Here is a 57,671-nt window from a genome sequence, read left to right on the forward strand (position 1 = left end):
TAAAATACCGCTATTCCGCAGTAGCTCAGTGGTAGAGCATTCGGCTGTTAACCGAACGGTCGCAGGTTCGAATCCTGCCTGCGGAGCCATTTTCATAAAGCCCCTTATGGGAATTATGAGCTGTTGCTTCCATAGCTCAGCAGGTAGAGCACTTCCATGGTAAGGAAGAGGTCACCGGTTCGAGCCCGGTTGGAAGCTCTCTTAATGTAAACAACTAGAATACTAGGCCCCTTGGTCAAGCGGTTAAGACACCGCCCTTTCACGGCGGTAACACGGGTTCGAATCCCGTAGGGGTCACCATAATGGAGGATTAGCTCAGCTGGGAGAGCATCTGCCTTACAAGCAGAGGGTCGGCGGTTCGATCCCGTCATCCTCCACCATACTTGCCGGTGTAGCTCAATTGGTAGAGCAACTGACTTGTAATCAGTAGGTTGGGGGTTCAAGTCCTCTCGCCGGCACCATCTGTTTTTCGCAGATGGAGGGGTAGCGAAGTGGCTAAACGCGGCGGACTGTAAATCCGCTCCTTCGGGTTCGGCAGTTCGAATCTGCCCCCCTCCACCATTTATTTTTAATAAAACACAACAAACTGGACAAGCTATGAATGTCCTTTTTATTTTGTAATTATTGGGCTATAGCCAAGCGGTAAGGCACCGGACTTTGACTCCGTCACTCGCAGGTTCGAATCCTGCTAGCCCAGCCATTTTCCTTACTACGAGCCATTAGCTCAGTCGGTAGAGCATCTGACTTTTAATCAGAGGGTCGAAGGTTCGAGTCCTTCATGGCTCACTTTATAGAAATACGCAGACCTTGGGAATCGAGTCCTGAAGGTCTTAGTTGTAAATATAAATATGCATGCTGCGGAAGTAGTTCAGTGGTAGAACATCACCTTGCCAAGGTGGGGGTCGCGGGTTCGAATCCCGTCTTCCGCTCCAAATGGGGCCTTAGCTCAGCTGGGAGAGCGCCTGCTTTGCACGCAGGAGGTCAGCGGTTCGATCCCGCTAGGCTCCACCAACATACATAATTTATTAATCCTTAAACCAATGTGGTTTAAGGTTTTTTTATTTTATAAATATCGGAACATCATCGAAAAAACTAGGACCTTTTCCCCTAACAGCCGCATATATATACACGATTTTGTCGAGTTGAGTCATGTGTTTGAAAGCGGTTAAAATATATATATGAAGGGAAAGGGAGGAGTTACATTATGAGTAGACAGAAATTATCGATAATTGGAATGCCGATGGATCTTGGCCAGATGAGACGCGGTGTAGACATGGGGCCAAGTGCAATCAGGTATGCCGGGGTGAATGAACGTTTAAAATGTTTATTTGAAGAAATCCATGACCAGGGCGATATTCCAGTCGGCCGCCCGGAGGTCCAAATCGATCCAAATTCAAATCTTCGCAACTTGCACCTTATTGCAGAGAAAACGGAAATGCTTGCAGAGAAAGTGGATCACGCAATAAAAGACGGATCCTTTCCATTAGTTCTAGGCGGTGACCACAGCATCGCAATTGGAACATTAGCAGGGGTTTCAAAGCACTATACAAACCTCGGGGTTATCTGGTATGATGCTCATGGTGATTTAAATACAGCTGAGACTTCACCTTCAGGAAACATACATGGCATGCCGCTTGCTGTAAGCCTGGGTATAGGCCATCCGCTATTAACCAATGTAGGGGGATATGGTCCAAAGATTAAGCCTGAGAATATTGTCATTATTGGGGCAAGGTCATTGGATGAAGGTGAGCGGGAGCTTATTAAGGAAAAAGGCATTAAAGTGTACACTATGCATGAAATTGACCGTCTTGGAATGACCAAGGTTATGGAAGAGTCTATTACATATTTAAAAGAACGAAATACAGATGGCGTTCATCTTTCCCTTGATTTGGATGGACTGGATCCTCATGATGCACCAGGGGTTGGCACTCCGGTAATTGGCGGAATCAGCTACCGTGAAAGCCACTTGGCCATGGAAATGCTTGCAGAAGCACAAATCATTACATCCGCTGAATTTGTAGAGGTTAATCCTATTTTGGATGACAAGAACAAAACAGCTACTGTAGCAGTCGCGCTTATGGGTTCATTGTTTGGGGAAAAGCTTTTGTAATAAAGGAAAAATAAAAATGAGCAGAACATAAACAAGTTCTGCTCATTTTTTTGCTGTGAGTGTATAATATTTATTTAGGAGTTCATCGAGTTTACTGCTGATGTCAACGACCATGTGATCTGTAAAAGAGCCGGAAGCTGCTAATTGGACCATTCTTGTCCGGCAATCCTCAATTTCTCTCAATAATTCCTTAATACACACCGTAACCAATCCTTTTCGATAAATTTAGTACTTTTATACCCTAATAGGAAAAAAATAAACCAGAATAAGTAAAAATTTGTTAATATAGAAATTGAATGTTTTTTAATTAAAATGAAACCTTTTCCGCTATCGATTCGTATTATCGATTAGCCGCACTGGAGCGGAGGTAAAAAAATGGAGACAATCGTAAAGAAGAGGATAAAGCAAGTATTAAAAGGCGACCAGGATGCTTATGCTGAAGTTGTTGAAATATACAAAGATAAAGTTTTTCAGATTTGCTACAGAATGCTGGGAAACAGGCATGAGGCAGAGGATATCGCTCAAGAGGCCTTCTTAAGAGCTTATGTTAATATTGCCAGTTTTAATATTGACCTTAAATTTTCCACATGGCTCTATCGGATTGCCACTAATCTTTGTATAGACAGAATCAGAAAAAAGAAGCCTGATTATTATTTGGATGCTGAGGTCGCCGGAACCGATGGCCTGAACATGTATTCTCAAATCGCTTCAGATGCGAGGCTGCCGGAGGATGATGTAGAAAGCCTGGAACTCCAGGAAACAATCCAAAGGGAAATATCGAAGCTTCCAGAGAAATATCGTTCAGTTATTGTTTTAAAATATATTGAGGAATTATCGCTGAACGAGATCAGTGAAACGCTCGACCTTCCATTGGGAACCGTAAAGACCCGGATTCACCGGGGCCGGGAAGCTCTTAGAAATCAATTAAGATATGTCTAATAAAGAGGGTGAGAACTTTGAAATGTCCAGCAGAAATGGTTGTTTATATGCACGAGTACCTAGATGAAGAGATCTCAGCCGAACATGAGAAGGAATTAAGGGCACATCTGCAAAACTGCGGGGAGTGTCAGACTCATTTCCATGAATTAAAGAAAACGATCGCTTTAGTCCAAAGCACTTCACATATACAGGCACCTGAAAATTTCACGGCAAATGTTATGGCGAAATTGCCAAAAGAAAAGCGGAAGGTCGGGGTTCAGCGCTGGTTCAGGCATCATCCGCTATTAACTGCGGCATCACTTTTTCTTGTTTTAATGATGGGAAGCGTTGTATCTTCCTGGGATCAGGATCATCAATTATCTGTTTCTAAACAGCCGAACCTTGTGGTGCAAAACGATAAGGTGATTGTACCTGAAGGTGAAGTGGTAAAAGGCGATGTAGTGGTGAAGAATGGCGACTTGGAAATTCAGGGTGAGGTTGAGGGCAATGTTACGGTCATCAATGGCCAGCAGTATATGGCTTCGGCCGGCAAGGTCACTGGAGAAATCGAAGAGGTTGATGCCATATTTGAATGGCTGTGGTATCACATCAAAACGGCAGCTAAAGATGCTGTAGATGTCTTTGAAACAGGAGAAAAAGACAAAGAATAATCATAGGAATAAAGAATATCCCTGCTAAGAGAAGCAGGGATTCTTAGTATGCAAATGACGATGGTGAATTTTCCAGAAGGTATCTGCTGTTTCAAAATTGGAATTAGCAATGAATATGATATAATATGAAAGTTACATAAAGGAACTTTTGGCATTTTTGCTTTTGAAATATATATTTGGAGGAAGGATAATGTCGTTTGCGGATTTCTCTATATTGAAATTGTTGGCTAATACAATAGACATTCTCCTTGTCTGGTACGTCATCTATAAACTTATAATGATTGTGAAAGGAACAAAGGCTGTTCAATTGCTGAAGGGGATTTTTGTCATCATCCTGGTTAAAGTAGCAAGCGACAAGTTCCATCTGCAAACATTAGGGTGGATGATGGAACAAGTACTATTATGGGGATTTCTGGCCATCATCATCATTTTCCAGCCTGAGCTGCGAAGAGCACTGGAGCAATTGGGAAGAGGTAGATTCTTCTCAAGGACAGCTAATCAGGAGGAGGAAAATCAGGAGAAACTAGTCGAGTCTATTGCGAAGGCTGTAGATTATATGGCTAAACGGCGCATTGGCGCGCTTATTTCAGTTGAGCGGGAAACAGGGCTGAACGATTATATAGAAACCGGTATTCAGCTTGATTCCAAAATTTCATCCGAGCTCCTGATTAATATTTTTATACCGAATACACCGCTGCATGATGGAGCTGTTATTATTCAAAAGAATTGCGTGGCAGCAGCAGCCTGTTATCTGCCTCTGTCAGAAAGTCCTTTCATCTCAAAAGAATTGGGCACAAGACATAGGGCTGCCTTAGGTATAAGTGAGGTAACTGACAGTATTACCATTATCGTATCAGAGGAAACAGGAAGTGTTTCCTTAACCAAAAACGGGGAGCTGCACCGTGACTTAAAAGCGGAGGCTTTTAAAGATATGCTTTCAAGTGAATTGCTTGTTCAGCAGAAAGTAAAGCAGACTTCTTCAGGTCTTTGGAACTGGAGGGGAAAAAAGAATGGATAAGTTAATTGATAAATTAGTGGATACCCGCTGGTTTATGAAAATTGTTGCCTTGATTCTTGCCCTTTTTCTTTTTGATTCTGTATATGATGCAGATAAGGAATTAAAGGAAATAAACGTTCCAGGCCAGCAGGATTCAGCAGTTATAGAAGATGTACCGGTGAAAAGCTATTATGATACGGAAAACCTGGTCGTAACCGGTACTCCGGAGACAGTTGATCTAAGTATTGAGGGCCCGAAGAGCCATCTTGAGTCAGCGAAGAAACAGCAGAATTTTGAAGTATATGTAGATTTGACGAATGCAGAAATTGGCTCGCAAAGAGTGGAAATTAAAATCCGCGATATTTCAGATAAATTGGATGTAACCATTAACCCTCAATATGCAGATGTAACCGTCCACGAAAAAGTGACACAGGAATTTAAAGTGGATGCGGAATTCAATAATGGCCTTCTTGGTGAAGGGTATACTGCTGAAGCGGCATCTGCAGAGCCAAAAACAGTTAAAATTACGGGAGCAAAAGAAGTGATTGAGCGGATCAGTTTTGTGAAAGCAACTCTGGATGTGAAAGGTCCTATAACGGACACAATCACTGATGAAGCAACAGTCAGGGTACTGGACCGTGAGATGAATAAGCTTGATGTCATTGTGGAGCCTCGGGTCATCCGGGTAACAGTCCCGGTTAAGCAGTTAAGCAAGAAGGTACCTATAACGATTGTCCGGAATGGGGACCCTCAGGAGGGGGTTACCATTAATTCAATTAAATTGGATATTAATGAGGCTTCTATAACGGGCCGTGAAGATATTTTGAATGAGACAGAAAGCGTCAGGGTAGAGGTAGATGTCTCAAAGATTGAGAAAGATACTGTGCTCACCCTGCCGGTTATTATTCCGGATGGCATTTCTGCAGTTGATCCTAAAACAGTGAAGGTGTCTGTTGATATCAGCACTGAGGAAAACGCGGACAAGGAAGAAGAGGAAGTTACAGAGGAGCCTGCCGAAGAAACACAGGCACAGGATCAAGAGGAAACCAAGACCTTTTCAAATCTTGCCATAAGCTTAACCGGCTTATCCGAAGAATATGAAGCGGTCCTAAAGAACCCTGCTTCCGGAAGGACAAGTATTACGGTTACCGGGAAGAGCAGCATTGTTCAGGATCTCAAAGCGGAGGATTTTAATCTATCTATGAGCCTGGCTGACCTTGGAGAAGGTGATCATGAGGTGCCTATCAATATAGACGGCCCTTCAGGTGTGGATATAGAGCCTGCTGCAGGTAAAGCGACCGTTACGATTACACAAAAAGAAGAAGCATAATATAGTTTTTAAAGGTAGAAGGAGCGATAATATAATGGGTAAATATTTCGGTACAGATGGAGTACGCGGAGTTGCAAATAGTGAGTTGACACCGGAGCTGGCATTTAAGCTGGGCCGTTTTGGAGGTTATGTATTAACGAAAGACCATGATCGTCCGAAAGTATTAATCGGCCGGGATACCCGTATTTCAGGCCATATGCTCGAAGGTGCACTTGTCGCAGGGCTATTATCAATTGGAGCAGAAGTAATGCGCCTAGGAGTCATTTCAACCCCTGGTGTCGCTTATTTAACAAAAGCATTGGGAGCAGAGGCCGGTGTCATGATTTCAGCCTCTCATAACCCGGTTGAAGATAACGGAATCAAGTTTTTTGGCCCGGATGGGTTTAAGCTGTCCGATGATCAGGAAGCGGAGATTGAGGAATTAATGGATATGGCAGAAGACCAGCTTCCAAGACCTGTCGGAGGAAACCTGGGGCAGGTAAATGATTACTTCGAAGGCGGACAAAAGTATCTTCAATACTTGAAGCAGACAGTTGACGAAGATTTTTCCGGCATTCACATTGCGCTTGATTGTGCGCATGGAGCTACTTCGCCGCTTGCAACGCACCTGTTCGCTGACCTTGATGCAGATTTATCCATGATGGGTGCCTCTCCTAATGGGTTAAATATCAATGCAGGGGTCGGATCCACTCACCCTGAGGCACTATCTGCCTTTGTTAAGGAAAGAGAAGCAGATGTAGGTCTGGCATTCGACGGAGACGGAGACCGTTTGATTGCCATTGATGAAAATGGCGACATTGTGGATGGCGACCAAATCATGTATATTTGCGGAAAATACATGAAAGAACAGGGAAGACTTAAGCAGAATACAGTCGTTTCAACAGTCATGAGCAATCTTGGATTCTATAAAGGGCTGGAAGCCAATGGAGTGGAAAGTGTGCAGACCGCTGTAGGCGACCGCTATGTTGTGGAAGAAATGAAGAAGAACGGCTACAACCTTGGCGGAGAACAGTCAGGCCATATCATTTTCCTGGACTACATCACAACGGGAGATGGCCTTTTGACAGGGCTTCAGCTTGTGAACATTATGAAAGTGACCAAAAAGCCATTATCTGAGCTTGCAAACGAAATGAAGAAATTTCCTCAGAAGCTTGTGAATATCCGTGTAACAGACAAGCATCATGTGACAGACAATGAAAAAGTAAAAGAAGTCATTGCACAGGTTGAAGAAGAAATGAACGGAAACGGACGCATTCTTGTCCGCCCTTCCGGAACAGAGCCGCTTGTCCGTGTAATGGCAGAAGCGCCAACAGGTGAACTATGTGCGTCATATGTAGAGCGCATTGCTAATATTGTAGAAAGTGAAATGGGATTAAAAGAGTAGAAGCACAATTCATATGCATAAGGGAACTCATGAGCTCCCTTATGCATATTTTTATATATAGCAGCTTCTAGCTGTTCTATACACATATTTGTTGACTGAAGTCTGACTTTGATGTATGATAGTCCTGTTTTTGTATTTACGAATACAATACAGCATCATTCAAGAAGAGAAAGGTGGATAGTGAGAGAATATAGTTTTTAAAGCGCCTGAACTGATCCTGGACGTAAGGATTAGTTGACGAGGAGGAGGTTTATCGAATGTTCGGCGGATGCCTCCCGGTTGAAAGCACAACCGATGATTTCTTCTTTAAAACATTCAGGCAACTGAATGGACAAAGAGAAGGAAATGCTAAAATTAAGAATCGCTCTTTTAAAAGGCTGTAATGCCTCACAGAGCGGCAATCATACAAAACAGAGATAAGGGGCAGGACTGCCCCGAAAAGGCTTCTTGCCCCTTCATTATTAGGAGGAAAAGAAGTATGTGTGGAATCGTTGGATATATCGGAAACTTAGATTCAAAGGAAATCTTATTAAAGGGCTTGGAAAAGCTTGAATATAGAGGCTATGATTCAGCTGGAATCGCAGTTATGAATGAGAACGGCGTTCAGGTTTTCAAGGAAAAGGGCCGCATTGCGGACCTTCGCAATATTGTGGATGAAGATGTGACGGCAAACACAGGAATTGGACACACCCGCTGGGCGACTCATGGTGTGCCAAGCACAGTCAATGCCCACCCTCATCAAAGCAATTCAGGCCGTTTTACGCTGGTTCATAATGGCGTTATTGAGAACTATGACATCTTAAAGCGTGAATATTTGCAGGGAGTAGCTCTTCAAAGTGATACAGATACAGAAATCATCGTTCAGATGATTGACTTATTCGTGAGCGAGGGATTAAGTACTGAAGAAGCGTTCCGTAAAACGCTGACACTTTTAAAAGGCTCTTATGCAATCGCCCTTTTGGATGCTAAAAACAACGAAACAATTTTTGTAGCGAAAAACAAGAGCCCGCTTCTGGTTGGCTTAGGCGACACTTTCAATGTAGTCGCTTCTGATGCAATGGCGATGCTGCAGGTGACTGATCAGTATGTTGAACTGATGGACAAAGAGATCGTTATTGTCACAAAAGAGGCTGTTAAAATTCAGACACTGAATGGCGAGGCGATCATCCGCGATCCTTATACAGCTGAACTAGATGCAAGCGATATTGAAAAGGGAACTTACCCTCACTACATGCTGAAAGAAATCGATGAGCAGCCTTTAGTGACGCGCAAAATCATCCAGAAGTATCAAAATGATAATGACGAGCTGACGATCGACCAGGAAATTGTTGAGGCGATGAACGACGCTGACCGCATCTATATCATTGCTGCAGGTACTTCTTATCATGCAGGACTTGTTGGAAAGCAGTTTATCGAAAAAATCGCAAAAATCCCAGTTGAAGTTCACATCTCAAGTGAGTTTGGCTACAATATGCCATTGCTTTCAGAGAAGCCGTTATTTATCTTTATCTCTCAAAGCGGTGAAACAGCAGACAGCCGTGCCGTGCTTGTGAATATTAAGGAAATGGGCCATAAGGCGTTAACGATTACAAACGTTCCAGGTTCTACTCTATCCCGTGAAGCGGATTACACTTTATTGCTTCATGCAGGTCCTGAAATTGCCGTTGCTTCTACAAAGGCTTATACAGCCCAGATTGCTGTATTGTCCATACTTGCAGAAGTAACTGCGAATAGCCGCGGACTAGAGCTGGACTTCAACCTTGTGCAGGAGCTTGGCATCGTTGCGAATGCCATGGAAGTACTTTGTGATGCGAAGGAAGAGTTTGAAGATATTGCACGCAAATTCCTTTCTACTACTCGCAATGCGTTCTTCATTGGCCGTGGAATCGACTATTATGTCGGCCTTGAAGGTGCACTTAAACTGAAAGAAATCTCATATATTCAAGCTGAAGGCTTTGCAGGCGGAGAATTAAAGCACGGAACGATTGCTTTAATTGAGAACGGTACGCCAATCATTGCTCTGGCAACTCAAGAAAGTGTTAACCTGAGCATTCGCGGCAACGTTAAAGAGGTTGTTGCCCGCGGAGCAAACCCTTGCATCATTTCCATGAAAGGGCTGGAAACAGAAGAAGACAGCTTTATCATTCCGGAAGTGAACGAGCTATTAACACCTCTTATCTCTGTAATACCATTACAATTAATCTCTTACTATGCTGCACTGCACCGCGAGTGTGACGTAGATAAGCCGCGTAACCTGGCTAAGTCGGTTACTGTGGAGTAAGGAGATATTTCATCTAAACCGAGTGAAAATTGGAGGACTCCTCCGGTTTTCCTCGTTTTTTTTTGTCCAAAAGCGAGGAAGCAGGATTTTGGACAAAAACAGAAGAATAAAGAAAAAAATTAGGGAACAGCCAATTAATCGCCAGCAGAAAACGGAAGATTGCTGATCGCAATGTTTTATGATGAAAGGAGGACTACTATGCCTTGTATCCATGAATTTGGAATACTAGATGATTTAGTTAAGCAAAAAAACTATATTCATTATGAACCGGACCAATATAATTGTATATCTGTTAATGATAATGTTATACAAGGTCTGGATAAATATTTATCTGTCATGAAAACCTATTTTCATTCAATTAGCCGCTCTGAATGCGGTTTAGCCTATTCGGGGATTACTATTATTCCGCCTGAGTCATTATCATTATTTTACGATATCGTAACCTCATCAGAGTATTTTAATAAATCTAAAGAGCTTAATGAACTCGCTTTAAAAATCATACAAGCAACAAAGGAAGAGAAATACATGATTCATTTTGGAGTTTGAAATATAGAGTCATAATTAATATTTAATTATAGAGTTTTCATTAAAGTAGGTGTTAGTTTGGATTACATAATGGATTTGGCAGAATCGCTGAGAAGTAAAAAGGTAAAAGTAAAGGAAATACCAAAATGGGGAGCATATTTGAGAAAGCAATGGGAAGACAGTTTTGCTGATCATCTTAGTGATAATGATAAGAGGTCCATTTATTTTTATGACGAAGATGGCTTTTGCGGCTACTTGTGGCATGTATTTAGTTATGAAAGAAGGAAGTGCTTAAAGGAGGAGGAGGCTGATATAGCGTTTAATAAAGAAGTAAAGAAGTATTGTTACATTTTTTATCAGCATTCGGATAATGCCTTAATCCTTGAACATGCTTCATCTTTAACAGCCAGGGACTTTGCAGAGCAAGAGGATATTTACGTAGTAGATAAAGAGTTTAATTGGACATATGCAGTAACCCATGAAACTGGCTGGTGCGGTCCATACTTTAGCCGAAAATGAGCTAATATCTCTTTACTTGAAGCGAATTCGGTCAGGATTTACAATCGTTTTCTCAAAGGGTATGATTTTTATAGATTAGTTAATAGATTATGGGAGCGGTATAATGAAAGAATTAACATTTAAATCGTACGACCAATTTCTTCAATTTAACGAGCATAAGGCAATGGAAAAAGCGGTCATGAAGGGGCTTCAGGGAGATGAGCTTGTTAAATTCAAGCTTGAATTCCTGCAAAGGGCTAAAACCATGTGGAAAGAGTATGATTGTGACCTTTGGCTGGAAAAACACGGATATGTCATCATAAATGTCTGGAAAGATGGAAGCGGTAAAAGAAAAGTGACAAGAGGAAGGCCGAAAAAGCTGGATTCTGAAAAATATTTGCACACTGTCCATGTAAGATTGGATGAAGAAACATATCGGCAGCTGACGAATCACTGCCAAGAGAATCAGATCGACGTATCTGAAGCTATTCGGGTACTGATTAAAACACTATAGAGGCAGAAATGGGAGATTCAACTTTCGAGTTTGAGTCTCCTTTTCGTTTATACGGCCTTACTAAAATAAGAGAATATTAGATAATTGCCGAAATTTGCTATCTTTCTCTTTTCTTTTATTATTTTTTGTGATACATTAATTGTGCAGAGATAGTGATAATCATTTTCAATAAATAAAAAACTATACATATCAAGGCTCTTTTTTTTAACCATTTAATGATAATGATTATCATTCTTTCACAAGTAGTTTTATAGAAAAGACTTCTGATAATAAAAATGTTATGAGGGTTATCAATGAGATTATGGATGTTAGGAATTGCAGCCATCGTTCTATCTTTTATCTCGCTGTTTATCGGTGCAATAGATATAACGCCTATGGACCTGCTTAATTGGGAATCAGATGAAACACATATATTCCTTATTAGCCGCATTCCACGGTTACTGGCGATTATATTAGCGGGGGCAGGAATGAGTATTGCCGGTTTAATCATGCAGTCTTTAAGCCGGAATAAGTTTGTATCACCGACTACTGCCGGAACACTGGATGCAGCAAAACTTGGGATTTTAATTTCTATGCTATTTTTTACGAATGTCACTTATACACAGCAGGTTATTTTTAGCTTTGCCTTTGCTTTAGCAGGTACATTTCTCTTCATGCAGATTTTAGATCGTATAAAATTTAAAGATGTTATTTTCGTTCCGTTAATCGGCATTATGTATGGGAATATATTATCTTCGATTACTACGTTCCTTGGATATGAAGCGGATCTGCTCCAAAATCTATCTTCCTGGCTTATGGGAAGCTTTACTTTGATTATTGCTGGCCGCTATGAGCTTTTGTATGTCAGTATTCCAGCTATTGTTCTGGCGTATGTTTATGCGAATAAATTTACGGTTGCCGGAATGGGGGAGGATTTTGCAAAAAATCTTGGCTTAAGCTATAAGCTGGTATTGAACATCGGCCTGATCCTTGTTGCAGTTATCGCCACAACGGTGGTTCTTACTGTCGGGGTTATTCCATTTTTGGGACTAATCGTTCCCAATGTTGTCTCCATCTATTTAGGTGATAATCTGCGCAAAACGATCCCGCATACAGCGGTGCTGGGAATTGTCTTCTTATTAATCTGTGACATTCTGGGGCGCATCATTATTCACCCTTATGAAATTCCAGTTAATGTAACAGTGGCAGTGATAGGCAGTGCTATCTTCTTAACGATGCTGCTAAGGGGGAGAGCATATGCGAAATAGTACAAAACTGATCATGTTAGCAGCTATTGCTATTGTGTGTATTTTGCTATATGGCTTTTATGATATTAAAGGCGGATTTGATTATGCTTTTCCAAAGCGTATGCTTCGGGTTACAGCAATGATTATTACTGGAATCGCCATTTCTTACTCAACCGTTGCGTTCCAGACTATCACACATAACCGCATTTTAACACCTTCTGTTATGGGCCTGGATTCTATGTATCAAGTGGTACAGACATTAATCTACTTTTTTGCAGGTTCAATGTCAGTGTGGGTGTTAAATAAATACTTAAACTTTGGCGCAGCCATTTTGGCTATGGTCGTATTTGCCCTAATTTTGTACCGGTTTTTGTTCAGAGCTGATAAGCACCCTATTTATTTTCTGCTATTAATAGGGATGATTATAGGAACACTCCTGGGAAGCCTGGTCACATTCCTTCAGGTACTGATAGATCCAGTCGAATACTTAAGTCTTCAAAGCCGGCTGTTTGCGACCTTTACAAATGTGAAAGCAGAGTTATTATTTATTTCAATTGGCATCCTGGCTCTGGCGTTTCTATATGGCTACCTGATCATGGGAAAGCTGGATGTGATGTCGCTTGGCCGGGAAAATGCGATGAACCTTGGCATCAACTACGACAGTATGGTTATGAGAATTTTAATCCTTTCGTCCGTTTTAATTGCCACATCCACAGCGCTTGTTGGCCCTATTACGTTCTTTGGACTTATTGTTGCCAACCTCTCTTATCAATATCTGGTGACATATAAACATTCGATCCATATATTAGGGGCGAGTTTGATCAGTATCATTGCATTGGTAGGCGGTAATTTCCTTGTGGAACATATATTTGAGCTGCGTACGACATTAAGTGTCATCATTAACTTTATTGGCGGTATTTACTTTATCTATCTATTACTAAAGGAAAGTAGGGCAGCAGGATGATTGAAATCAAAGGATTAACAAAACAATTTGGTAAAAAGCCTGTTGTAGAGGATGTTACAGTCACAATCGAGCCGGGGACCATTACCTCTTTTATTGGACCGAATGGTGCCGGCAAGTCGACGCTTCTTTCTATGGTAAGCCGTTTATTAGAGGCGGATACTGGTGAAGTATTACTTGATCAGAACAATGTGAAAAAGTGGAAGTCCTCGGATTTTGCTAAGAGAGTATCCATTTTGAAACAGGCCAACTATCTCAATGTGAGACTGACAGTGCGCGAGCTTGTATCATTTGGGCGCTATCCCTATTCAAAAGGGCGTTTATCAGCTGAGGACGAAAAGTTTGTTGACCAAGCCATTGAATATATGAATCTGGATGAAATGGAAAACAAATATCTAGATGAATTGTCAGGCGGTCAGAAGCAGCGGGCATTTATTGCCATGGTCATTGCTCAGGATACGGATTATATCCTGCTGGATGAGCCATTAAATAATCTGGATATGAAGCATTCCGTGCAAATTATGAAAATTTTGCGCAAGCTGGTTGATGAACTTGGAAAGACGGTTGTCATTGTTTTGCATGACATCAATTTTGCATCCGTATATTCGGATCGTATCGTTGCGTTAAAAAATGGCCGGCTGATGAAAAATGGACCTACCCGGGAAATCATAGATTCGGATGTGCTTCGTGAAATTTATGATATGGATATCCCCATTCAGGAACAGAATGGCTGCAGGATCTGCGTGTACTTTAACTCGCATACCTAAACAATAGATTCCTGGAGAAGTCTATTATCTTTCTCCAGGAATCTGATTACTGTGTGTAATATTTTTGAACTTATGGAAAATAAATTAAAAACTTCACAAAAAGTTATTGACTAATAAAGATTATTCAATAATAATTATCATCATAGTTGATAATGATAATCAATATCAATAAAACACGAAAAAAGGGAGAGTTACTTAAGATGAAAAAAGTTCTTTATGTCTTGTTAGCAGCAATGGTATTATTGCTTGCTGCATGTGGATCCAGCGAAGAAGCTTCAAAGGACGAATCAGCTGACAAAGCTGAAGCAAGCCAATCTGAAGAAACAAATGCATCTGAAGCAGAAGGAAGTGCTGCTTATCCAATGACAGTTTCTCCGACAGTTGCTTCAGTAGAAGGCAATGAAGGTGGAGCAACTAATTTTGAAGATGTAAAATTTGAAAAGATGCCAGAAAAAATTGCTGTATTTGATTACGGTTTTCTGGATACATTGGATGCTTTAGGAGTTGAGGGGATTGTTGGGGTTGCGAAGGATTCTACCCTGCCTGCTCACCTTGAAAAATACGCATCTGATGAGTATGAAAGTGTTGGCGGTTTAAAGGAACCATTACTTGAAGATATTGCTGAAATGGACCCGGATGTAATCTTCATCTCTGGACGTCAGTCAGCTTTCTATGAAGAATTAAAAGAAATTGCTCCTGTTGTGTTTGTTGGAACTTCGGATGCTGACTACTGGAACACATTCCAATCTTCTGTTGATCTGGCAGCGAAAATGTTCGGCAAAGAAGCAGAAGCTGAAGAATACAAAGCAAAATATGATTCAGCTTTAGAAGAAATCAAAGCGTTAGCTGGAAACTATGAAAGTTCTTTAGTAACAATGTATAACGAAGGTAAACTATCAGGATTTGCAACAAATTCCCGTTTTGGCTACATGTATGATGTTTATGGATTTAAGCCGGTAACAGAAGATATCGAAGCATCTTCTCATGGATCTAACTTCGGTTTTGAAGCGATCCTGGAATTTAACCCGCAAGTACTATTCGTCATTGACCGTACAGCAGCTGTTGGCGGCGACTCTAATATTAAAGAGGATATGGAAAATGACATCATTAAGAAAGCAGATGCTTATCAAAACAAAAAAATCGTTTACCTGGATGGACCACTTTGGTACCTGAGCGGTGGCGGTTTACAATCAGAGCTTGCTAAAATTGAAGAAGTTTTAACTGAGCTGAAGTAATTAACCTGTAAGGGCTGTCTGGAGAATCTGTAGGGACTCTCCGGCGGCCCTTTTTTAAAAGGAAATTCATTTTATTAAAGGGGCGGGAAATATGAAACAAATTAACAGATATATCGATTCCGTTTTTTATAACCAAGATGATATTCTGGAGGGTGTTCTTAATTCTATAAAAGAGAATGGCATGCGATCCATATCCGTTTCTCCTTCTACTGGAAAGCTTCTTACGCTGCTGGTATCTATGTCAGGTGCAAAGAATGTCCTTGAGATTGGGGCGCTTGGTGGATATAGCGGGATTTGTTTAGCCAGGGGTTTTACTCAGGCAGGAAATTTAACATCTCTTGAGCTCGTAGAGAGTTACGCAGAATTAGCACACAATAATCTGGCTAAAGCCGGGTTTGGGGATCAAGTATCCTATTTGACCGGCCCAGCTATAGAAAGCCTCGAAAAGCTTGTTGGCGATAACCGGCAATTTGATTTTTTCTTTATCGATGCAGATAAAGAAAATTACGGAAACTATCTGGAATATTGCATCAGACTGGCGGATAATGGGGCTTTAATTGTTTGTGATAATGTATTGGCAAGAGGCAGTGTAGCCGATGAGAGTGCTGAACCTGGACGTCATACTGAATTCATGAAAAAATTTAATAAAACAGTGGCTGATCATCCTCAATTGGAATCTTTGCTTATTCCTATTGGTGATGGCCTGACGATCTCAAAAGTAAAAAAGTAATTAATTCAATAAGGTAAAAAAGTACAATCGTAAATTTTCCAAGCTAATTTGCATAGACAAGAGGCTGGATGCTAGGCATAGCATTCAGTCTTTTACCCATTGATCTGAAATACTAGGACTGCGGTAATAATTCCAGAAAAATCCCCTGCGTTTAGCCTATTTCCTGATCTAAAATTGACATCAATATTTTTGTTGATTATTATGAACTCTAAATAAAAAATTGCGGATGTGTTTTGGGGAAGACTAAACAGGCCGTTTAGCACCAGGACTTTTACATTTTTAGGTTATTGGATCATTTGGGAGTGAGACATCATATGCAGGAAGAAAAATTAGAAAGAGGTCTAAAAAATAGACACGTCCAGCTAATCGCTATTGGTGGCGCCATTGGAACAGGTTTATTTCTGGGAGCAGGGAAGTCCATCCATTTAGCAGGGCCATCGATTTTATTTGCATACGTCCTTACAGGGCTTGTTTGCTTTTTAATCATGCGGTCACTCGGAGAATTATTGCTATCAAATTTGAAATATCATTCCTTTGTCGACTTTGTGCAGGATTATTTAGGTGATATGCCAGCATTTATTACTGGGTGGACCTACTGGTTTTGCTGGATTTCAATCGCAATGGCGGATTTAACCGCAGTTGGCCTCTATACTCAGTACTGGTTTCCAGATGTGCCGCAGTGGATGCCAGGATTAATTGCACTGATTATTTTGTTGTTTATGAACCTGGCCACCGTCAAAATTTTTGGTGAAATGGAATTCTGGTTTGCATTAATCAAGATCATCGCTATTCTGGCATTAATTGTTATCGGTATATTCATGATTTTTAAAGGCTTTTCAACCAATTCGGGCCAATCCAGTTTTACGAATTTGTGGAGCCACGGCGGAATGTTTCCAAATGGCATGAATGGTTTTATACTCTCCTTTCAGATGGTAATGTTTGCATTTGTTGGAATTGAACTTGTAGGACTTACAGCAGGCGAAACAGAAGACCCGGAAAAGGTCATTCCAAAAGCGATTAATAATATCCCTATACGAATCATTATTTTCTATATTGGCGCCCTTTTCGTTATTATGAGTATTTATCCGTGGAGTGCAATCAAACCTGCGGAAAGTCCATTCGTCCAGGTCTTTGCGGCGGCAGGAATTGCTGCAGCTGCTGGTATTATTAATTTTGTCGTGCTGACTTCAGCTGCTTCGGCTTGTAATAGTGCCATCTTTAGTACAAGCAGGATGATGTACTCACTTGCCAAAGATAAGAATGCACCTGAATCTTTAGCAAAGCTTAATCGACGTAAAGTACCTTCAAATGCGCTGTTCTTTTCAACTGTGATTATTTTAATTGCTGTTATTCTGAACTATATAATGCCAGAAGGTGTATTTACCCTGATTACAAGTATTTCTACAGTGTGTTTCATCTATATTTGGGGTATTACAGTCATTTCTCATTTGAAATACCGCAAAAAAAGGCCCGATCTAGCCAAAGTGAATAAATTTAAATTGCCTCTTTATCCCTTTTCGAACTACTTAATCCTGGCTTTCCTGGCATTCGTCCTTGTAGTGCTTGCACTTGCGGAAGATACACGTGTGGCCTTGTTTGTGACTCCAGTTTGGTTCATATTGCTGATTATCATTTATAAGATAAAAAAATTAGGTTAAACTAGCTGATCAGCGAAAGATAGTGTGGATTTAAATGTATGGTTAGAAAACTTAGATCTGAACTGAAAAAACCTGGTGGGAAATTTTCTCATCAGGTTTTTTCTATCTGCATTATATTATTTTTCCCATAAGGGGCTCCTTTCACATCATTGCCTGCAGTTTAGTATGTTTCTGCTTTCTCTGCAGCAGCATAGTGATAAACACGTATATAAAAGATGATGCCGGTTGCTAATAGCAGCATTTTCTAAAAAAAGTTGTTGTTTTTCTCTCCCGCTACTCCCGTAGGACATGAATAAGCTTCCTTGAATACTCACCGCACGCACGAAGAGAGTGCGCGTGCATTTTCGAGGATCTCGCACCTTCCACTTCAATAGTCTCAATTTAAGGCTCTTAAAAATAAAGAGGCGGATGCTTATAGCAATCCGCCTTTTATATAATAATTCTGAAGCAAATGAGCAATCCAATTTAAATCAGGGCTGCCTTGGATATTTGAGATCAATCCTTTTACAATGGCAGGCCGCAGGCTCGATTCCAAGACATCCTGCTTAAGAAGGACAAGAGATTCCTTCTCAATCGATTCATCTAATTCCTCGATTTTCTGCTCTATGATTTCAATCATTTGCCCATCTGTCATTTCTTCATGCCCAGCCTTCCTGAACGTGTCGTAGAGCTCGTCCGTTATAAACGGAATGGCCGAGTGCTTAGCCAGGAGGTCCGTTTTTTCCGCAAGTGACCGGCATAAAAGGTCCAAATCCAAGGGCACATTGAAAAATAGGAAAATATGAGAGTATACATGCATGAAGCCTTTAATGCAATAAATTAAATCATATTTAGTATGCTGGACAGCCTCACCATATAGCTGATCCAACATTGATAAGGTGATATCATCAATTAATTGATCAAAGTGGCGCCCTTTTGATATCAGTTCTTCATTAAAGCTATGCGCCTGTTCTTTAATAAAAACCTTTGCGAAGTCAGAATGCTTTTGAAAGGAGTGGAAAGTGGTGTAAAAGAACTTCCTCAAAAGCTCTTCGCCCGTATTATTCGGGTCCTTGACTATTCGGTCAATATCTGAGATAAACTGATCCATAAACTGATCGATCAAAGCCATGATCAACTCATCTTTTGATTTAAATGATAAGTAGAAAGCTCCTTTGGAAATACCGGAGTGAACGGTGATCTGCTGAACAGAGGTAGCTTCAAACCCTTGCTTGGCAAAGAGTTCTAAAGCGCTTTCCATAATTAATTGCTTTTTGCTCATGTATGAATGTCACTCCTTTATGATTGACAAATGACCACCCGGTCATTATTATATGTAATTGAGTCTAATAAGTCAATTTAGGGTAGGTGCACAAGTGAAAGGTTTAGTGAATTTTGTCCTGCAGAATAAACTTGCAGTCTGGCTGTTAACAATTATTATCACGGTATCTGGCATTTATTCAGGTACACGGATGAATATGGAGACCATTCCGGATGTCTCAATCCCTTACTTAATGGTAATGGATGTATACCCGGGTGCGACTCCTGAAAAAGTGATGGAAGATGTGTCCATCCCAATTGAAAAGGCCGTAGAAGGGCTTGAAAATGTAAAATCGGTTTACTCAAATTCATATTCTAACATGTCAAATATCCAAGTGGAATATGACTATGGTATTGATATGGACGAAGCCAAACGGGCTCTCCAATCAGCACTCGATGCAGTGGAGCTGCCGGAAGAAGCACAGGAACCTTCCATTACTGCCATCAGCATGAATATGATGCCGGTTGCGGCACTGAGTGTAAGCAGTAAATCAGAGGATATTGTTGAGTTAACCTCGACTGTAGAAGATATCATACTCCCAAAAATTGAAAAAATTGATGGAGTAGCATCAGCGACCATTACTGGTCAGCATGTGGAAGAAGTACAGCTCACCTACAACGAAGAAAAATTGGCAGAGCTTGAGCTGACGGAAGATAAAGTAAAGGAAATGATCCAGGCAAGCAACATGGCCGTTTCATTGGGGCTTTACGAATTTGAGGAAGGTGAACAGGCTGTTGCAGTAGACGGCAAGTTCATGACTGAGGATGAATTAAAGAACATGCTCATTCCGGTAACGCCTTCCGCACAAAACCAGTCACCTTTTGTTAAGCTGAGTGACATTGCTGAAATTGACACTGTCGGAAGAGTACAATCGGTTTCCCGTACAAACGGAAATGATGCCATTGCGATTCAAATTGTTAAAGAACAGCAGGCAAACACGGTTGAAGTAGTCAACGATGTAAAGGATTTAATCAAGGAAGAACAAGAAAAGATCGAAGGCCTTGTCATAGATGTTTCTCTTGACCAGGGTGAGCCAATTGAAGAATCTGTATCAACGATGATTGAAAAGGCAGTGTTCGGCGGACTGATCGCAGTCTTAATTATTTTGCTGTTCCTGCGTGATTTCAAATCTACAATCATCTCAATTGTATCCATTCCAGTTTCCATTTTCATGGCTTTGCTGCTGCTGAACTGGATGAATATTACCTTGAATATAATGACGCTTGGAGCCATTACGGTTGCCATCGGCCGTGTAATTGATGACTCTATCGTTGTAGTCGAAAATATTTACCGCCGTTTGCATTTAAAAGAAGAAAAACTGACAGGGCGGGCACTTATCCGTGAAGCAACGATTGAAATGTTCAAGCCAATTCTTTCCTCGACATTAGTAACGGTTGCTGTATTTGCACCGCTCATCTTTGTAGGGGGCATGGTCGGCGAGCTGTTTATGCCATTTGCTTTGACGATGACGTTCGCGCTTGGTGCTTCACTCCTTGTAGCAATTACCATCGTTCCAGCGCTGTCTCACTTCTTGTTCAAAAAGAAACTGTACAGTGAAAAAACGGAAGGCGGCCATAAAGAAGCTGGAAGGCTGTCAAAATGGTATAAAGGCATTCTTGAGAAATCCCTTAATCATAAGATTATTACTTCCATCATTGCGGTAGTATTGCTGGCGGGAAGCATAGCACTGACACCAATGATCGGATTCAGCTTCATGGGCAGTGAAGAAGAGAAAGTGATGTATCTGACATACACGCCTGAAGCTGGAGAGCTTAAAGATGAAACATTAAAGAATGTTGAAGCAGTAGAAGAAGAGATGCTAAAGCGTAAAGATATTGACATCGTTCAAATATCTGTAACCGAAGAAGCGGATCAGATGGCTGCCATGATGGGCGGTGGAGCAGGCGGTGCCTTAATGTACCTGATCTTTGACCCGGAAATGGATAATTTCCCTGAAGTCCGTGAAGAAATAGAAGACTATGTGTTTAATATCGGACAATCAGGTGAATGGAAGAGCCAGAACTTCTCTTCTATGTCCGGCTCAACCAATGAAGTCAGCTACACATTCTACAGTGAAGATTTAGATAAACTGAATGAATCAGTCAAAATGGTAGAAGATGAAATGAAGGAAATTAAGGAATTAGAGGATGTTTCTTCAAGTGCAGAAGATGCATTTGTTGAATATACCTTCAATGTGGAGCAGGATGAACTGCTTCAATACGGTCTGACAGCCGGACAAATTGTCATGATGCTGAATCCGTCAAACACCAAGGATATCCTGACAACAATTGAAAAAGACGGGGAGACGCTTGAAGTCATTGTCCAGCAGGAGCAGGCCGAACAGCCGAAATCCATTGATGATATCCTGGCAACACAGGTGCCGACAGCCATGGGTACAACGATGCCTCTTTCCGAGCTTGTCACAGTGAAAGAAGGTACAACGCATAATACGCTTGCCCGCAGTAAAGGCGAGTACTTCGCGACCGTGTCAGCTACAGTGAAAAGCGATGACATCTCAAAAGCTACTTCTAAAACAGATGAAGCGATTGATGGTTTAGATTTGCCTAAGGGAGTAACAGTTGGAGTTGCCGGCGTTCAGGCAGATATGACTGAGACATTCACACAGCTTGGTGCTGCAATGCTTGCGGCTATCGCGATTGTGTACTTCATTTTGGTGGTTACATTCCGTGAAGGAGTGGCGCCATTTGCGATTCTCTTCTCCCTTCCATTTGCCGTGATAGGCTCATTCGTTGGCTTATTAATGGCTGGAGAAACCATATCTGTATCAGTTATGATGGGATTATTAATGCTGATTGGTATCGTCGTAACCAATGCCATCGTTCTGGTGGACCGGATCATCCATATGGAGCGTGACGGTCTGGTCATGAGGGAAGCGGTACTCGAAGCGGGAGCAACAAGACTTCGCCCTATTCTTATGACAGCCATTGCGACAATTGGAGCATTAATTCCATTGGCCATTGGCTCCGGCGGCGGAGGACTTATCTCCAAAGGGCTTGCGATTACCGTTATTGGCGGTCTTACAAGTTCGACGCTATTGACCCTGATCATTGTGCCAATCGTGTACGAAGTATTATCTAAAATGTTTAAGAAAAACCGCAGAGAAATCGAAGAAAACTAAAAGGAAGCCCTGCAGGACAGTTGAATGCCTGCAGGGCTTTTCTGCTTTTTCAACTAAATTCCTCTGCTAAATTCCCTTTTTTCTTTTATAAGATCCACTCTTGCAAATAATAGGGCATACATAACAGCAAAAATAAGATAGGCCAGGCCAACGATCAGGCTAAGGGTCCTTGGAGGAAAGATCTCCAGCAGGAATCCTGCCGTACCCATGGAGACTGCCAGGGAAAGGTTTGAGATCATCTGCATTAGACCGAAAAATGTTCCCTGCCTGGATCGGGGTAAGAACTTCATCATAACAGTATCCAGGCAGATATTGCCGATTCCGCCCGCAAAGGTGATCAGTACGACAGTGAAAAGAGCTGAGTAAAAGCTGGGCGCAACGCTAAGTAAAACATGACCGGTGCCTTCTATGGCGATAAAGATGAACGCAAGTGCCAGAAGGCGGCGCTTTATCATATGAGAGAAAAAGGAGCTTAGAATAAGGCCAATCCCCAATGCGCCATACATAAACCCAACACCCAGCTCACCCATATCAAATACTTCCAGTCCATATATACTGACTAGAATATTGTCTATGCCATTGGCGAGCGGCATTGTCAGCATCATAATAAAAAAGGCAATCAGTGCCGAAGAGCCAAGAATTAGCTTCCATGGTGATACGGCAGCCGGTGTACCCGTTTTTCTCCTATTATCCTCGGAAACTGGCGGGAAAACCATCCTCGAGATTAGATACGCTGATAACAGGAAGGTAAGACCGTTAATCATAAAAGCAGCATGGTTCCCCAGATAGTAGGAGAGCAGTCCGCCGGTGCTTGATCCCAAAATGAGAACTGCCCCAACCATAACCTGCTCAATCGCATTTACATATATAAGCCGATCGGATTTTACAAGGGCAGGTATTGCAGATATCCTGGCTGGTGAATAGATGGCTTCGCCCATAGATATCAGGAACGCACTTGTAAAAACAATCCATAGGTCCCCTGGTTCCCTTACGTAAAGAAGGCAGAGGACCGCCGGCACCCTCAGCAAGTCCACTGTCACCAGAATAGCTTTTTTGGAAAAACGGTCTGCGAGCATGCCTCCTATTGGAGCAATGAAGAAAAATGGTGCCATGCGGACAGCGAATAAAATTCCGATTGCCACACCGGAACCTGTTACTTGGTAGAGCAGTGCAAGCAGCGCCACTTGAGTAAATCGATTGCCAATTCCATTAATGACACCAGCCCAGAAGAGCTTTTGATAATTTTTCTCCCTTTTCCATACAGTCCAATTAGTCATGTTAACGTACCTCAGTGTAATATGATTTGATAATTATCTAATTAGATAACGAAAAAATAATTAGATATCCATCTAATTAGATTATATTCAAATTAGTTTGATTGCACAATCATAAATTTTTGTAGTGATGAAACTTTATTCAATGCAGAATCGTAATGATGAATAAGGAGGCGGGTGTGATGAAACTGCTATTCGAGGTCGTTTTTCTTTTATTTATGATCTATTTCAGCTATCACTACATAGTACTTATAACCAAAATGAAGAAAGCTGCCCTTTTTCCTTCAGTAAAAGATGATCTGAAAGCCGTCAGGAAATTCCCCCAAAAAACATCGGATAGCCCTGTGATCACCAAGAACAAACTCGGGCTTACTATGTATGCTGTCATGCTGGTATTTCTAAGCGCAATGTTTATATTCGGTAAATATATTATGGAATTCAGCTGGACCTATCTCTATCTAATGTTTATCCCTTTAATGAACGCCAAAGATCTCCTGAATGTATTTGCGGTATATGATGATGGCTTTATAAGCGGAAGCAGGTTTGTTCCATGGAAAAAACTAAAATCCTTCCATTTTAAAAAGATAGATTTAAATCACAAATACTATGGCTATTCTCAGGAAGTAAATGAAGGCTATGAACTTATCCTTAAAACAAAAATGGCCAGCCACAGCCTGGCTGTAACAGAAGAGGAAATGAAAGAAAGGCTTGTTCATATCTTCGAAGAGCGGATGAAAACAGGCTAGAGAAGTTTTAAAATGCCCTTTTGTTGGTATTTATAAAGTAAACCATCACGAAAGGATCAGGAAAAATGAAAGAAATTACAGTAACGGTTGACTATGAAGGGTTAAAATATCAAACAAATATCATTACAAATAAAGAAGCCTGCGAGGATGAAATACGCAAGCAGGCGGAAGATCAGATCAGAAGACAGTTGAATAATTAAGAGTAAAAATGAACCCCCTTAATCAGCGAGATAAGGGGGTTTAATATAGGATCAGCGGAGCTTTTGATTTAGTTTCTGCTGAAGCATTTCAATTTTATTTGGCAGGACAAATAAGTACTCTATTAAACTCTCCAGGAGCTCCATCAGCAGAGCGGCCATTTCCTGATCAATATCCTTTTCAAGATCGAGCATCTCGTAAAAGGGACTGCCAGGCTGCGCCAGCTGGCTTAATGACTGAAGGGGCTTTGCTAAATCAACATGGTTTGGCAGCTGTTCAAACTGCTTTGACAGGTTTTGCCCTTTGACCTCTTCACCGAGGAAGTTTTTTAATATGCTCTCAAGGACCCGCTTTGACATCACAGCTGTTGCCACCGTATCTCTGGAATAGCTGACATTTAGAGCTGACTTGTAGGCACGTGTCAGATCTCCAGGCACTTCCTTTATTTTCTCCAGCTGAGTCAGGAGCTCCTTCGCAGAGTTAGGATCATAGATATAGAGGATTGTCTCATCGCTGGACTGGCCGGCCTCATTAAGAATCATGATAAAGACGGATTCTTTCTTACAGGCAGAACAATTTCCATGGGAAAGAATGCTTGATTTGCTGGTATGATTATAATTTGCTTTAATCGTAAAATGGCCCGGTTTGCTGCATTTTGGGCACTCGCACTGGACACTTGATGGCAGCTTCCGATAGCCAAATTGACTATGAGAAATAACTTGCGCCGGCAACACTCTTCTCACTATCATTTCCCCCCGATAGATTACTATTTTTCCATTCCATTACAATTAAGTATAACTTTGAAAAACAGGAGGAAAAAGATGAAAAATATGGAACTTTTCCGATTTTTATAATAAACAAAAAAAGCTGCTCCCACATGGGGAAGCAGCTCTTTTTCCATTATCCTTTATAAGGGTTATTGCGGTTATCCCTATTGTTAAAATCATATGCATCTCGATAGCGGGTATCGACATCATCGTTATAGGCTGAAACAGTCCGGTCATCTGTTTCCAATTCTTCAGGATTTCCGCTCAGCGGACGGTTTAGATCCAGATTTTCATCTGTCCAGACACCGCTGCTGTTTCTGGTGTTATCCTTAAATGCATTCGTTCCGCGGTCAATTTCCCCAGGGTTTAAAGGATCAGCATTTGTATAAGTGGTGCGGTCACCATCCAAAACGGAACGGTCCGCATTTGTATAACCGTCAGTAAAGTCTGCAGACTTCGTTTCAGGATCGACTAACACAAGGATTTTTCCTGATTTGACATCTGCTTCATAGCGATGTGCTTCCTCTTCAGGAATGCCCATTCCAATAAGAGCTCCGGCAATGCCGCCTGCGCCTGCACCAACAGCAGCTCCTGTTAATGTCGCAGCAATTGGTCCAGCTGCCACAATTGGCCCGATTCCGGGGATCGCCAATGCGCCAACACCGGCCAGAAGACCTGTTAATCCTCCCAAAACACCGCCAGTTGCCGCTCCGGCAGCTAATCCTTCTTCTGTTTTTGTGCCTGTTTCTTCTGTAACGGCCTCCACATCGTCTTTATTTTTGCTGATTACAGAAATATCTTCAGGCCGGTATCCTTCTGCTCTTAATTTTTCAACCGCTTGAATAGCTTCGTGTTCTGTATCATATGCACCTACTATATGCTTGTTTGTTGCCATGTTCATCATCCTCCTTAACAATTTTTGTTTATCTATTCGTGTACATACCTTTTTCCTCACGGACATAAACCGCGTGGATAAAATTACTAGTAAATCTCCCTTGACTGCTAAGCGGCTTGACCTCTAACTGGATAATAGGTAGTTTAAAACTAGACAAGACATAAGGAAGGCGGATTCTCTTTGAAAAAACTTTATTATGAAGACCCATATATCAAAACATTTGAAACAGAACTTGTATATCAGGCAGCAGACGAAAAGGAAAGAGTATATGCCGTCCTGAAAGAAACGGCCTTTTATCCGACTGGCGGAGGACAGCCTCATGATGAGGGGGCACTCAATAACATAAAAGTGGTAGATGTCGAAGAAGTGGAAGGGGAAATCCGGCATTATTTAGAAGGAGAATTGGACACCTCCACAACAGAAGTGTCAGGAGAAATCGATTGGAAACGGCGGTTTGATCATATGCAGCAGCATGCCGGCCAGCATATTTTATCAGCTGCATTTGAAGAGCTTTACGGATATAAAACAGTCAGCTTTCATTTAGGCAGAGAAACATTAACCATTGATTTGGAGATCAGTGAACTGCCCGCTGAGCATGCAGAGGAAGCAGAAAGGCTGGCTAATGCCATCATTCTTGAGAACCGCCCAATTGAATCGAAGTGGGTAAGTGCAGAGGAAGCCTCCGAATTTCCTCTCCGCAAGAAGCTGTCTGTCAGTGAAGATATTCGGCTTGTGATCATTCCGGAGTTTGATTATAACGGATGCGGCGGAACACATCCGACTTCAACCGGCCAGGTATCCGGTGTGAAAATATTGGACTGGGAGCGCCAAAAAAAGAAAATTCGCGTACAGTTTGTCTGCGGCAGCAGGATACTAGCGCAGCTTCAGACCAAATATGAAATCACCCGAAATCTTAGCCAGCTCCTAAATGCACCAGAGAAGGAGCTGCCTTCGGCGGCGAGCCGTTTGATTGAAAATGGGAAGGACCTGGAGAAGCAGCTGGAAGAAGCAAAGGAGACCCTTTTGGCTTTTGAGGCAAAAGAATTGTACACAGCAGAAGAAGGAGAGTATGTCAGCCAAGTCTTTAAGGGGCGTACCATTCAGGAGCTGCAGAAACTGGCGCGCTTAATCGCTTCACAATCGGAAAATGCCGATGTAATCCTAATTAATGAGACTGCAGATAAACTTCAATTTGTCTGTGCCAAGGGAGCAGATTCGGAATCTGATATGAAGAGCCTTTCAGCAGAACTTTTGCAGAAAATTAACGGCAAAGGCGGCGGGAATCCTCAATTTGCACAGGGTGGCGGAGAAAAGCTCATGAGCGGGGAGGACCTGCTGCAGTATGCATTGAGACTTGCAGGCCAAAAGGGATATAAAGGATAGGTTTAATTGATAAAATATTTAGAAAAGTATTGAAAAGTGATTGTAATAAAGCCTCTGTTGTATTACAATTTTGGTACGGGCCATGCATTATAATGAATGTTTATGATAACCTCATAAACGCCTCATATAATATCCGGGTCTGCAGGAGGCAAGTTCATGTACAGACAAAATACCGTCTACATCATCGGAGACAGCAAAACATCATTGAACAATCCGATTATGCAAAAATACAACGGCTTCTTTATCGGTCTTGTGATCGACAGGGAAACAGATGAAATTGTAGATGCTGAATGTTCATCTACTATCAACTTAACTTCATTATTTATTAAATCTCTATTTGTCGGCAAATCCATACTCGAAGCAGACAAGGTAATGGAAGAAATTGAAGGCCGCTATTTCGGCTCCTCACAAAAGGCCCTAATGGTTGCCTTTAAAAATGCCCATATAAAATATACACAAATTTTGAATAAGTAAAGCTGCTTTTTCTGTTTTCCGCAGATGAAATCCAGCTATCAGAGAATATCTCCGATAGCTGGATTTTTTTGTATTTAGCTTTTATGAAAATTCAATTTACAGAAAATATGAAAATAACTTACAATATAGAAAACTATAATAATATAATTTTTTGGGGGATTCGAAATGAAGCTTTATTTATCGGTTGATATGGAGGGAATTACGGGTCTGGCGGATCATACTCATGTCGGCTCATCGAAGCACAATTATGAACGCAGCAGGATAATTATGACGGACGAAGCAAACCATGTGGTGACAGCTGCCTTTGAAGAAGGCTGCAGTGAGGTGATTGTCAATGACAGCCACTCAAAAATGAACAATCTGCTGATCGAAAGAATGCACCCTGAGACTCAGCTGATTACTGGTGATGTTAAGCCATATTCAATGGTTCAGGGCCTGGATTCAAGCTTTAGCGGAGCCATGTTTGTTGGATATCATGCACGTGCTTCCATGAGAGGTGTAATGTCCCACTCTATGATTTTTGGTGTAAGGCATATGTATATTAATGATCATGCTATCGGAGAAATGGGCTTCAATGCCTATGTGGCTGGCTATCATGGCGTTCCTGTCCTAATGGTGGCCGGAGATGACCAGGCGGCATTGGAAGCAGAGAAATTAATCTCGAATGTGACAACAGCCGTTGTCAAAGAGACGATATCCCGTTCAGCGGTGAAATCGCTTACTCCGACGAAGGCCGGCCAGCTTTTAAGAGAAAAGGCGGCAGAAGCGCTTAGCAAAAGGGAGCTTGTCAAACCGCTCGTGCCCCCGGAAAACCCTGTGTTGAAAATTGAATTTGCCAATTATGGCCAGGCTGAGTGGGCTGCTTTAATGCCTGGTGCAGAGATAGAAGTAAATACAACCATCGTCCGCTATCAGGCTAAAGATATTCTTGAAGCATACCAGGCTATGCTCGTGATGACTGAGCTGGCCATGAGAACTACATTCTGTTAGGAAGTGTTAATGAATGACTGGATACATAATAAAACGCCTCATCGCAATGGTCGTCACACTTTGGTTCATTATCACTCTGACTTTTTTCTTAATGCATTCCGTACCCGGATCGCCTTTTAATGAAGAAAGAAACACCAGTGAAGCGGTCCAGCGGAACCTGGAGAAATTCTATCATTTGGATGAACCTTTGTATGTCCAATATGGGATGTACTTGAAATCGGTTGTGACGTTTGACTTCGGGCCATCTATTAAAAAATCCTCCCAGACGGTTAATGAAATGCTCGGAAGGGGCTTTCCGGTGTCGTTTGAACTGGGAATCGTTACATTGACCGTGGCGGTTTTCTCAGGAATTGCCCTCGGAATCATAGCAGCTCTCCGGCACAATGGCTTTATTGATTATTTAGCGATGACCATTGCAGTTCTGGGAATATCCGTTCCAAACTTTGTGCTTGCCACACTATTGATTCAGCAGCTTGCTGTCAACCTGGCAATCCTTCCTGTGGCTACCTGGTCTAGCCCGAAGCATATGATTCTGCCGACTCTGGCGCTTGCGACCGGTCCAATGGCGATCATCGCCCGGCTGACAAGATCAAGCATGCTGGAAGTCCTGACACAGGATTACATCAAAACAGCCAAAGCTAAAGGTCTGTCACCGGTGAAAATTGTTTTTAAACACGCACTCAGAAATGCTCTTCTGCCTGTCGTAACTGTAATGGGATCGCTGGCAGCGAGCATTTTGACAGGCACTTTTGTTATTGAAAAAATATTTGCCATTCCCGGAATGGGAAAGTATTTCGTTGAAAGTATCAATACACGTGATTATCCCGTCATAATGGGAACCACCGTTTTTTACAGCTCGATACTGATTATCATGCTGTTTTTGGTGGACATTGCCTACGGGGTTCTGGACCCAAGAATTAAGCTTCATAAAAAGGAGGCGAGCTAATGGAACTGCGCAAACAGCATGATAACCGCAACCTTGCACCCGATATTCCGGATGATTGGTTTGTGCCAAAGGCCAAAGACGAGAATGAAGCGGAAGCAGTTGTAAGGCCAAGCCTCTCTTATTGGCAGGATGCGTGGCGCCGGCTTTTGAAAAACAAGCTGGCGATGGCAGGACTATTCTTTCTTATTGCTTTAGCCTTTATGGCTATATTTGGCCCGATGATTTCTCCGCATAGTGTATCCCAGCAGTCATTGACCAATCAGAATCTTCCGCCATCTTCAAAATACTGGTTCGGAACAGATGAGTTAGGCCGGGATGTTTTTGCAAGAACATGGTATGGAGCCAGGATCTCCTTATTCGTTGGAATCGTGGCAGCCATGATTGATTTTGCAATCGGGGTCATTTACGGCGGTATTGCCGGCTATAAAGGCGGCAGAACAGATAATGCCATGATGAGGGTAGTTGAGATACTTTATGGACTTCCATATTTGCTGGTTGTTATTTTAATCAGCGTCGTAATGGGGCCGGGTTTGTTCACCATTATATTCGCCCTTTCCGTAACAGGCTGGATTGGGATGGCCCGGATTGTCCGCGGACAGGTTCTGCAGATCAAAAACTATGAATTTGTATTGGCATCAAAGACGTTCGGAACAAAAACATCGAGGATTATAAAGAAAAACCTGCTGCCGAACACAATGGGACCTATCATTGTACAGATGACTTTAACAGTGCCATCGGCCATCTTTGCAGAGGCGTTCCTGAGTTTTCTGGGATTAGGCATTCAGCCGCCTTTTGCCAGCTGGGGCTCCATGGCAAGTGATGGGCTGTCTACCATTCTGTCAGGTCACTGGTGGCGCCTGTTCTTCCCTGCCTTTTTCATCTCCTTGACCATGTTTTCATTTAATGTGCTTGGAGACGGATTGCAGGATGCCCTCGATCCGAAGTTAAGGAGGTAGCAGCATGGAGAAAGTACTTGAAGTAAAAGACCTGCAAGTCACATTTACCACTTATGGCGGGGAAGTCCAGGCTGTAAGGGGTGTATCATTTGATCTCTACAAGGGAGAAACCCTTGCTATTGTGGGTGAATCAGGCTGCGGGAAAAGTGTGACCTCCCAGAGCATCATGCGGCTGATTCCATCACCTCCCGGGAGAATAGCAGATGGCGCTGTCCTCTTTAAAGGGAAGGACCTGACAAAGCTAAAAGAATCAGAAATGCGGGATATCCGCGGTGCTGACATTTCGATGATCTTTCAGGATCCCATGACAGCTTTAAACCCTACGATTACCATCGGGGAGCAAATTATAGAAGGAATTATGCAGCATGAAACCATATCAAGGCAGGATGCCCGCAAAAAGGCCCTAGAGATGCTGAATTTAGTTGGAATTCCAAATCCATCCGAAAGATTGAAGCATTATCCGCACCAATTCAGTGGAGGGATGAGGCAGCGAATTGTAATTGCCATGGCACTTGTCTGTGAGCCGGAAGTGCTGATTGCCGATGAGCCCACCACTGCACTAGATGTGACGATTCAAGCGCAAATATTAGATTTGTTTAAAGATATCCAGAAGAAAACCGAAGTATCCATCATTATCATAACCCATGACCTGGGGGTTGTCGCTCAAGTAGCCGACCGCATTGCTGTCATGTATGCAGGGAAAATCGTGGAGGCCGGAGAACGAAGGGAAATTTTCTATAATCCTCAGCATCCCTATACAAAGGGTCTGCTGAAATCCGTTCCCCGCCTTGACCTGGATGGATCCGATCTTATTCCCATCGGCGGATCGCCGCCGGATCTGTTCGCTCCCCCGGCTGGGTGCCCATTTGCTGCCCGCTGCGGATACGCAATGGAGGTATGTGACCGTGTTTATCCCTACAAAACACATCTAAGCCGTGATCATCATGTTGATTGCTGGCTCCAGGATGAACGGGCACAGAAAATGCTTGCGAGTGTAAAATAGGTTTTTCCTTTCGCAGTGCCGGACCCGGTACAGTGAAAGTTATGACTCTATCAGCTGTCAGACAGGCATCTGGTAGATAAAGAAATATATCTTAAGAGGGGGAAAAAGAATGAGAAAGTTTTTATCGCTGCTGCTTGCAGGTGTATTGCTATTTGTCATGGCAGCCTGTACGGCAAATGAAAATGCCGGCAAAGAAACAGACAGCAAGAATGATGGCAAGAAAGAAGAAGAAAGTGCTGAAAAAGTCCTTTATTTGAACAATGGCCAGGAGCCGACTTCGTTTGACCCTCCAATCGGCTTTGACTCTGTTTCATGGACTGCACTGAACAACTTGATGGAAGGCTTGACCCGTCTTGGAAAAGATCATGAACCAGAAGCCGCAATTGCTGAAAAATGGGATGTTTCAGAAGACGGAAAGACTTATACCTTTCATATCCGTGAAGACGCAAAATGGTCTAATGGCGACCCTGTAACTGCAGGTGACTTTGAATTTGCATGGAAACGCCTTTTAAATCCAGATACAGGATCTTCAGCCGCTTTTCTCGGCTATTTCATTGAAGGCGGAGAAGCTTATAATAATGGGGAAGGATCACCTGATGATGTAAAAGTAAAAGCTGTTGATGACAAAACCTTTGAAGTTACTCTTGTTAGTGCGCAGGCTTACTTCTTAAGTGTAATTACCAACCCTGCGTTCTTCCCAATTAACGAAAAAGTTGCAACAGAAAATCCGAAGTGGTTTGCTGAAGCGGAATCTTTTGTGGGCAACGGTCCTTTCAACCTGACAGAATGGGAACATGACAGCCACTTTGTTATGGAGAAAAATGATCAGTACTGGGATGCTGAGACTGTAAAACTGGAAAAAATTCATTGGGCCATCATTGATGATACAAATACAGAATATCAAATGTACCAGTCTGGAGAACTGGATGTATCCGATGTGCCTTCTGAGCTGAGTGAGCAGCTGCTGGGAGAAGCAAAAGTTGAAGACCAGGCTGGAGATTATTTCTATCGATTTAATGTAAACATGGAGCCTTTCCAGAATCAAAACATTCGTAAAGCATTTGCGATGGCAGTGGATCAGCAGCAAATTGTTGATTTCGTTACAAAGAATGGTGAAAAGCCGGCATACGGATTTGTTTCTTATGGTTTTGCTGACCCTTCAGGAAAAGATTTCCGTGAAGCTTCAGGAGATCTTGTAAAAACAAATGTGGAAGAAGCGAAGGCATTGCTTGAAAAAGGTATGAAGGAAGAAGGATATGATAAGCTTCCGGAAGTTACCTTAACTTATAGCACGGATGATACACACAAAAAAATTGCTGAAGCACTTCAGCAAATGTTCAAAGAAAATCTTGGTGTGGAAGTAAAGCTTGCCAACATGGAGTGGAATGTATTCTCTGAAGAACAAAAAGCGCTTAAATTCCAATTATCACGCAGTTCATTCCTTGCTGACTATGCAGACCCTATCAACTTCCTTGAAAACTTCCAGACAGGTCATTCCATGAACCGCACTGGCTGGAGCAATGAAAAGTTCGATCAGCTGATCAAAGATGCGAAAAATGAGGCAGACGAAGCAAAGCGTTTCGAACTGATGTATGAAGCAGAAAAAATCTTATTTGAAGAAATGCCGATTATCCCTATCCATTTCTACAACCAGGTTTATCTCTATAATGATGCTGTTTCAGGAATTGTCCGCCATCCGGTTGGATACATGGAGCTTAAATGGGCAGATAAGAAGTAATGCTTCTTCGGCTTGATGTGAAAGTGACAGGAAAAGGGATGTTCGTGTGAACATCCCTTTTTTAAAGTAAAAGTCTGCTTGCGCGTTTCGAGATTATTTCCCGAAAAATAATACATTTTCCCGAATCTTAGCTTATATCCTCGACAATTATTTCATTTCCCAAACAATGCTTTTGCTGCAGGAGCATATAATGCTAATAAAACTTAAAGGATGTGACAGCATGGCAATCAAACCTCAGCGCCTGAAAAAAGGTGATGCAATTGGAATTATAGCACCGGCAAGCCCACCCAATCAGGAGAACCTGAAACGATCACTGTCTTTTTTGGATGAACTTGGTGTAAAGGTAAAGATGGGCGAGCATGTAAAAGATCAATATGGTTACCTGGCCGGGAAGGATGAAGACCGTCTGGCGGATTTACATAGCATGTTTGCGGATAAAGAAGTCAGAGCCATCATTTGTGCTGGCGGCGGTTATGGAACCGGAAGAATTGCGTCTCAGATTGACTACAATCTGATTAAAGAAAACCCGAAAATTTTCTGGGGATACAGTGATATAACATTCCTGCACACCGCCATTCGCCAGCAGACAGGATTGGTTACCTTCCATGGGCCAATGCTCGCCTCTGATATTGGCAAAGAAGGTGCGGATCCGCTATCCCGGCAATATTTCAGGCAGCTATTTGAGCCGGTAACACTTGACTATCCTGCAGGAATATCAGAACTGGAGACAATGGTGGACGGGAGGGCCACGGGGATCTTAACGGGCGGAAACCTGTCACTTTTGGCCAGTACAATCGGAACACCATTTGAAATTGATACGAAAGATAAACTTGTGCTTATTGAAGACATCAACGAAGAGCCCCGTGCAGTCGACCGCATGCTAAACCAGCTGCATATGGCCGGAAAGCTCGCGGATGCGGCCGGCTTTATCATAGGGGACTTTAATAATTGCGTTCCGGAAAGAGAACTTTCCCTGGAATTGGATGAAGTGCTGGATACGTATATCAAAAGGGTGAAAAAGCCTGCTGTAAAAGGCTTTCATATCGGCCATTGCTCTCCGCATATTTCTGTGCCATTAGGCGTAAGGGCAGAATTGGATGCAGCCGGTAAAAAGCTGACAATCGAAAGCGGAGTTAAGTAAAAGGGTGGTATAGATGAAAATATACACAATTGAAACATTCAGAGCTGCGGTACCACTGAAAAAACCATTTAAAACGGCTTTAAGAACAGTTGAGACAGCTGAAACGATTGTTGTGAAAGTAACATGCGATAACGGAATAGCGGGGTGGGGAGAAGCACCTCCCACTGTGGTGATCACTGGAGACAGCCTATCAAGCATAGAGTCAGCCATTCATCATGTATTAAAGCCTATGCTGGTCAATAAGAGTCTTCTAAACTATGAGGAAATTTTCCAGGGGATTCAATCCGCTTTAATAGGAAATTCAAGTGCAAAGGCAGCAGTGGATATGGCATTGTACGATTGTCTTGCACAGCAATGCAAACTGCCCCTCTACCAATTCCTGGGCGGCCATAAAAATGAGGTAGAGACCGATTATACGGTAAGCGTCAATGGTCCTGAGGAAATGGGTGAAGATGCGGTTTCCTATGTGCAGCAAGGCTTCGATGTCCTTAAGGTAAAGGTCGGCAAGGATGATATTTTAACAGATATAGAGAGAATACGGGAAATCCGCACCCGGGTAGGATCAAAGATAAAAATCCGCCTGGATGCCAATCAGGGATGGAAGCCAAAGGATGCTATTTACGCCATCCGGAAAATGGAAGCACTGGACTTGAATATTGAGCTTGTGGAACAGCCGGTAAAGGCATGGGATATAGAGGGGCTTAAGCAGGTTACAGATGCAGTTGGTACACCGATTATGGCAGATGAAAGTGTCTTTTCCCCGAAGCAGGCATTTGAAGTCATTAAAACCCGAAGTGCTGATTTGATTAATATCAAGCTGATGAAATCAGGGGGCATTTATCAGGCGCAGATTATTAATCAGCTCGCTGAAGTTTGCGGGATGGAATGCATGGTTGGCAGCATGATTGAAACCAAAATTGGTATTACGGCTGCAGCCCACTTTGCCGCCAGCAAAAAGAATATAACCCGCTTTGATTTTGACGCCCCATTGATGATGGCAAAAGAAATTGTAGAAGGCGGAATCCGTTATTCAGGCCGCAAAATTACCCTGCCATCTGAACCGGGTCTTGGCATCAGAAATGTATCCTTAGCAGTGAACCAGCAGGAATTGACATCCTGACAATTTTAAAGAGGAGGAATTCGTTTTGGGAAATCAGAAAAAGTGGCTTGTCTCTGTTCCTGCTGCAACCCTGTGGACAGCAAGCGATTCACCGAGAGAAATAGACCTTGAGGCCATCACGAATCCAGTTAACCTGGATTCGTGGCTTGAAAAACTCACCTATGAACCCCGCCTGGAGCTTTGCAACGGGAATCTGGTACAGTCACAAGTTTTATACGGAGAAGAAGTGATTGTGCTGGAGGAGAAGGAAGGGTGGGTACATATTGCTGTCCCTAGCCAGCCTTCATCAAAGGATGAAAGAGGATACCCCGGCTGGATCCCGAAAGTCCAGCTGGCTCAGAATGAAGACTGGAAGTTTAAAAGTGGAAAGGCCGCTGTCATCCAAAATAAAAAAGCAGCACTCTATTCTATTGAGAGAGAGCCAAAACTAGTTCTAAGCTATCAAACTATCCTTCCGGTATTAAAAGAAGATAACGAATGGATCCAGGTGCAGACTCCTGAAGGAGAAGGTTATTTAAAATCTGCTGACGTGAAGGTCTTTGAATCAATCGAGGCTATACCCATAGGCAGCGGTCAAGATATCATCACTGCGGGGGAACAATTCTTGGGTCTGCCTTATTTATGGGGCGGCATGAGCAGCTTTGGATATGACTGTTCAGGGTTCAGCTATTCAATGTGCAAAGCAAATGGAGTGATCATTCCCCGTGATGCCCATGATCAGGCGGAAGCGGGAAAACCGGTCGAACTTGATTCCATTGAACCCGGGGACTTATTGTTTTTTGCTTATGAAGAAGGGAAGGGCAAACTCCATCATGTAGGCATCTATTATGGTGATGGAAAGCTGCTTCATTCTCCTAATACCGGTAAAAATATCGAGATAATAGACTTAAAGGATACTATTTATGAAAAGGAACTATGCGCAGCTAGACGCTACTGGCAAGAGACGGGGGAATAAACATGGCAAATGAAGCACTTCTGCAGGTCAACAATCTAAAAAAGCATTTTTCAATGGGGAAAGGACAAACTCTGAAGGCAGTTGATGATGTCTCCTTTCATATTAAAAAAGGAGAAACATTCGGGATTGTAGGTGAATCCGGCTGCGGAAAATCAACAGCAGGACGTACGATTATTGGCTTATATAACCGTACAGAAGGCGAAGTCCTTTATGACGGAAAAAATGTTCATACCATGACAGAAAAAGAGAGGTTTGCTTTTCACAAAAAAATGCAGATGATCTTTCAGGATCCCTATGCATCATTAAATCCGCGTTCTACCGTCCAGGAAATTATTTCTGAGCCCATGGAGGTCCATGGATTATATCCAAATAAGAAAGAGCGGCTGGAGCGGGTCTATCAGCTCCTGGAAGATGTAGGCCTTAACCGCGATCATGCCAACCGCTATCCGCATGAATTCAGCGGCGGACAGAGGCAAAGGATAGGAATTGCCCGCGCTTTAGCACTTGATCCGGAATTCATTATTGCAGACGAGCCAATCTCAGCGCTGGATGTATCGGTACAAGCCCAGGTGGTGAACCTGCTTAAGGGCCTCCAAAAGAAAAAAGGCCTGACCTACTTATTTATCGCCCATGATCTCTCGATGGTTAAGCATATCAGCGACAGAATTGGGGTTATGTATTTGGGGAATTTAGTGGAACTGACCACAAGCGAAAACTTATATAAAAATCCGCTTCACCCTTATACACAGGCCCTGCTGTCTGCTATTCCCATTCCTGACCCTGATGTCGAGGATCACCGGGAAAGAATCATTTTGGAAGGGGAACTCCCAAGTCCGATGAATCCGCCTAGCGGCTGCGTATTCCGCACACGCTGCCCTTATGCGATGGAGGCATGTGCTTCCATGAAGCCTGAGTGGCAGGAGATTGAGAAGGATCACTTTGTGGCCTGCCATTTATATAATGAAAAAGTAACGGGCGACCATAACCGGCCTCAAGTGGTGGCAGCGAAATAAAATGGACTTTCATACTCTCAAAGCGGGAACTCTTAAATTGGCCAGCAGCTGTGAAGGCCGCGTTGCCTTATATATTCATACAGAGGATGGCTTCATTGAAAAAGATGCTGATGCTGTATTCTCTTCAGCAAGCTTAATAAAGGTGCCGATTTTACTCGCGGGACTTTTACAGGCAGAGAAAGGGCTGCTGCAGCTTGAGGATGAAGTGGAGGTTACTGCTTCTGCCCGGGTCGGCGGATCAGGTGTATTGCAGGCAATGGCGCGGGATTTGAAGATCAAGGTGACAGACTTATTGACACTTATGATTATCGTGTCTGATAATACCGCGACTAATCTTATCATTGAGCTGCTGGGTATGGAGAAAACCAATCAGTTAATCAAAACTTTAGGATTTAATAACACATCATTAAACAGAAAGATGATGGATTTTGCAGCACTGAAAAAAGGAACGGATAACACCACGACTGCAAGGGATATGGCATATGGCATAAAGGCTTTGGCAGAGCAAAAGCTTCTATCAGGGAAGTATACTGAAAAAGCACTGTATATATTGGAAAACCAGCAGTTTAAAAATAAACTGGCCAATACGATAGAAACGGAAAAAATCAAAGTTGCCAGCAAAACAGGCGAACTGCCCGGAATAGAGCATGATTGCGCCATATTTACCCATAAAGGAAAAACAGTCTATGCTGCAGTACTTGTGGACAGGCTCGAAAATCAGTCAGCGGGTAAAAAAGTACTGTCCGCAATCGGAAACCGTATTAGTCAATATATTACACATAAATAAGGAACCGCTCACTGGGAACGGTTCTTTATTTGTGTAAAACAGCGATTTATTTATGGTGAAAAGGGCATTTCCCTTCAATTGGCTTAATGTCATCACCGATGAAGTATTGTTTCCACTCGCGGTGTTCAGGATCGCCATAGTGGCTGATATTTGGATGGGTAGGAAGGCCATCCCATTTTTCAACGCGTTCTCTTACTTTCTCCCTGGACATGACGCCGCCTTTAGAGGTACCCTCAAGTCCTTCAAAAATGCGGCGAGGCTGAAATCCGAGCACAAGACTATTGCCCAGATCCCTCGTTTTACGCTGCTTGTAGGCAGGCGCATTGCCAAACACAAAGAAGGGCTCCTCCGCAAAAGAAAACGCCCATAAATGATGGTCCGGATCGGTCGGGTAATCCTTCGGCCAAGGCTTTGTATCAACCTTATGCAAATACTGAAGGATATTCCAGAAATTCTCTCTGTAATGCTCAAGCGGCTTTTCATCTTTTTCCGGCTCCACAAAAACAAACAGCCCATGACGAATAAGCTTTGGTGCATCAAAAAGCTCAATGAAAGATTCAAGAGCTTCCGGCAGATTAGACCAGTCCTCCTGTGTAATATAGGCATATCTCAACTCACCGCGCTTTTCGGCAGTCATTCCAAAATAGCATGGGAAGGTTGTATCTGTAACCGTATCATGAAACGTCTTATATTCTTGAATAACCCACTCAGGCACAATATCGGGGTTCGTCATATCTTCTTTTGTTAATAGAAACTTACTGGCAGTTTTCATTTTTTCACCTCAGGTTAATGGACTTATGAAATATGTACCCCTTAAAAAGTCCTTTGAAACAAGCTGAGTGAATAAGGAAATGAAAAAGACAGCCGAAATGGCTGCCTTACGATTTTCGGTATCTATACTGATTAAGCTGAAAGCGGATAAAACAGCCGATGCAAAAGCCCAGAATAGCAATAAATCCTGCTAGACCAACCATAGCTGTAAAAACATACCCTGCAGCTGTCCAGTCCAAGAGAAAGCTGATCAGCCCAAGCGCCAGGCAGGCAACGGCAATCACCTGGTTAAACTGCTGCTGCTCCCAGTCCTCGGGTATGTACTCCGAGGGACTTTTTCTAAGAAAATACCTTGCTGCACGCATTATCGGATTGAAGCCGAACAATAGGCCCATTATACCTGCAAGCAAGGGAATAGCGAGAATCCAGGCTTCTCCGGTAAACCACGAAGCTAAAACACTTAAAACGATTGACCATTGATTGGTTCTGACGAGCGGACGGGGAATCGAAACTGGTGTGTCTGCCATTTTTTCCGACCTTTCTCATTGGTTTTATTGGTAATTATAGTTTACTGAAGTTTTTGGATTTTGGGAACAGAAAAAGCTTGGAAAAGACTAGTGGTGAATGGGAATGGTTCAACTTTTGGCAGAAGGGGAGCGTTGGATTAGGAGCCTGCTTCACCTTAGGACACAGAATGCAGAAAGAGGAGTGTTCGAGATGGAACCTGCTCCACCTACAGACACAAGGAGAAAAGAGCCTGTTAGAGACAGAACCTGCTCCACCTTCGGACACCGAAAGGAGAAAAGAGTCAGTCAGTCAGAGTCGGAACCCAGGCCAACTTCGGACATAGGAAAGAGAAAAGAGGCAATCAGAGTCAGAACCTGCTCCAACTTCGGACACAAAAAGAAGAAAAGAGCCAGTTAGAGTCAGAACCCAGGCCAACTTCGGACACAAAAAGAAGAAAAGAGCCAGTTAGAGTCAGAACTCAGGCCAACTTCAGACATAAAAAGGAGAAAGGAGTCAGTCAGAGTCAGAACCAGCTCCAACTTCGGACATAAAAAGAAGAAAAGAGCCAGTCAGAGTCAGAACCCAGGCCACTTTCCGACATAAAAAGGGAAAAGAGCCAGTTAGAGTCAAAACCCAGGCCAACTTCGGACACAAAAAGGAGAAAAGAGCCAGTTAGTGTCAGAACCCAGGCCAACTTCGGACACAAAAAGGAGAAAAGAGCCAGTCAGAGTCAGAACCCAGGCCACCTTCGGACACAAAAAGGAGAAAAGAGTCAGTTAGAGTCAGAACCTGCTCCAACTTCGGACACAAAAAGGAGAAAAGAGCCTGTTAGAGACAGAACCTGCTCCACCTTCGGACACAAAAAGGAGAAAAGAGCCAGTCAGAGTCAGAAGCTGCTCCAACTTCGGACACAAAAAGGAGAAAAGAGCCAGTCAGAGTCAGAACCCAGGCCAACTTCTGACACAAAAAGGAGAAAGGAGTCAGCCAGAGTCAGAACCTGCTCCACCTTCCGACACAAAAAGGAGAGAAGAGCCAGTCAGAGTCAGAACCCAGGCCACCTTCCGACATAAAAAGGGAAAAGAGCCAGTTAGAGTCAAAACCCAGGCCAACTTCGGACACAAAAAGGAGAAAAGAGCCTGTTAGAGACAGAACCTGCTCCACCTTCGGACACAAAAAGGAGAAAAGAGCCAGTTAGAGTCAGAAGTTGCTCCAACTTCGGACACAAAAAGGAGAAAAGAGCCAGTCAGAGTCCGAACCCAGGCCAACTTCTGACACAAAAAGGAGAAAGGAGTCAGCCAGAGTCAGAAGCTGCTCCACCTTCCGACACAAAAAGGAGAAAAGAGCCAGTCAGAGTCAGAACCCAGGCCACCTTCCGACATAAAAAGGGAAAAGAGCCAGTTAGAGTCAAAACCCAGGCCACCTTCGGACACAAAAAGGAGAAAAGAGCCAGTTAGAGTCCGAACCCAGGCCACCTTCCGACAAAAAAAGGGAAAAGAGCCAGTTAGAGTCAAAACCCAGGCCACCTTCGGACACAAAAAGGAGAAAAGAGCCAGTCAGAGTCAGAAGTTGCTCCAACTTCGGACACAAAAAGGAGAAAAGAGCCAGTTAGAGTCAGAACCTGCTCCAACTTCGGACACAAAAAGGAGAAAAGAGCCAGTCAGAGTCCGAACCCAGGCCAACTTCTGACACAAAAAGGAGAAAGGAGTCAGCCAGAGTCAGAACCTGCTCCACCTTCGGACATAAAAAGGAGAAAAGAGCCAGTTAGAGTCAGAAGTTGCTCCAACTTCGGACACAAAAAGGAGAAAAGAGCCTGTTAGAGTCAGAAGCTGCTCCAACTTCGGACACAAAAAGGAGAAAAGAGCCAGTCAGAGTCCGAACCCAGGCCAACTTCTGACACAAAAAGGAGAAAGGAGTCAGCCAGAGTCAGAACCTGCTCCACCTTCCGACACAAAAAGGAGAGAAGAGCCAGTCAGAGTCCGAACCCAGGCCACCTTCAGACATAAAAAGGGAAAAGAGCCAGTTAGTGTCAGAACCCAGGCCACCTTCGGACACAAAAAGGAGAAAAGAGCCAGTTAGAGTCAGAAGTTGCTCCAACTTCGGACACAAAAAGGAGAAAAGAGCCAGTTAGAGTCAGAAGCTGCTCCACCTTCCGACACAAAAAGGAGAAAAGAGCCAGTCAGAGTCAGAAGCTGCCCCAACTTGGACACAAAGGAGAAAAGAGCCAGTCAGAGTCAGAACCCAGGCCACCTTCCGACATAAAAAGGGAAAAGAGCCAGTTGGTGTCAGAACCCAGCTGCACCATCCATAAACACCCGCAAACCACCAGCTGTAAAGTAAAAAGGCCTTGGAATAAGCTCCAAAGCCTCTTTACGCAAGCAAGTTGCCAAACCCCAGCGAATCCAGCCATAAAAATCCTACGTACTATAACGATTCTTCGCTGACTTTTTAAATGAAAACTGCGGTATGCTGATTCCGATCAGGATCAGCACAATCCCAAAAGTCTGTGCTTCTGATATTCTCTCGCCAAGAATCAGCATGGCGGCTGCAACAGCGGCCGGAAGTTCAGCAGAGCCTACAATCGTGGCAAGCCCTGAATCTAAGTGGGGTGAACCAATTGCAAAGAATACAATTGGGAAGATGGCGCCAAACAATGCCATCAGCAGCCCGAATTTCCATAGGCCTCCAAGCTGGATGCCGCCGCTTATAATGACTGGGCCTGAAACAGCAGCAACTAGTAGAAGTCCGCCAAATGTGATGAAGATGCTTCTCTGAATGGTTGGGATTCCTTTGCCGGCCTTGCCGCTTGCAAAAATGAACACTGCAAATGTGACCGCAGATAATAAACCATAAATCAGGCCATCTGCTTGAATAGTATAGGATCCGGAATTAATCAGGTTGCTTGCAAATACGGTTCCAATAATAAGCATGATTGAAGAAATGATTTTGGCTTTGCCGGGCATCTTTCTTTCATATAGTGCTTCAAAAAGAATTCCAATCCAGGTGAACTGAAATAAAAGAACAACAGCGATGGATGCCGGGTTCCTGTCAAGACTCATGCCATACAGAATGCCTGTTAAGCTTAGGGAGGCACCGGTCAATAACAAAGCTGCCGCTTGTTTAAAAGTGATCTTCGTTCTTTTGATAAATGGGAAAGAAAGCAATAACAAAAGGAGCCCAATTAAATATTGGCTTCCGGTTAATTCAGGAACAGAGTGGCCGGCCTGAAGACCGAGTTTGACAATGGAGGCCAAAATGCCATAACTGCATGCGCCCAGAAAAATAAATAAGGAATATTTTAAGTTTGCCATTATGGAGACTCCTTTCTAAAAATAAATGAAGCAATCAGGTCAATCATAACACCTCAGAGAGCACAAAGGGCAAAAATTTTTTCAGGCACAAAAATAAGAGCCAGTGATTATTCTCACTGACTCTTTTATCAAACTCAATTATTCTCCTAAGTAGGCATTCAGCATCCAAATATGCGTATCTAATTTTTCTAATAGGCCGATGGCAAAATCGCCTGTCACTTGATCTCCATGTTCCTCGGCAAGATCGGCTAAAGAAATTAACTCTTCTTTAATATGTTTATAATCGGAAGCAAGAGCGGCAACCATATCTTCTGCTTTCTTCTCCCCATTGGATTCTTCAAGAGTGGTAATGCTTAAGTACTCTTTAAATGTTGCTGCCGGTGAGCCGCCGATGGCAAGCAGGCGTTCAGCTGCCTCATCCACTACTTCCGCTGCTTCATTGTATAATTCCTCGAACTTTTCATGAAGAGTAAAGAAAAGCGGGCCTTTTACAAACCAATGGTAGCGATGCAATTTAGTATAAAGGACACTCCAGTTTGCTACTTGAACATTTAATGCTGCATGTAATTTTTCCATCGTAATTCCCCCTAAGTAATTTATATGTTAATTATAACAAATTTTAAATTATAATCAATACTTATTTATAATTATTATAAATAAACATTCGTCGGTATAACCATGTGCGATTATGGTAAAGTGATATAGTATTGAATATCTGGCAAGACATACAGGTGAGTGGGGATTTTTAATGGAATATCTTTTATTTATTACGCTCGGGGTTCTTATTAGTGTGCTCTCTGGTTTTTTTGGGGTGGGCGGGGGATTCATCCTTACTCCGACACTCATGCTGTTTGGTTTTTCTCCGGTAGAAGCAATCACCACAAGTTTGCTTTTTTCAATTGGTACCTCTCTTTCAGGCATCATCGCCCATATCAGGATGAGGAATATATGGCTTAAACAAGGGCTGATTCTTGGACTAAGCGGCATGGCAGCTACTCAGGCCGCGCATCCTTTTGTGATGTTTCTAGCAGATAGGGGATGGGACACATGGGCCGTTCCTTTGTTTTATACCATCCTGCTGTCTTATTTTGCTTTAGGGATGTTAAGAAGGGGGAAAAAACCAGATGGTTCCGCTCAGTCATATTCTCCTTCCATTCTGAAGATGGTGCTGATTGGATTTTTTGCAGGATTTGTTTCTACGACATTAGGGGTGGGCGGCGGATTTATTATGGTGCCTTTATCGGTCGCCTATTTAGGGATGAAGCCGAAAAATGCAGTAGGGACCAGCTTGTTTGCTATCATGTTAATCGTATCCGCAGGCTATCTATCCTACTCTTCCACTGTCAGCATCGATTATTGGATTGGCCTTTCACTCGTAGGAGGCGGCCTCATAGGATCACAATTTGGAGCGAGGCTTACCTCATATTTTGATAATGAAGAGATCACCTATATGCTTGGAGCTTTATACATGGCGACAGTCGCAAGTGTGATTCTGAAAGTAATCCATTTGAATTATACCGGCTTAGTGCTGATGGTCATTTTTGTCGGAGGATTTTTAGTGCGGAGCCTTGTGAGAGTGCAGAAAGCAAATGCCCGCCTCAAGGCAAAAAAGGAGAGGCCATAACGGCTTCTCCTTTTACATTTCCCGGGGCACCTTCATGCCGAGTGTCTGCATGCCATCTGTAAGAATAATGGTGACTGCTGTGACAAGGGCAAGCCTAGTCTGGATGTCTGCATCCTTCTCCAGTATCCGTACATGCCCATAATATTTATTGAAGGCCTGGGCCACATCAATCAGATATTTAGCGAGAACGGAAGGGGAAAGCTGATTATACGATTGTCTGATTTTCTCGGGATAGTGATAGAGCAGTTTAATAATTTCCCAGCTGTAAGAATCGGTTAGCCCGCTAGCGGCAGAAGGGAGATCGCCAGCCTTGCGGAGAAGTGAACAGGCCCGGGCATTGGTGTATTGCAGATAGGGACCGGTTTCTCCTTCAAAAGTCAGCATGTCTTCAAGTGAAAATTCAATATTGTTCATGCGGTCATTCTTCAGGTCATGGAACAAAATGGCTCCGATCCCGACTGCTTCAGCGACTTCATTTTTATTTTCCAGCCCGGGATTTTTAGACTCGATGTTGTTTTTTGCGAGAAGAACAGCTTCATCCAGGACTTCCTCCAGAAGGATGACTCTGCCTTTACGGGTAGACATCTTTTTGCCATCTTTCAAATAAAGCCCAAAAGGGACATGTATCATTTTATCTGCCCACTCGTAGCCCATTTTTTTGATCACGCTTTTAACCTGCCTGAAATGGATGCTTTGTTCCTGGCCGACAATATATAGGGAGTGATCAAATTGATAGGTTTCCCTTCTGTAATATGCTGCAGCAAGATCCCGCGTTGCATACAGGGTCGCTCCGTCGGATTTTTTAATCAGGCATGGAGGAAGGTCTTCATCAGGCAGCTGAACGACCTCTGCACCATCAGATTCAGTCAGCAGCTCCTTAGCAACCAGTTCCTCGATAACGGGCTCCATTTTATCATTATAAAAAGCTTCGCCATTGTATGAGTCGAAATGAATGCCAAGCATATCATAAACACGCTGAAATTCTTTCAATGATTCGTCTCTGAACCAATTCCAGAGTGCCTGTGCTTCTGTATTTCCGTTTTCAAGCTCTTTGAACCAGGAACGTGCTTCATCTTCAAGGGCTGGATCATTCTCTGCTTCTTCATGAAACCGTATATAAAGGCTGAGCAGCTCCTTAATCGGATGCTCCTTCACTTTATCCAGATTGCCCCACTTTTTATAAGCGGTGATCAGCTTGCCGAATTGTGTGCCCCAGTCGCCTAAGTGGTTGATTCTGACCGACGTATAACCGCATTTTTCAGCCAGGTTCCCGAGGGCATTTCCAATGACAGTTGACCGCAGATGACCCATGGAAAAGGGCTTTGCGATGTTGGGTGAAGAGAAATCAAGCACGGCTGTTTTGCCTGCGCCATCCTTCAGCATTCCGAATTTTTCTCCTTCTTTCAGGATTTCATCCAGTATGTCAGCACCAGCAGCTCCTTTTGAGAAAAAGATATTAATGTAGGGGCCGTCAGCTACCGCTTTTTCAATAAATGGTCCCTGAATCTTGCACGCTGTCTCCTCAGCGATAATTGCTGGTGATTTCCTGAATGCTTTTGCCAGTGTAAAACAGGGAAAAGCAAGATCGCCAAATGCCGGGTTCTTTGGCGTTTCAATTAAATCTGAAATGGCTTTCTCAGTAATCTCCCCATTCAGCACTGAAGCCAGCTGATCGGTGAATATAGCTTTGAAGTCGATCATTTAAACACCTCCTAAAAAATAAAAAAGCCCGCCTCTATATAAAATAGAGACGAGCTGAAATTCCCGCGGTACCACTCTGATTGTCCAAAGGACCTCTTGCGAAAGGACGCTTCATTAGTTTTGAAAGCATTCCTTTAGGGGTTTTATAACGGGACTCCTAACCCGGCACAGCCTACTTTTCTTTCAGCTATGCATCTCCGAAGTGCGCTTCACAAAAAGGGTTTCCGACAGGCTTGCACCGCCCCTGTCTCGCTATTAGGAAAGAGCCCATTGCTACTCTCTTCATCATAGACACTAAATATATTACTGTTATTATACGCGCCTGGTACTATTTTGCAACATAATTTGAGTCAGTTGAAAACATATAGTTTCTGTGATGGTAGCGAATGCTGAATATCAGTCCCATCGCCATCATATTTCCCATAAGCGAGCTTCCGCCGTAGCTGATAAAAGGCAGCGGAATGCCGGTGATTGGCAGGACCTGAATGGTCATTCCGATATTTTGAAATACGTGGAAGGTGATCATACTGATGACCCCGACGCAAATATAGGTATTAAAAGGGTCAGTCGTTTCAAGGCCGGTTTTCGTTAAGTGATAGATAAGCAGAAAGAAAAGGCTGATTACCACACTGGCACCGAAGAAGCCGTACTCCTCGCCAATGACGCTAAAAATAAAGTCAGTGTGGGCATCTGGCACATATACCTGTCTATCGGTAAAGCCTTTACCTGAAATTAATCCCGAGCCGATGGCGAGCATGGAATTATACAGCTGCATTCCGGCCCCCTGCTTGTGATTGACCGGGTCAAGCCAGGAATAAATCCTGCTGAACTGATAGGGGTCGATCCCGAGGTACTTCTCTAAAATCTCCGGTGCTATGATTACCAGATATAGAACAGTTCCTGCAAGAGCTCCGAGGATTCCATAAATAGGCACAAGGATTTTCCAGGTGATGCCGGATACCAGGATGATCCCTGCTAATATCGCGATAAGGACAAGAGCGGTACCCAGGTCTTCGATAATAATCAATCCTAATGGAGGCAATGTGGCCGCCCCCAGTTTGATGAGGAGAAAAAAGTCCGTGCCTGCGGTCTTCGCCTGATACTTCAGATGGTGGTCAGCAATAACTTTGCTGAGGGCAATGATAAGGAATACCTTAACAAACTCTGAAGGCTGCACCGAACCGAGGCCAGGGATGATATACCACAGCTTGGCACCTTTGCGCACAGGTGCGATGCTTTCCGGTGCAATGAATAGCCCGACAAGCAATAGGATGCCGAAACCGTACAGCAGCCATGTGAGTCTCCGGATCTGTTCGCCGTCAAAATACATGACAATCCCTACAATGACCGCTCCAACAATGTAATTTTTAATTTGAGAGATGACAAAATTCCCTTCATATTGATTGGAGGATTGTCCGCTGTAAATCGCAATGCAGCTGATAAGAAAAAATAGCAGCAGAAGAAAACATAATGTCCAATCGAATCGGTCTGAGAATCTATTATTCTGTTTCATTTTTACACACCTGGTTCCTTTATCATTTACATTTTTATCCTATCAGAGAAAAATTAACCTTACAATGGAGAAAGTGATTTCATTGGTTAGACGAAAAAATCAATGGGATGGTTTCCTGCATTTTCAAAATAACGGTAAAAATTTTTTCGCATTGCAAAGATATTTTCAGATATTTTTGCTACAATAAGAGAATAAAATACTGGAAGTTTGGCAGACAGTTTCAATAAGGAAGCTGTCTTTTTATCGCAGTCTAACGGGCAATAAGATCCCTGCTTCAAGATTGTGAAGAATCAAGGAGGATATGCGGGGTCAATCTGCCCGTAAGGCCCGATTAATTCAATTAAGGCTATGAAAATACTACTTTGCGTAACGGCTCGGAGGTTTCGTCATTGAAAAGAAGGAATCAAACTATTCGTGATCTCATCTACATCCACCTTAATGAAAAGGATCAGTATGTGATGACCTATGGAATTGAGTTTGCAGAGTTTGCCCAGTCACTTGCAGATTCTATTAATAATTTGCTGCTGTTAAAGCACCGTTATGAAGATGGGGACTTTAATAGCCATACGATGTTCGATTATGTGTCAAGGGACAAGCTGGGCAGGCTGGTAGAGGATGATGTATACGGCTATGGCGATTTTTGCTGGATCGACTTCGAGGAAGAGGAAGCAGTGAATGAGCTTCCCGGCCAGGCCATTGCGGAGCTTCTTTATCTCAGTCATATCAAAGAGCATCTTAAGCCGCCTTTTTACAATTATCTGAGTAACCGGTATGTGTACCTTGCCCATGAGGATGGCTGGTTTAACCGCACATATTATCGCGATTTGAACGATTTTTACCGTATGCTTGGAGAAGTGGTTCCCGGTAAAATGGGACAGATGAAGGTAGAAAAAACACTCCTTGGCATTAAAAAGAAAAAGACGTATCCTCCTATCACGAGAGACGTGCTGCTTTCATTAAAGCCCCTTATGAAAGAAGGAGCTGTCCTTTCCATTAAGGATATTGAACAGAATCGGGTCCGGATTGAAATTCCGATTTGGATAATTGGTGATTTTGCCAATATGGATGATATGTATGATGAGTATGTAGCCTTAGTGAAAGAACCATGTGAAGCAAAGATTGTATTCGATAAGAAAACGAGGGAATGGAAAATCTACTCGCGTTAGACTCTGAACTTTTTTACAAGCTTCAGCAATTTTCTGTTACTTTTCCTGCGGGATGGTGTATAATCGGAAATAGAAAATTTTATATCGCAATAGAACAGGTGTCTTCTCAAAAGGGCTTTAAAGCAGGCTCTTTTGAAGACTTAATAGGGAAGCTGGTGAAATTCCAGCGCGGTCCCGCCACTGTAAATGGAAGCAGTCTGCAAAATCCACTGTACATGAATGTATGGGAAGGAGCAGAAAATGCAATGACCATGAGCCAGGAGACCTGCCTGATTCTTAAGCACCCATTAACCTACGAGGATAGGGAGGTGTTTGGTCCGGCCATCTATTCTGCATTTCTTGTAAATGACCATGCCAACATCTCCTTGCCGTTCGAGGGGATGTTTTTTTATTTTTACAGGTGGTGACAGGCACCACCCGAATTTTGTCGATAGTTCTAGGAGGATTGCTGAGTATGAAGAAGTTTTATGCATTTTTAGTAACGATGCTGCTCGCGGCAGGAGTGCTTGCAGGCTGCGGCGAGAGTGCCGAACATCCTAAAGAAGAGAAAAAGGTTGAGGAAGGCCAGAAAGGTGCTTATCCTGTAACAATAAATGACGCGCTTGATAATGAAGTGGTTATTGAAACTAAGCCTGAAAGAATTGTTTCTGTTATTCCAAGCAATACCGAAATAGCATTCGAATTAGGATTTGGAGAAGAAGTGGTGGGGGTCTCTGATTTTGATAACTACCCGCCAGAAGCTGAGAAAAAGGAAAAGGTTGGAGGTCTGGAATTTAATGTAGAGAAAGTGATCTCTTTGAATCCTGACCTTGTCCTTGCCCATGCTTCAACCGCACAAAGTTCGGAAGCCGGTCTTCAGCAATTAAAGGATGCGGGTGTGCCTGTCCTTATTGTCAATGACGCGAAGAACTTTGATGAGGTATATGAATCCATTGAAATGATTGGGACTGCAGCGGGAGCGAAAGAAAAAGCCGACCAGCTTGTTTCCGACATGAAGAGCAAGCTTGAGGAAATCAAAACAAAAGCACAAGCGATAAAAGAAGAAGACCGCAAATCGGTAATGGTTGAAGTTTCACCTGCTCCTGAAATCTATGCAGCCGGCAAGAACACCTTTATGGATGAAATGCTAAGTGCCATCAACGCAGAAAATATCATATCGGAAGAAGGATGGCCGAAGATGGATTCGGAAGCAATTATCGAGCGGAATCCGGATGTAATCGTCACCACACATGGCTTTTACACTGAAGACTCTGTCGGCAATGTCTTAAGTCGGGATGGCTGGCAGGATATTACCGCAGTGAAGAACAAGCAGGTTGCCGCTGTTGATTCCGATATGGTGACCCGCTCTGGCCCTCGTATAATTGAAGGAGTCGAGGAACTTGCAAAAGCAATCTATCCGGACGTATTTAAATAATAAATTACTGGCTTATACAACAGCAGCAGCTTTCCTGCTTTGTGCCATGCTGATGGGAATTTCAATCGGAACAGTGTCCATTCATCCCCTGACCATCATCAAAGTAATAAGCGCTGAGATTTTTCCCTTTGTCTCATTGGGAAAAACAGATATCATGCATGCAAATATTATTATGAACATAAGACTTCCGCGTGTACTGCTGGCAGGCTTGGTTGGGGCGTCTCTTGCAATTGCGGGAGCCGCCTTTCAAGGTTTATTAAGGAATCCCCTGGCAGATCCCTATACAATTGGGGTATCTTCCGGGGCTTCGCTCGGTGCAGTTTTAACCTTGTTCTTTGGTCTATCTATTCCGCTGGCAGGAATCTTTACACTGCCGTTATTCAGCATATTTTTCTCCTTTTTAACGATCTTTGCTGTTTTGCTTTTTGCGAGAAGTATTGAAAGATCCATGAAAGTGGAAACGATTATTTTAACGGGCATCATCTTCAGTTCTTTTCTAGGCGCCCTTATCTCTCTAATGATTGCACTGACAGGTGAGGAGCTTAGACAGATTATTGGCTGGCTTCTTGGCAGTGTATCCATGAGGGGGTGGGCGTATATTAACATTATCCTTCCGTTTTTTGTGATAGGCGCGGTTCTATTGCTGGTTAACAGCAAAGAGCTGAATGCGATGAGCTTCGGAGAGGAAAAGGCCCGGCATATAGGGGTGGACGTTCAAAAGAGAAAGATGATGGTCCTGATAGCAGGCTCCATCTTAACGGGTGCGGCTGTTGCGGTGTCTGGAACGATAGGGTTTGTCGGACTGGTGATCCCTCATCTGACCCGGATGCTGTGGGGTCCGGATCATAGGCATCTATTGCCGCTATCCATTCTGATGGGATCAGGATTCCTTATTATAGCCGATCTGGTTTCGCGGACAATCATTGCTCCTTCCGAGCTTCCAATCGGTGTGATTACAGCCTTAATCGGTGCGCCTGCTTTTGGGGTTATTTTAATGAAAAGAAAGAATAAAATTTAAGCACATAAGGGCGCTTGCGCTTTTCTATTCAGAAAGTAGTGATGAATCATGCTAAGAGTCGAGCAGATCACTGGCGGGTATGCCGGTGCTCCGGTTGTAAAAAATATCAGCTTTGAAGTGGAAAAAGGAGAGCTTTTCGGGATCTTGGGGCCAAATGGAAGCGGAAAAACGACGATTCTGAAGATGCTGAGCGGCGTTCTGCCCAATACATCAGGTGATATTTTAATCAAAGGTAAAAACCTTTCAGAATATACACCGAAAGAGCTGGCGAAAATCGTTGCCGTTTTGCCCCAGCATTCCTCTCAGGCCTTTTCCTATACTGTAAAGGAAACTGTTTCCCTTGGCCGGTATGCCCATCAAAAAGGCTGGTTCCAGAGCTGGACCGGTAAAGATGAAGAAGCGGTTTGCCGGGTTATGGAGCAGACAGGCATCTCCCGATTTCAGGATGATAATATTCAGCAATTATCCGGCGGTGAAAGGCAGAGGGTGTTTTTAGCGCAGGCCCTTGCCCAGGAGCCGGAAATATTATTGCTGGATGAGCCGACGAACCATTTGGACTTATCTTATCAAAAAGAGCTGCTTGATCTTCTTTCTGTCTGGTCAAAAGACTGCGGATTGACGGTCATTTCCATCTTTCATGATTTGAATTTGGCCGGACTTTACTGTGATCGCTTATTGCTGCTTGAGAATGGTGAAATCAATATTAACCATGTTCCGAATGAGGTTTTAAAAGAAGGGCGGATACGGGAGGTTTACAGGACGAAGATTGAGAAGCTTCCGCATCCAAGAGTGGCGGCTCCTCAGATGGTGCTGGTGCCTGAACGCTCACAGGCAGAAAGCCAATTGGAGAAACGAATCGATCCGGCCAGCCTGGAAGTAAGGGAAGACTTACTTGTTCTTCGCTCGCCATTTCCGCTTAAAACCATGTCTTCAGGTGTAACCGGTTCAGGCACTGGCTGGCATCGGATTTTTCTTAACCGGCATGTGAGCAAGAATTATGACTGCAGTGATCATCGGGCAGAAATGGCGGAATTTGTCCGGGGGATTGGCTTTGAACCAGGAGAAACTGTGGGGATGATGACTGCCGTATATATTGAGGATTACTTCAGCAAATTTTATGAAGAAGAGGCATTCTCTGTGTATGTGGTAGTGACAGCAGGTGTCGGCAATGCTGTGGATGCCTCAAAAAGCGAAGAGCATTCTTATCATCTGATTCCGGGTACTATCAATACATGGATTTTCGTTAATGGCCATCTGACTGAGGAAGCCTTCATCCAGTCTATTATGACTGCAACTGAGGCAAAAACCCGTGCACTACATGATCAGAAAGTTAAAGATGGTGTCACAGGGACGATAGCGACTGGAACTTCGACAGACAGTATTTTGATTGCGGCCACACAGCAGGGGGAAAATCTGGATTATGCGGGTACCATTACACCGCTTGGCAAATTAATTGGCAAGGGTGTCTACGAATGTACAGTTGAGGCGATCAAAAAATCACAAAGCAGGATAAAGAGATGATTATAAATCACCTGATGGCTCTAACCTTTGCCTGTATCATAGATAAGCTGATAGGGGACCCGCCCAGCTGGCCGCATCCAGTCAGGTGGATGGGAGCCCTGATACATAAACTTGAACAAGCTCTGAATAAAGGCCGTTTTAAAAAATTAAAGGGGATCCTCATGCTATCTATAGTCCTGCTGGCTGCAGGAGGAATAACTTATTTAATCATATCGCTCTTCTATAAAATTCATCCGGCTGCCGGCATTCTGGCAGAGGGGATCCTTATCTTCACAGCCATTGCACAAAGAAGTTTAAAAGAGGCAGCTCTGGAGGTCTATGTGCCTCTGGCAAAAGGAGATATGGAAGAAGCAAGAGTGAAGCTTTCATACATTGTCGGCAGGGATACTGAACGACTAGATGAACCCGGCATTGTCCGGGCTGCCGTGGAGACTGTGGCAGAAAACACGAGCGATGGCATTACAGCTCCATTATTTTGGGCACTCATCGGCGGTGCTCCGCTTGCTCTTATTTACAGGGCCATTAATACATGTGACTCGATGGTGGGCCATACAAATGATAGATATTTAGATTTTGGATGGGCATCCGCCAAGGTGGATGATATCGCGAACTGGATCCCGAGCCGGCTGACTTCCGTTTGCATCATGCTCACCCAAAAGCCGGAGCATTCTACATATGAGGAAGCCTGGGGAATCCTTTTAAGGGATGCGCCGAAGCATCCAAGCCCGAATAGCGGCTGGGGCGAAGCTGCTATTGCAGCCCTTATGGGGGTCCAGCTGGGAGGAATCAACTTCTATAAGGGATTAATTTCAAACCGTGCAACGATGGGAAAGCCAAAGGTACTGCTTGAAAAGGAACATATTTTAAAAAGCATCTCGATCATGAACAAGACGGTTTTCTTATTCTTGCTTTTATTATGGACAGGAGGGATGCTCTTTGATTTGGCCTTCACACGGATCTAACCCGCAATACTTATATGAAGCGATGGATAAGCAAATGCCCGAGGAGCGGATTGATTTCAGTGCCAATATCAATCCCCTGGGGCCTCCCCGTGAATTAAAAGACAGGTGGGGCAGTCTATTCCAATATATTAGCGACTATCCCGATCCCCGTTCTTCTCTATTAAAAAGCAAATTGGCGGCTGAAGAGGGAATAGAGGAAACACAGATTCTAGTGGGAAATGGGGGAGCAGAGCTGATTACCCTGATTGGCAGGATGATAGCAGGGAAAAATGCGCTGATTATACAGCCGGCTTTTTCAGAATATGAAGAGGCCTGCCGCGTTAATCATTGTACAGTCTCCTATCATCAGCTGGAGCCCGGGGATTGGAATCTGGATATGGAAACGCTATCTGAAAAGTTAAACGCTGCTGATGCTGCTTTCTTTTGCAACCCAAATAATCCGACGGGTGTCTACTATCCCTCTGCGATGGTGAAGAAGCTGATGGAGGAGTGTCAGAGACACGGCTGCCTGCTTATTATGGATGAAGCTTTTTATGACTTTGCCAGTGAGTATCAATCTATTGTTCCATACATAGGAAAGGATTCGAATGTGGTGGTGCTGCGCTCCATGACGAAGATGTTTTCCATACCGGGCCTGCGCCTTGGCTATATGATGGCAGGTGAGAGGCTAATTGAAAAAGCTGCTGCTCTGAAACCTCATTGGAGCGTGAATGCCCTTGCTTTAAAAGCAGGAGAGTGGTGTTTGGACAGCAAGGAGCACGTCAGGCTGACAAAGGATTTGATCCGGCAGGAGAGAGCGAGGCTGGTTCGGTTTTATCAGCAATTAGACTTTAACGTTTCTCCTTCATCCGTGAACTTTTATTTATTAAGGGATCCCCGCCTGGATGAGCAGCTGCCTCTCTTTCGATTTTTGCTGGAAAAGGGCATTATCCCAAGGCACACGATGAATTTCCCCGGCCTGGAAGGCAGATGGCTGCGTTTTGCGATTAGAGGGCCGAAAGACAATGATGTCCTGATGGAGGCGATGGAGGAATGGCGGAAGGTTCGCTGATTTTTATCACAGGGGGCGTGCGGAGCGGAAAAAGCTCATATGCGGAGAGGACTGCAGCTCGGAGTGCAGAAAAAACAGCCGGAAAGCTTCACTACATTGCTGCCGGAAAAGCTTTTGATTCCGAGATGGAGGCGCGCATCCGGAAGCACCGGTATGACCGGGATAAGAGCGGCTTGGGCTGGACTACCTGGGAGAAGCCTAGCAAACTTGATGAGATCTCGGGAAGCTTTGGCAATCAGGATATTATTCTATTTGATTGCTTGACCACTCTCTTGAATAATGAATTTTTTGGAGGAGAAGATGTCTGGCAGACCAGAGAATTTCAGCAAAACCTTTCTAATGAAATACTAAGTTCCGTTGTTGAAATACGCAAAAAGTGCAGCTGCTTGATCATAGTCAGCAACGAAGTCTTGAATGAGGCAATTGGCGAAAACGAATTGGTATTTACATATGCGAAAATATTGGGGAAGCTTCACAGGGAGATCGTAAAGCTGGCTGATGAAGCCTTTCTTGTTGAAGCAGGCATTCCCATTCAAATGAAAGGAGATCCGGCATGAAAGGGATCATGATTCAGGGGACTTCATCCGATGTCGGGAAAAGCCTGATTGCTACCGCTCTTTGCAGGGCATTTGCGAACGAAGGATATCGCGTAGCTCCATTTAAATCTCAGAATATGTGCAACTATACTTATCAGACCAAAAGCGGAAAGGACATCGGCAGAGCACAGGGATTGCAGGCAGAGGCCGCTAAGACTACAGCGAATCAATGGATGAATCCGATTTTACTAAAGCCAATGGCCGGCTGCCAATCCGAGGTCATTATGCTTGGGGACCATGCAGAAGTGGTTTCAGGTAGCTCTTATCAGAATGATTTTTATCAAAAGGGGCTTGAAGCGATTAGGCTGTCACTTCTAAAATTGCGGGAAGAGTATGAGCTTCTTGTGCTGGAGGGGGCAGGAAGTCCGGTTGAGATCAATTTAAAGGAAAAAGAGCTCGCAAATATGAAGGCCGCGGAAATGGCGGATGTGCCCGTGATTCTGGCTGCGGACATTGAAAGAGGCGGGGTTTTTGCCAGTATTATAGGGACGCTGGAGCTGTTGAGTCCACAGGAGCGAAACCGGGTAAAAGGAATCATGATTAATAAATTTCATGGGGATCCGGAGCTTTTTGAGGAAGGGAAGAGGTGGATTGAGGAAAAAACCGGGCTTCCGGTACTTGCTGTTCTCCCATACATAGGCCAGCATGGCATTCCTGTTGAAGATTCCCTTTCGGATGGACCTGAAGCCGCTCATCCGGATATAGTGGAAGACAGCAAATATGATGAGCTGTCAGAAGCGATGCTAAAGCATATGGATTGGGAAAAATTAAAGGAAATTGTCTTTAGCTGGAGAAAACAGAATGAAATGGCTTAAAGGATTATTGATTAATCTTCAATTCTTCACAAGCATTCCCATTCCGGTATCCCTGCCCATGGATAAGCCTCATCTGGAGAAGGCCATCAGGACATTCCCTATAGCCGGCATGATACAGGGCGGGATATACGCATTTATACTCTATGCTTTTCTTGAATGGACTCCTTTTTCCCTATTAGCAGCGGCTTTTGCTGTCTGGCTTGCCGGTATTTTGCTGACCGGCGGAATCCATCTTGATGGGTGGATGGATGCGGGTGATGCGTTCTTCTCCTATCGCGATCAGGAGAAGCGGCTTGAAATCATGAGTGATCCCCGGGTAGGAGCTTTCGGGGTTCTGTCTGTTATTGTTCTGCTGGGTGCCCGTTTTCTGTTTATCTATGAAATTGTGCTGTTATCAAATCCATCTTCCTATTTTTTAATTGCAGTGATTCCCTTTTTAAGTAAGATGGCAATGGGGGTATTGCTCATAAAAGTGAAGGCAGCCAAAAAAGAGGGGCTGGGCTCCTTATTTCAGCAGGCTGCTTCGAAAACCACCTTATTCATTTACCCTATCTTCCTTCTGGGCGCCGCGGCAGCCGCCTGGCTGTCTGGCTTGCCGGCTTTTGCCGGATTTCTTTTCATGGTTCTATTTTCAATCCTGTTTATCGTATTTTTATCAAGAAAAGTTATTGCCTGGTTTGGCGGAATGACAGGGGATGTACTTGGAGCCAGCGTGGAAGGGACGGAGGTGCTTTTATGGATGACACTGTGGCTGTTGCATTATTTCGTCATGGGATGACAGAAGCCAATAAGTCCCATGCTTATCTGGGCTGGACGGATTCCCCTTTGTGTCCGGAACATAGGAGAAAGCTGGCTGCGGCACCTCAAGGCTACAGCAGAATTTATGCAAGTGATTTAGGCAGATGCATGAAGACGGCAGCTATTCTTTTTCCGGGTCATCCTGTTAAACCATGTCCCGAATGGAGAGAAATGCATTTTGGCGAGTGGGAAGGCAGGACTTATGAAGAGCTGAAAGGGAACCCGGATTATCAAAAATGGCTGGAAAATCCTTTCTCGGTAGTACTGCCTGGAGGG

Annotated in this window: 54 protein-coding genes, 10 tRNA genes, 1 riboswitch and 1 other annotated feature (1 of these 66 running past the window's edge); of the genes, 53 read left to right on the forward strand and 11 right to left on the reverse strand. The window is 43.4% G+C overall.

Annotated elements, in window-relative coordinates:
- Positions 1-14: 14 nt before the first annotated feature.
- From AC6CHU_RS18340 to rocF, 11 genes are all read left to right on the forward strand, one after another.
- Positions 15-89, forward strand: a tRNA-Asn gene (locus tag AC6CHU_RS18340).
- Positions 90-125: 36 nt separating this feature from the next.
- Positions 126-198 (forward strand) — tRNA-Thr (locus AC6CHU_RS18345).
- A 27-nt stretch (positions 199-225) separates the two neighbouring features.
- Positions 226-300: transfer RNA gene (locus tag AC6CHU_RS18350), tRNA-Glu, on the forward strand.
- A 4-nt stretch (positions 301-304) separates the two neighbouring features.
- A tRNA-Val gene (locus tag AC6CHU_RS18355) sits at positions 305-380 on the forward strand.
- Positions 381-385: 5 nt separating this feature from the next.
- A tRNA-Thr gene (locus AC6CHU_RS18360) sits at positions 386-461 on the forward strand.
- Between the two features lie 16 nt (positions 462-477).
- Positions 478-561 (forward strand) — tRNA-Tyr (locus tag AC6CHU_RS18365).
- 64 nt (positions 562-625) lie between these two features.
- A tRNA-Gln gene (locus AC6CHU_RS18370) sits at positions 626-700 on the forward strand.
- 13 nt (positions 701-713) lie between these two features.
- Positions 714-786 (forward strand) — tRNA-Lys (locus tag AC6CHU_RS18375).
- Positions 787-857: 71 nt separating this feature from the next.
- A tRNA-Gly gene (locus AC6CHU_RS18380) sits at positions 858-932 on the forward strand.
- A 3-nt stretch (positions 933-935) separates the two neighbouring features.
- Positions 936-1,011: transfer RNA gene (locus tag AC6CHU_RS18385), tRNA-Ala, on the forward strand.
- 193 nt (positions 1,012-1,204) lie between these two features.
- Positions 1,205-2,110, forward strand: coding sequence for an arginase (gene rocF, locus AC6CHU_RS18390; protein WP_159871359.1), 906 nt, complete (start codon positions 1,205-1,207; stop codon positions 2,108-2,110).
- A 42-nt stretch (positions 2,111-2,152) separates the two neighbouring features.
- On the opposite strand, the gene AC6CHU_RS18395 is transcribed toward rocF, so the two are convergent.
- Positions 2,153-2,293, reverse strand: a complete 141-nt coding sequence (locus AC6CHU_RS18395) for an aspartyl-phosphate phosphatase Spo0E family protein (RefSeq protein ID WP_251284281.1) — start codon at positions 2,291-2,293, stop codon at positions 2,153-2,155.
- Positions 2,294-2,485: 192 nt separating this feature from the next.
- On the opposite strand from AC6CHU_RS18395, the gene sigW reads away from it, so the two are divergent.
- The 16 genes from sigW (at position 2,486) to AC6CHU_RS18475 (ending at position 17,805) form a co-directional block, all read left to right on the forward strand.
- Positions 2,486-3,049, forward strand: a complete 564-nt coding sequence (gene sigW, locus AC6CHU_RS18400; RefSeq protein ID WP_061794087.1) for an RNA polymerase sigma factor SigW — start codon at positions 2,486-2,488, stop codon at positions 3,047-3,049.
- A gap of 17 nt (positions 3,050-3,066) precedes the next feature.
- Positions 3,067-3,699 carry an anti-sigma factor family protein gene (locus tag AC6CHU_RS18405; protein ID WP_159871363.1) on the forward strand — a complete coding sequence of 211 codons (633 nt, stop codon included), beginning with the start codon at positions 3,067-3,069 and terminating at the stop codon, positions 3,697-3,699.
- A gap of 190 nt (positions 3,700-3,889) precedes the next feature.
- Positions 3,890-4,717 carry a diadenylate cyclase CdaA gene (cdaA, locus tag AC6CHU_RS18410; protein ID WP_159871365.1) on the forward strand — a complete coding sequence of 276 codons (828 nt, stop codon included), beginning with the start codon at positions 3,890-3,892 and terminating at the stop codon, positions 4,715-4,717.
- Positions 4,710-6,026, forward strand: coding sequence for a CdaR family protein (locus AC6CHU_RS18415; protein ID WP_159871367.1), 1,317 nt, complete (start codon positions 4,710-4,712; stop codon positions 6,024-6,026). Before cdaA ends, AC6CHU_RS18415 begins: the two co-directional genes overlap by 8 nt.
- 34 nt (positions 6,027-6,060) lie before the next feature.
- The gene (glmM, locus tag AC6CHU_RS18420; protein WP_251284283.1) at positions 6,061-7,410 is read left to right on the forward strand and encodes a phosphoglucosamine mutase; all 1,350 of its coding nucleotides are present in this window, start codon (positions 6,061-6,063) and stop codon (positions 7,408-7,410) included.
- A gap of 257 nt (positions 7,411-7,667) precedes the next feature.
- The gene (locus AC6CHU_RS18425; RefSeq protein WP_268891691.1) at positions 7,668-7,793 is read left to right on the forward strand and encodes a hypothetical protein; all 126 of its coding nucleotides are present in this window, start codon (positions 7,668-7,670) and stop codon (positions 7,791-7,793) included.
- 95 nt (positions 7,794-7,888) lie between these two features.
- Entirely contained in the window at positions 7,889-9,691 is a 1,803-nt protein-coding gene (glmS, locus tag AC6CHU_RS18430) for a glutamine--fructose-6-phosphate transaminase (isomerizing) (RefSeq protein WP_498122568.1), read from the forward strand.
- A 198-nt stretch (positions 9,692-9,889) separates the two neighbouring features.
- A complete protein-coding gene (locus AC6CHU_RS18435) occupies positions 9,890-10,237 on the forward strand; it encodes a short-chain dehydrogenase (RefSeq protein ID WP_159871373.1) in 348 nt (115 codons plus the stop codon).
- Between the two features lie 69 nt (positions 10,238-10,306).
- Positions 10,307-10,735 carry a DUF4275 family protein gene (locus tag AC6CHU_RS18440; RefSeq protein WP_159871414.1) on the forward strand — a complete coding sequence of 143 codons (429 nt, stop codon included), beginning with the start codon at positions 10,307-10,309 and terminating at the stop codon, positions 10,733-10,735.
- Positions 10,736-10,838: 103 nt separating this feature from the next.
- Entirely contained in the window at positions 10,839-11,228 is a 390-nt protein-coding gene (locus tag AC6CHU_RS18445; RefSeq protein WP_159871375.1) for a ribbon-helix-helix protein, CopG family, read from the forward strand.
- Between the two features lie 293 nt (positions 11,229-11,521).
- Positions 11,522-12,475 carry an ABC transporter permease gene (locus AC6CHU_RS18450; protein WP_159871377.1) on the forward strand — a complete coding sequence of 318 codons (954 nt, stop codon included), beginning with the start codon at positions 11,522-11,524 and terminating at the stop codon, positions 12,473-12,475.
- Entirely contained in the window at positions 12,465-13,418 is a 954-nt protein-coding gene (locus AC6CHU_RS18455) for an iron chelate uptake ABC transporter family permease subunit (protein ID WP_498122569.1), read from the forward strand. The genes AC6CHU_RS18450 and AC6CHU_RS18455 overlap by 11 nt, the downstream gene beginning before the upstream one ends.
- Positions 13,415-14,182, forward strand: coding sequence for an iron ABC transporter ATP-binding protein (locus AC6CHU_RS18460; protein ID WP_159871383.1), 768 nt, complete (start codon positions 13,415-13,417; stop codon positions 14,180-14,182). Before AC6CHU_RS18455 ends, AC6CHU_RS18460 begins: the two co-directional genes overlap by 4 nt.
- Positions 14,183-14,382: 200 nt before the next feature.
- Positions 14,383-15,417 (forward strand): siderophore ABC transporter substrate-binding protein, encoded by a 1,035-nt coding sequence (locus tag AC6CHU_RS18465; protein ID WP_159871386.1) that lies wholly within the window; start codon positions 14,383-14,385, stop codon positions 15,415-15,417.
- A 91-nt stretch (positions 15,418-15,508) separates the two neighbouring features.
- The gene (locus AC6CHU_RS18470; protein WP_159871389.1) at positions 15,509-16,147 is read left to right on the forward strand and encodes an O-methyltransferase; all 639 of its coding nucleotides are present in this window, start codon (positions 15,509-15,511) and stop codon (positions 16,145-16,147) included.
- A gap of 314 nt (positions 16,148-16,461) precedes the next feature.
- Positions 16,462-17,805, forward strand: coding sequence for an amino acid permease (locus AC6CHU_RS18475; RefSeq protein WP_251284285.1), 1,344 nt, complete (start codon positions 16,462-16,464; stop codon positions 17,803-17,805).
- 412 nt (positions 17,806-18,217) lie between these two features.
- Here AC6CHU_RS18475 and AC6CHU_RS18480 read toward each other — a convergent pair whose 3' ends face one another.
- Positions 18,218-19,066: a TetR/AcrR family transcriptional regulator gene (locus tag AC6CHU_RS18480; protein ID WP_159871395.1), complete on the reverse strand. Its 849-nt coding sequence runs from the start codon at positions 19,064-19,066 to the stop codon at positions 18,218-18,220.
- A gap of 94 nt (positions 19,067-19,160) precedes the next feature.
- Here AC6CHU_RS18480 and AC6CHU_RS18485 point away from each other — a divergent pair, with 94 nt between their 5' ends.
- Entirely contained in the window at positions 19,161-22,244 is a 3,084-nt protein-coding gene (locus tag AC6CHU_RS18485) for an efflux RND transporter permease subunit (protein WP_498122570.1), read from the forward strand.
- Positions 22,245-22,297: 53 nt separating this feature from the next.
- Here AC6CHU_RS18485 and AC6CHU_RS18490 read toward each other — a convergent pair whose 3' ends face one another.
- Entirely contained in the window at positions 22,298-23,521 is a 1,224-nt protein-coding gene (locus AC6CHU_RS18490; protein WP_498122571.1) for an MFS transporter, read from the reverse strand.
- Between the two features lie 179 nt (positions 23,522-23,700).
- On the opposite strand from AC6CHU_RS18490, the gene AC6CHU_RS18495 reads away from it, so the two are divergent.
- Both AC6CHU_RS18495 and AC6CHU_RS18500 read left to right on the forward strand, forming a co-directional pair.
- On the forward strand, positions 23,701-24,264 hold the full coding sequence (locus AC6CHU_RS18495) for a hypothetical protein (RefSeq protein ID WP_498122572.1): 564 nt from the start codon (positions 23,701-23,703) through the stop codon (positions 24,262-24,264).
- Positions 24,265-24,329: 65 nt separating this feature from the next.
- Positions 24,330-24,464 carry a BA3454 family stress response protein gene (locus AC6CHU_RS18500; RefSeq protein ID WP_159871406.1) on the forward strand — a complete coding sequence of 45 codons (135 nt, stop codon included), beginning with the start codon at positions 24,330-24,332 and terminating at the stop codon, positions 24,462-24,464.
- A gap of 51 nt (positions 24,465-24,515) precedes the next feature.
- Here the strand turns inward: AC6CHU_RS18500 and AC6CHU_RS18505 are convergent, their stop codons facing one another.
- Positions 24,516-25,211: a hypothetical protein gene (locus AC6CHU_RS18505; RefSeq protein ID WP_251284289.1), complete on the reverse strand. Its 696-nt coding sequence runs from the start codon at positions 25,209-25,211 to the stop codon at positions 24,516-24,518.
- 151 nt (positions 25,212-25,362) lie between these two features.
- Positions 25,363-26,124: a general stress protein gene (locus tag AC6CHU_RS18510; protein WP_159871753.1), complete on the reverse strand. Its 762-nt coding sequence runs from the start codon at positions 26,122-26,124 to the stop codon at positions 25,363-25,365.
- Between the two features lie 180 nt (positions 26,125-26,304).
- On the opposite strand from AC6CHU_RS18510, the gene AC6CHU_RS18515 reads away from it, so the two are divergent.
- The 12 genes from AC6CHU_RS18515 (at position 26,305) to AC6CHU_RS18570 (ending at position 38,630) form a co-directional block, all read left to right on the forward strand.
- On the forward strand, positions 26,305-27,507 hold the full coding sequence (locus AC6CHU_RS18515; RefSeq protein WP_498122573.1) for an alanyl-tRNA editing protein: 1,203 nt from the start codon (positions 26,305-26,307) through the stop codon (positions 27,505-27,507).
- Between the two features lie 156 nt (positions 27,508-27,663).
- The gene (locus tag AC6CHU_RS18520; RefSeq protein WP_159871747.1) at positions 27,664-27,981 is read left to right on the forward strand and encodes a DUF3870 domain-containing protein; all 318 of its coding nucleotides are present in this window, start codon (positions 27,664-27,666) and stop codon (positions 27,979-27,981) included.
- Between the two features lie 165 nt (positions 27,982-28,146).
- A complete protein-coding gene (gene dppA / locus AC6CHU_RS18525; protein WP_498122574.1) occupies positions 28,147-28,971 on the forward strand; it encodes a D-aminopeptidase DppA in 825 nt (274 codons plus the stop codon).
- Positions 28,972-28,984: 13 nt separating this feature from the next.
- Positions 28,985-29,917, forward strand: a complete 933-nt coding sequence (locus AC6CHU_RS18530; protein WP_159871741.1) for an ABC transporter permease — start codon at positions 28,985-28,987, stop codon at positions 29,915-29,917.
- A complete protein-coding gene (locus AC6CHU_RS18535; protein ID WP_159871738.1) occupies positions 29,917-30,873 on the forward strand; it encodes an ABC transporter permease in 957 nt (318 codons plus the stop codon). Before AC6CHU_RS18530 ends, AC6CHU_RS18535 begins: the two co-directional genes overlap by 1 nt.
- 4 nt (positions 30,874-30,877) lie before the next feature.
- Positions 30,878-31,876 carry an ABC transporter ATP-binding protein gene (locus tag AC6CHU_RS18540; protein ID WP_498122575.1) on the forward strand — a complete coding sequence of 333 codons (999 nt, stop codon included), beginning with the start codon at positions 30,878-30,880 and terminating at the stop codon, positions 31,874-31,876.
- A gap of 109 nt (positions 31,877-31,985) precedes the next feature.
- The gene (locus AC6CHU_RS18545) at positions 31,986-33,614 is read left to right on the forward strand and encodes a peptide ABC transporter substrate-binding protein (protein WP_498122576.1); all 1,629 of its coding nucleotides are present in this window, start codon (positions 31,986-31,988) and stop codon (positions 33,612-33,614) included.
- A 220-nt stretch (positions 33,615-33,834) separates the two neighbouring features.
- The gene (locus tag AC6CHU_RS18550) at positions 33,835-34,755 is read left to right on the forward strand and encodes an LD-carboxypeptidase (protein ID WP_159871729.1); all 921 of its coding nucleotides are present in this window, start codon (positions 33,835-33,837) and stop codon (positions 34,753-34,755) included.
- A gap of 13 nt (positions 34,756-34,768) precedes the next feature.
- Positions 34,769-35,875, forward strand: coding sequence for a dipeptide epimerase (locus AC6CHU_RS18555; protein ID WP_498122577.1), 1,107 nt, complete (start codon positions 34,769-34,771; stop codon positions 35,873-35,875).
- Positions 35,876-35,900: 25 nt separating this feature from the next.
- Positions 35,901-36,830 carry a C40 family peptidase gene (locus AC6CHU_RS18560; protein WP_498122578.1) on the forward strand — a complete coding sequence of 310 codons (930 nt, stop codon included), beginning with the start codon at positions 35,901-35,903 and terminating at the stop codon, positions 36,828-36,830.
- 2 nt (positions 36,831-36,832) lie between these two features.
- Positions 36,833-37,843: an ABC transporter ATP-binding protein gene (locus AC6CHU_RS18565; RefSeq protein WP_498122579.1), complete on the forward strand. Its 1,011-nt coding sequence runs from the start codon at positions 36,833-36,835 to the stop codon at positions 37,841-37,843.
- Between the two features lies 1 nt (position 37,844).
- On the forward strand, positions 37,845-38,630 hold the full coding sequence (locus AC6CHU_RS18570; protein WP_498122580.1) for a serine hydrolase: 786 nt from the start codon (positions 37,845-37,847) through the stop codon (positions 38,628-38,630).
- Positions 38,631-38,676: 46 nt separating this feature from the next.
- Here the strand turns inward: AC6CHU_RS18570 and AC6CHU_RS18575 are convergent, their stop codons facing one another.
- The 4 genes from AC6CHU_RS18575 to AC6CHU_RS18590 form a co-directional block, all read right to left on the reverse strand.
- Positions 38,677-39,402: a YqcI/YcgG family protein gene (locus AC6CHU_RS18575; RefSeq protein WP_159871713.1), complete on the reverse strand. Its 726-nt coding sequence runs from the start codon at positions 39,400-39,402 to the stop codon at positions 38,677-38,679.
- Positions 39,403-39,508: 106 nt separating this feature from the next.
- Positions 39,509-39,928 (reverse strand): DUF4395 domain-containing protein, encoded by a 420-nt coding sequence (locus AC6CHU_RS18580; RefSeq protein ID WP_498122581.1) that lies wholly within the window; start codon positions 39,926-39,928, stop codon positions 39,509-39,511.
- Positions 39,929-42,322: 2,394 nt separating this feature from the next.
- Positions 42,323-43,216, reverse strand: a complete 894-nt coding sequence (locus AC6CHU_RS18585; RefSeq protein WP_159870855.1) for an EamA family transporter — start codon at positions 43,214-43,216, stop codon at positions 42,323-42,325.
- Positions 43,217-43,354: 138 nt separating this feature from the next.
- Positions 43,355-43,792, reverse strand: coding sequence for a Dps family protein (locus AC6CHU_RS18590; protein WP_159870852.1), 438 nt, complete (start codon positions 43,790-43,792; stop codon positions 43,355-43,357).
- 172 nt (positions 43,793-43,964) lie between these two features.
- On the opposite strand from AC6CHU_RS18590, the gene AC6CHU_RS18595 reads away from it, so the two are divergent.
- Complete coding sequence (locus tag AC6CHU_RS18595) at positions 43,965-44,840, forward strand: sulfite exporter TauE/SafE family protein (RefSeq protein ID WP_159870849.1); 876 nt, start codon at positions 43,965-43,967, stop codon at positions 44,838-44,840.
- A gap of 12 nt (positions 44,841-44,852) precedes the next feature.
- Here AC6CHU_RS18595 and argS read toward each other — a convergent pair whose 3' ends face one another.
- Together argS and AC6CHU_RS18605 are read right to left on the reverse strand one after the other, a co-directional pair.
- Positions 44,853-46,538: an arginine--tRNA ligase gene (gene argS, locus AC6CHU_RS18600; protein ID WP_498122585.1), complete on the reverse strand. Its 1,686-nt coding sequence runs from the start codon at positions 46,536-46,538 to the stop codon at positions 44,853-44,855.
- A 45-nt stretch (positions 46,539-46,583) separates the two neighbouring features.
- Positions 46,584-46,839: a binding site (T-box leader), on the reverse strand.
- Between the two features lie 30 nt (positions 46,840-46,869).
- Positions 46,870-48,054: an FtsW/RodA/SpoVE family cell cycle protein gene (locus AC6CHU_RS18605; RefSeq protein WP_159870843.1), complete on the reverse strand. Its 1,185-nt coding sequence runs from the start codon at positions 48,052-48,054 to the stop codon at positions 46,870-46,872.
- Positions 48,055-48,443: 389 nt separating this feature from the next.
- On the opposite strand from AC6CHU_RS18605, the gene AC6CHU_RS18610 reads away from it, so the two are divergent.
- The 10 genes from AC6CHU_RS18610 to AC6CHU_RS18655 form a co-directional block, all read left to right on the forward strand.
- Complete coding sequence (locus AC6CHU_RS18610; protein ID WP_159870840.1) at positions 48,444-49,220, forward strand: hypothetical protein; 777 nt, start codon at positions 48,444-48,446, stop codon at positions 49,218-49,220.
- A 79-nt stretch (positions 49,221-49,299) separates the two neighbouring features.
- Positions 49,300-49,507: riboswitch (cobalamin riboswitch) on the forward strand.
- 167 nt (positions 49,508-49,674) lie between these two features.
- Entirely contained in the window at positions 49,675-50,634 is a 960-nt protein-coding gene (locus AC6CHU_RS18615) for an ABC transporter substrate-binding protein (RefSeq protein ID WP_498122582.1), read from the forward strand.
- Entirely contained in the window at positions 50,600-51,652 is a 1,053-nt protein-coding gene (locus AC6CHU_RS18620) for a FecCD family ABC transporter permease (RefSeq protein ID WP_159870831.1), read from the forward strand. Before AC6CHU_RS18615 ends, AC6CHU_RS18620 begins: the two co-directional genes overlap by 35 nt.
- Positions 51,653-51,700: 48 nt before the next feature.
- A complete protein-coding gene (locus AC6CHU_RS18625; RefSeq protein ID WP_159870828.1) occupies positions 51,701-53,173 on the forward strand; it encodes an adenosylcobinamide amidohydrolase in 1,473 nt (490 codons plus the stop codon).
- Positions 53,170-54,135, forward strand: a complete 966-nt coding sequence (cbiB, locus tag AC6CHU_RS18630) for an adenosylcobinamide-phosphate synthase CbiB (protein WP_159870825.1) — start codon at positions 53,170-53,172, stop codon at positions 54,133-54,135. Before AC6CHU_RS18625 ends, cbiB begins: the two co-directional genes overlap by 4 nt.
- On the forward strand, positions 54,110-55,186 hold the full coding sequence (cobD, locus tag AC6CHU_RS18635) for a threonine-phosphate decarboxylase CobD (protein WP_159870822.1): 1,077 nt from the start codon (positions 54,110-54,112) through the stop codon (positions 55,184-55,186). Before cbiB ends, cobD begins: the two co-directional genes overlap by 26 nt.
- The gene (locus tag AC6CHU_RS18640) at positions 55,168-55,743 is read left to right on the forward strand and encodes a bifunctional adenosylcobinamide kinase/adenosylcobinamide-phosphate guanylyltransferase (protein WP_159870819.1); all 576 of its coding nucleotides are present in this window, start codon (positions 55,168-55,170) and stop codon (positions 55,741-55,743) included. Before cobD ends, AC6CHU_RS18640 begins: the two co-directional genes overlap by 19 nt.
- Positions 55,740-56,597, forward strand: a complete 858-nt coding sequence (locus tag AC6CHU_RS18645) for a cobyric acid synthase (RefSeq protein ID WP_251284304.1) — start codon at positions 55,740-55,742, stop codon at positions 56,595-56,597. The genes AC6CHU_RS18640 and AC6CHU_RS18645 overlap by 4 nt, the downstream gene beginning before the upstream one ends.
- Positions 56,584-57,375 carry an adenosylcobinamide-GDP ribazoletransferase gene (cobS, locus tag AC6CHU_RS18650; protein WP_159870813.1) on the forward strand — a complete coding sequence of 264 codons (792 nt, stop codon included), beginning with the start codon at positions 56,584-56,586 and terminating at the stop codon, positions 57,373-57,375. Before AC6CHU_RS18645 ends, cobS begins: the two co-directional genes overlap by 14 nt.
- On the forward strand, positions 57,333-57,671 hold the 5' portion of the coding sequence (locus AC6CHU_RS18655) for a histidine phosphatase family protein (protein WP_159870810.1). Its footprint extends 279 nt past the window's final position; only the first 339 of its 618 coding nucleotides appear in the window; it begins with the start codon at positions 57,333-57,335; its stop codon lies beyond the right edge, outside the window. The genes cobS and AC6CHU_RS18655 overlap by 43 nt, the downstream gene beginning before the upstream one ends.

Source organism: Cytobacillus sp. GQ23, from assembly GCF_059758675.1.

What these genes read in the sequence shown, in the direction of transcription:
- rocF (WP_159871359.1), top strand. Translation starts at nt 1,205, where the DNA reads ATGAGTAGACAGAAATTATCGATAATTGGAATGCCGATGGATCTTGGC.
- sigW (WP_061794087.1), top strand. Translation starts at nt 2,486, where the DNA reads ATGGAGACAATCGTAAAGAAGAGGATAAAGCAAGTATTAAAAGGCGAC.
- cdaA (WP_159871365.1), top strand. Translation starts at nt 3,890, where the DNA reads ATGTCGTTTGCGGATTTCTCTATATTGAAATTGTTGGCTAATACAATA.
- AC6CHU_RS18415 (WP_159871367.1), top strand. Translation starts at nt 4,710, where the DNA reads ATGGATAAGTTAATTGATAAATTAGTGGATACCCGCTGGTTTATGAAA.
- glmM (WP_251284283.1), top strand. Translation starts at nt 6,061, where the DNA reads ATGGGTAAATATTTCGGTACAGATGGAGTACGCGGAGTTGCAAATAGT.
- AC6CHU_RS18425 (WP_268891691.1), top strand. Translation starts at nt 7,668, where the DNA reads ATGTTCGGCGGATGCCTCCCGGTTGAAAGCACAACCGATGATTTCTTC.
- glmS (WP_498122568.1), top strand. Translation starts at nt 7,889, where the DNA reads ATGTGTGGAATCGTTGGATATATCGGAAACTTAGATTCAAAGGAAATC.
- AC6CHU_RS18435 (WP_159871373.1), top strand. Translation starts at nt 9,890, where the DNA reads ATGCCTTGTATCCATGAATTTGGAATACTAGATGATTTAGTTAAGCAA.
- AC6CHU_RS18440 (WP_159871414.1), top strand. Translation starts at nt 10,307, where the DNA reads ATGGATTTGGCAGAATCGCTGAGAAGTAAAAAGGTAAAAGTAAAGGAA.
- AC6CHU_RS18445 (WP_159871375.1), top strand. Translation starts at nt 10,839, where the DNA reads ATGAAAGAATTAACATTTAAATCGTACGACCAATTTCTTCAATTTAAC.
- AC6CHU_RS18450 (WP_159871377.1), top strand. Translation starts at nt 11,522, where the DNA reads ATGAGATTATGGATGTTAGGAATTGCAGCCATCGTTCTATCTTTTATC.
- AC6CHU_RS18455 (WP_498122569.1), top strand. Translation starts at nt 12,465, where the DNA reads ATGCGAAATAGTACAAAACTGATCATGTTAGCAGCTATTGCTATTGTG.
- AC6CHU_RS18460 (WP_159871383.1), top strand. Translation starts at nt 13,415, where the DNA reads ATGATTGAAATCAAAGGATTAACAAAACAATTTGGTAAAAAGCCTGTT.
- AC6CHU_RS18465 (WP_159871386.1), top strand. Translation starts at nt 14,383, where the DNA reads ATGAAAAAAGTTCTTTATGTCTTGTTAGCAGCAATGGTATTATTGCTT.
- AC6CHU_RS18470 (WP_159871389.1), top strand. Translation starts at nt 15,509, where the DNA reads ATGAAACAAATTAACAGATATATCGATTCCGTTTTTTATAACCAAGAT.
- AC6CHU_RS18475 (WP_251284285.1), top strand. Translation starts at nt 16,462, where the DNA reads ATGCAGGAAGAAAAATTAGAAAGAGGTCTAAAAAATAGACACGTCCAG.
- AC6CHU_RS18480 (WP_159871395.1), bottom strand. Translation starts at nt 19,066, where the DNA reads ATGAGCAAAAAGCAATTAATTATGGAAAGCGCTTTAGAACTCTTTGCC.
- AC6CHU_RS18490 (WP_498122571.1), bottom strand. Translation starts at nt 23,521, where the DNA reads ATGACTAATTGGACTGTATGGAAAAGGGAGAAAAATTATCAAAAGCTC.
- AC6CHU_RS18495 (WP_498122572.1), top strand. Translation starts at nt 23,701, where the DNA reads ATGAAACTGCTATTCGAGGTCGTTTTTCTTTTATTTATGATCTATTTC.
- AC6CHU_RS18500 (WP_159871406.1), top strand. Translation starts at nt 24,330, where the DNA reads ATGAAAGAAATTACAGTAACGGTTGACTATGAAGGGTTAAAATATCAA.
- AC6CHU_RS18505 (WP_251284289.1), bottom strand. Translation starts at nt 25,211, where the DNA reads ATGATAGTGAGAAGAGTGTTGCCGGCGCAAGTTATTTCTCATAGTCAA.
- AC6CHU_RS18510 (WP_159871753.1), bottom strand. Translation starts at nt 26,124, where the DNA reads ATGGCAACAAACAAGCATATAGTAGGTGCATATGATACAGAACACGAA.
- AC6CHU_RS18520 (WP_159871747.1), top strand. Translation starts at nt 27,664, where the DNA reads ATGTACAGACAAAATACCGTCTACATCATCGGAGACAGCAAAACATCA.
- dppA (WP_498122574.1), top strand. Translation starts at nt 28,147, where the DNA reads ATGAAGCTTTATTTATCGGTTGATATGGAGGGAATTACGGGTCTGGCG.
- AC6CHU_RS18530 (WP_159871741.1), top strand. Translation starts at nt 28,985, where the DNA reads ATGACTGGATACATAATAAAACGCCTCATCGCAATGGTCGTCACACTT.
- AC6CHU_RS18535 (WP_159871738.1), top strand. Translation starts at nt 29,917, where the DNA reads ATGGAACTGCGCAAACAGCATGATAACCGCAACCTTGCACCCGATATT.
- AC6CHU_RS18540 (WP_498122575.1), top strand. Translation starts at nt 30,878, where the DNA reads ATGGAGAAAGTACTTGAAGTAAAAGACCTGCAAGTCACATTTACCACT.
- AC6CHU_RS18545 (WP_498122576.1), top strand. Translation starts at nt 31,986, where the DNA reads ATGAGAAAGTTTTTATCGCTGCTGCTTGCAGGTGTATTGCTATTTGTC.
- AC6CHU_RS18550 (WP_159871729.1), top strand. Translation starts at nt 33,835, where the DNA reads ATGGCAATCAAACCTCAGCGCCTGAAAAAAGGTGATGCAATTGGAATT.
- AC6CHU_RS18555 (WP_498122577.1), top strand. Translation starts at nt 34,769, where the DNA reads ATGAAAATATACACAATTGAAACATTCAGAGCTGCGGTACCACTGAAA.
- AC6CHU_RS18565 (WP_498122579.1), top strand. Translation starts at nt 36,833, where the DNA reads ATGGCAAATGAAGCACTTCTGCAGGTCAACAATCTAAAAAAGCATTTT.
- AC6CHU_RS18570 (WP_498122580.1), top strand. Translation starts at nt 37,845, where the DNA reads ATGGACTTTCATACTCTCAAAGCGGGAACTCTTAAATTGGCCAGCAGC.
- AC6CHU_RS18575 (WP_159871713.1), bottom strand. Translation starts at nt 39,402, where the DNA reads ATGAAAACTGCCAGTAAGTTTCTATTAACAAAAGAAGATATGACGAAC.
- AC6CHU_RS18580 (WP_498122581.1), bottom strand. Translation starts at nt 39,928, where the DNA reads ATGGCAGACACACCAGTTTCGATTCCCCGTCCGCTCGTCAGAACCAAT.
- AC6CHU_RS18585 (WP_159870855.1), bottom strand. Translation starts at nt 43,216, where the DNA reads ATGGCAAACTTAAAATATTCCTTATTTATTTTTCTGGGCGCATGCAGT.
- AC6CHU_RS18590 (WP_159870852.1), bottom strand. Translation starts at nt 43,792, where the DNA reads ATGGAAAAATTACATGCAGCATTAAATGTTCAAGTAGCAAACTGGAGT.
- AC6CHU_RS18595 (WP_159870849.1), top strand. Translation starts at nt 43,965, where the DNA reads ATGGAATATCTTTTATTTATTACGCTCGGGGTTCTTATTAGTGTGCTC.
- AC6CHU_RS18605 (WP_159870843.1), bottom strand. Translation starts at nt 48,054, where the DNA reads ATGAAACAGAATAATAGATTCTCAGACCGATTCGATTGGACATTATGT.
- AC6CHU_RS18615 (WP_498122582.1), top strand. Translation starts at nt 49,675, where the DNA reads ATGAAGAAGTTTTATGCATTTTTAGTAACGATGCTGCTCGCGGCAGGA.
- AC6CHU_RS18625 (WP_159870828.1), top strand. Translation starts at nt 51,701, where the DNA reads ATGCTAAGAGTCGAGCAGATCACTGGCGGGTATGCCGGTGCTCCGGTT.
- cbiB (WP_159870825.1), top strand. Translation starts at nt 53,170, where the DNA reads ATGATTATAAATCACCTGATGGCTCTAACCTTTGCCTGTATCATAGAT.
- AC6CHU_RS18640 (WP_159870819.1), top strand. Translation starts at nt 55,168, where the DNA reads ATGGCGGAAGGTTCGCTGATTTTTATCACAGGGGGCGTGCGGAGCGGA.
- AC6CHU_RS18645 (WP_251284304.1), top strand. Translation starts at nt 55,740, where the DNA reads ATGAAAGGGATCATGATTCAGGGGACTTCATCCGATGTCGGGAAAAGC.
- cobS (WP_159870813.1), top strand. Translation starts at nt 56,584, where the DNA reads ATGAAATGGCTTAAAGGATTATTGATTAATCTTCAATTCTTCACAAGC.